Origin of the sequence: Massilia litorea (assembly GCF_015101885.1) — a bacterium.
Taxonomy (GTDB): Bacteria; Pseudomonadota; Gammaproteobacteria; order Burkholderiales; family Burkholderiaceae_D; genus Telluria; species Telluria litorea.
In genome coordinates, this window is the sequence record NZ_CP062941.1 from 4,090,975 (window position 1) to 4,146,836 (window position 55,862).

At 66.9% G+C, this 55,862-nt stretch carries 52 protein-coding genes (2 of these 52 only partly in view); 20 read left to right on the plus strand and 32 right to left on the minus strand.

The window, feature by feature from the left end:
• A protein-coding gene (locus LPB04_RS18450; protein WP_193685952.1) for a (R)-mandelonitrile lyase crosses the window boundary here: on the minus strand, positions 1–143 show its 5' portion. The gene continues 328 nt to the left of window position 1, outside the view; the window shows 143 of its 471 coding nt (coding positions 1–143); the start codon lies at positions 141–143; the stop codon falls past the left edge of the window.
• 162 nt (positions 144–305) lie between these two features.
• A complete protein-coding gene (locus tag LPB04_RS18455; protein ID WP_193685953.1) occupies positions 306–905 on the minus strand; it encodes a CHRD domain-containing protein in 600 nt (199 codons plus the stop codon).
• A gap of 272 nt (positions 906–1,177) precedes the next feature.
• Between LPB04_RS18455 and LPB04_RS18460 the strand changes: the two genes are divergently transcribed.
• Positions 1,178–2,014, plus strand: coding sequence for a universal stress protein (locus tag LPB04_RS18460; protein ID WP_193685954.1), 837 nt, complete (start codon positions 1,178–1,180; stop codon positions 2,012–2,014).
• A 152-nt stretch (positions 2,015–2,166) separates the two neighbouring features.
• Here the strand turns inward: LPB04_RS18460 and LPB04_RS18465 are convergent, their stop codons facing one another.
• Genes LPB04_RS18465 through LPB04_RS18480 form a run of 4 tightly spaced genes read right to left on the minus strand, consistent with a single transcriptional unit; the run spans position 2,167 to position 6,696 of the window.
• Entirely contained in the window at positions 2,167–3,105 is a 939-nt protein-coding gene (locus LPB04_RS18465; protein WP_193685955.1) for a 3-hydroxyacyl-CoA dehydrogenase NAD-binding domain-containing protein, read from the minus strand.
• Positions 3,106–3,113: 8 nt separating this feature from the next.
• Positions 3,114–3,860, minus strand: coding sequence for an ABC transporter ATP-binding protein (locus LPB04_RS18470; protein ID WP_193685956.1), 747 nt, complete (start codon positions 3,858–3,860; stop codon positions 3,114–3,116).
• A complete protein-coding gene (locus LPB04_RS18475; RefSeq protein ID WP_193689076.1) occupies positions 3,860–5,641 on the minus strand; it encodes a branched-chain amino acid ABC transporter ATP-binding protein/permease in 1,782 nt (593 codons plus the stop codon). The genes LPB04_RS18470 and LPB04_RS18475 overlap by 1 nt, the downstream gene beginning before the upstream one ends.
• Positions 5,641–6,696 carry a branched-chain amino acid ABC transporter permease gene (locus LPB04_RS18480; RefSeq protein ID WP_193685957.1) on the minus strand — a complete coding sequence of 352 codons (1,056 nt, stop codon included), beginning with the start codon at positions 6,694–6,696 and terminating at the stop codon, positions 5,641–5,643. The genes LPB04_RS18475 and LPB04_RS18480 overlap by 1 nt, the downstream gene beginning before the upstream one ends.
• Before the next feature lie 292 nt (positions 6,697–6,988).
• On the opposite strand from LPB04_RS18480, the gene LPB04_RS18485 reads away from it, so the two are divergent.
• The 4 genes from LPB04_RS18485 (at position 6,989) to LPB04_RS18500 (ending at position 9,954) form a co-directional block, all read left to right on the plus strand.
• Positions 6,989–8,155, plus strand: coding sequence for an ABC transporter substrate-binding protein (locus LPB04_RS18485; protein WP_193685958.1), 1,167 nt, complete (start codon positions 6,989–6,991; stop codon positions 8,153–8,155).
• A gap of 206 nt (positions 8,156–8,361) precedes the next feature.
• A complete protein-coding gene (locus LPB04_RS18490; RefSeq protein ID WP_193685959.1) occupies positions 8,362–8,592 on the plus strand; it encodes a hypothetical protein in 231 nt (76 codons plus the stop codon).
• A gap of 189 nt (positions 8,593–8,781) precedes the next feature.
• Positions 8,782–9,531: a DUF1345 domain-containing protein gene (locus LPB04_RS18495; RefSeq protein ID WP_227496472.1), complete on the plus strand. Its 750-nt coding sequence runs from the start codon at positions 8,782–8,784 to the stop codon at positions 9,529–9,531.
• A gap of 129 nt (positions 9,532–9,660) precedes the next feature.
• A complete protein-coding gene (locus LPB04_RS18500) occupies positions 9,661–9,954 on the plus strand; it encodes a hypothetical protein (protein ID WP_193685960.1) in 294 nt (97 codons plus the stop codon).
• Positions 9,955–9,964: 10 nt separating this feature from the next.
• Here the strand turns inward: LPB04_RS18500 and LPB04_RS18505 are convergent, their stop codons facing one another.
• The 6 genes from LPB04_RS18505 to LPB04_RS18530 all read right to left on the minus strand — a co-directional run bounded on the left by LPB04_RS18505 (position 9,965) and on the right by LPB04_RS18530 (position 17,788).
• Entirely contained in the window at positions 9,965–12,682 is a 2,718-nt protein-coding gene (locus LPB04_RS18505) for a bifunctional diguanylate cyclase/phosphodiesterase (protein WP_193685961.1), read from the minus strand.
• 158 nt (positions 12,683–12,840) lie between these two features.
• On the minus strand, positions 12,841–13,797 hold the full coding sequence (locus LPB04_RS18510; protein WP_193685962.1) for a GGDEF domain-containing protein: 957 nt from the start codon (positions 13,795–13,797) through the stop codon (positions 12,841–12,843).
• Positions 13,798–13,878: 81 nt separating this feature from the next.
• A complete protein-coding gene (locus tag LPB04_RS18515) occupies positions 13,879–15,324 on the minus strand; it encodes an NAD-dependent succinate-semialdehyde dehydrogenase (RefSeq protein ID WP_193685963.1) in 1,446 nt (481 codons plus the stop codon).
• Positions 15,325–15,430: 106 nt separating this feature from the next.
• A complete protein-coding gene (locus tag LPB04_RS18520; RefSeq protein ID WP_193685964.1) occupies positions 15,431–15,868 on the minus strand; it encodes a DoxX family protein in 438 nt (145 codons plus the stop codon).
• A 41-nt stretch (positions 15,869–15,909) separates the two neighbouring features.
• On the minus strand, positions 15,910–16,695 hold the full coding sequence (locus LPB04_RS18525; RefSeq protein WP_193685965.1) for a dioxygenase family protein: 786 nt from the start codon (positions 16,693–16,695) through the stop codon (positions 15,910–15,912).
• 196 nt (positions 16,696–16,891) lie between these two features.
• Entirely contained in the window at positions 16,892–17,788 is an 897-nt protein-coding gene (locus LPB04_RS18530) for a LysR family transcriptional regulator (RefSeq protein ID WP_193685966.1), read from the minus strand.
• Positions 17,789–17,973: 185 nt separating this feature from the next.
• Here LPB04_RS18530 and LPB04_RS18535 point away from each other — a divergent pair, with 185 nt between their 5' ends.
• Complete coding sequence (locus LPB04_RS18535; protein ID WP_193685967.1) at positions 17,974–19,569, plus strand: EAL domain-containing protein; 1,596 nt, start codon at positions 17,974–17,976, stop codon at positions 19,567–19,569.
• Between the two features lie 21 nt (positions 19,570–19,590).
• Here the strand turns inward: LPB04_RS18535 and LPB04_RS18540 are convergent, their stop codons facing one another.
• Positions 19,591–21,798, minus strand: a complete 2,208-nt coding sequence (locus LPB04_RS18540) for an NADP-dependent malic enzyme (protein ID WP_193685968.1) — start codon at positions 21,796–21,798, stop codon at positions 19,591–19,593.
• A 169-nt stretch (positions 21,799–21,967) separates the two neighbouring features.
• Positions 21,968–22,795, minus strand: a complete 828-nt coding sequence (locus LPB04_RS18545) for a BKACE family enzyme (RefSeq protein ID WP_193685969.1) — start codon at positions 22,793–22,795, stop codon at positions 21,968–21,970.
• Between the two features lie 226 nt (positions 22,796–23,021).
• Between LPB04_RS18545 and LPB04_RS18550 the strand changes: the two genes are divergently transcribed.
• Positions 23,022–23,162, plus strand: a complete 141-nt coding sequence (locus LPB04_RS18550; RefSeq protein WP_193685970.1) for a hypothetical protein — start codon at positions 23,022–23,024, stop codon at positions 23,160–23,162.
• A 22-nt stretch (positions 23,163–23,184) separates the two neighbouring features.
• Here LPB04_RS18550 and LPB04_RS18555 read toward each other — a convergent pair whose 3' ends face one another.
• Both LPB04_RS18555 and LPB04_RS18560 read right to left on the minus strand, forming a co-directional pair.
• Positions 23,185–24,063: a sugar phosphate isomerase/epimerase family protein gene (locus tag LPB04_RS18555; RefSeq protein ID WP_193685971.1), complete on the minus strand. Its 879-nt coding sequence runs from the start codon at positions 24,061–24,063 to the stop codon at positions 23,185–23,187.
• Entirely contained in the window at positions 24,060–24,953 is an 894-nt protein-coding gene (locus tag LPB04_RS18560; protein ID WP_193685972.1) for a 4-hydroxyphenylpyruvate dioxygenase, read from the minus strand. Before LPB04_RS18560 ends, LPB04_RS18555 begins: the two co-directional genes overlap by 4 nt.
• A 339-nt stretch (positions 24,954–25,292) precedes the next feature.
• On the opposite strand from LPB04_RS18560, the gene LPB04_RS18565 reads away from it, so the two are divergent.
• Together LPB04_RS18565 and LPB04_RS18570 are read left to right on the plus strand one after the other, a co-directional pair.
• Entirely contained in the window at positions 25,293–26,417 is a 1,125-nt protein-coding gene (locus tag LPB04_RS18565; protein WP_193689078.1) for a porin, read from the plus strand.
• Positions 26,418–26,477: 60 nt separating this feature from the next.
• Positions 26,478–27,887, plus strand: coding sequence for an MFS transporter (locus LPB04_RS18570; RefSeq protein ID WP_193685973.1), 1,410 nt, complete (start codon positions 26,478–26,480; stop codon positions 27,885–27,887).
• A gap of 96 nt (positions 27,888–27,983) precedes the next feature.
• Here LPB04_RS18570 and LPB04_RS18575 read toward each other — a convergent pair whose 3' ends face one another.
• The 13 genes from LPB04_RS18575 to LPB04_RS18635 form a co-directional block, all read right to left on the minus strand.
• Positions 27,984–30,320, minus strand: coding sequence for a trypsin-like peptidase domain-containing protein (locus LPB04_RS18575; RefSeq protein ID WP_193685974.1), 2,337 nt, complete (start codon positions 30,318–30,320; stop codon positions 27,984–27,986).
• Between the two features lie 327 nt (positions 30,321–30,647).
• Positions 30,648–31,550 (minus strand): IclR family transcriptional regulator domain-containing protein, encoded by a 903-nt coding sequence (locus LPB04_RS18580; RefSeq protein WP_193685975.1) that lies wholly within the window; start codon positions 31,548–31,550, stop codon positions 30,648–30,650.
• A gap of 112 nt (positions 31,551–31,662) precedes the next feature.
• The gene (locus LPB04_RS18585) at positions 31,663–32,616 is read right to left on the minus strand and encodes an AEC family transporter (RefSeq protein ID WP_193685976.1); all 954 of its coding nucleotides are present in this window, start codon (positions 32,614–32,616) and stop codon (positions 31,663–31,665) included.
• Positions 32,617–32,626: 10 nt separating this feature from the next.
• The gene (locus tag LPB04_RS18590; RefSeq protein WP_193685977.1) at positions 32,627–34,597 is read right to left on the minus strand and encodes a bifunctional sugar phosphate isomerase/epimerase/4-hydroxyphenylpyruvate dioxygenase family protein; all 1,971 of its coding nucleotides are present in this window, start codon (positions 34,595–34,597) and stop codon (positions 32,627–32,629) included.
• A gap of 12 nt (positions 34,598–34,609) precedes the next feature.
• Positions 34,610–35,530 carry a shikimate dehydrogenase gene (locus LPB04_RS18595; RefSeq protein WP_193685978.1) on the minus strand — a complete coding sequence of 307 codons (921 nt, stop codon included), beginning with the start codon at positions 35,528–35,530 and terminating at the stop codon, positions 34,610–34,612.
• 19 nt (positions 35,531–35,549) lie between these two features.
• Positions 35,550–35,993 carry a type II 3-dehydroquinate dehydratase gene (aroQ, locus tag LPB04_RS18600; protein ID WP_193685979.1) on the minus strand — a complete coding sequence of 148 codons (444 nt, stop codon included), beginning with the start codon at positions 35,991–35,993 and terminating at the stop codon, positions 35,550–35,552.
• A 263-nt stretch (positions 35,994–36,256) separates the two neighbouring features.
• Positions 36,257–36,646: a RidA family protein gene (locus LPB04_RS18605; protein ID WP_193685980.1), complete on the minus strand. Its 390-nt coding sequence runs from the start codon at positions 36,644–36,646 to the stop codon at positions 36,257–36,259.
• A 46-nt stretch (positions 36,647–36,692) separates the two neighbouring features.
• On the minus strand, positions 36,693–37,865 hold the full coding sequence (locus LPB04_RS18610; RefSeq protein WP_193685981.1) for an acyl-CoA dehydrogenase family protein: 1,173 nt from the start codon (positions 37,863–37,865) through the stop codon (positions 36,693–36,695).
• Positions 37,866–37,870: 5 nt separating this feature from the next.
• Complete coding sequence (locus LPB04_RS18615) at positions 37,871–38,725, minus strand: enoyl-CoA hydratase family protein (protein WP_193685982.1); 855 nt, start codon at positions 38,723–38,725, stop codon at positions 37,871–37,873.
• Complete coding sequence (locus LPB04_RS18620; RefSeq protein ID WP_193689079.1) at positions 38,725–39,222, minus strand: MarR family winged helix-turn-helix transcriptional regulator; 498 nt, start codon at positions 39,220–39,222, stop codon at positions 38,725–38,727. Before LPB04_RS18620 ends, LPB04_RS18615 begins: the two co-directional genes overlap by 1 nt.
• Before the next feature lie 43 nt (positions 39,223–39,265).
• Positions 39,266–41,659 (minus strand): bifunctional salicylyl-CoA 5-hydroxylase/oxidoreductase, encoded by a 2,394-nt coding sequence (locus LPB04_RS18625; protein WP_193685983.1) that lies wholly within the window; start codon positions 41,657–41,659, stop codon positions 39,266–39,268.
• A complete protein-coding gene (locus LPB04_RS18630) occupies positions 41,656–43,290 on the minus strand; it encodes an AMP-binding protein (protein ID WP_193685984.1) in 1,635 nt (544 codons plus the stop codon). The genes LPB04_RS18625 and LPB04_RS18630 overlap by 4 nt, the downstream gene beginning before the upstream one ends.
• 349 nt (positions 43,291–43,639) lie before the next feature.
• Positions 43,640–44,812: a hypothetical protein gene (locus tag LPB04_RS18635; RefSeq protein ID WP_193685985.1), complete on the minus strand. Its 1,173-nt coding sequence runs from the start codon at positions 44,810–44,812 to the stop codon at positions 43,640–43,642.
• A gap of 420 nt (positions 44,813–45,232) precedes the next feature.
• Between LPB04_RS18635 and LPB04_RS18640 the strand changes: the two genes are divergently transcribed.
• The 7 genes from LPB04_RS18640 (at position 45,233) to LPB04_RS18670 (ending at position 50,906) form a co-directional block, all read left to right on the plus strand.
• Entirely contained in the window at positions 45,233–45,655 is a 423-nt protein-coding gene (locus LPB04_RS18640) for a hypothetical protein (protein WP_193685986.1), read from the plus strand.
• A 105-nt stretch (positions 45,656–45,760) separates the two neighbouring features.
• Positions 45,761–46,084 carry a hypothetical protein gene (locus LPB04_RS18645; RefSeq protein ID WP_193685987.1) on the plus strand — a complete coding sequence of 108 codons (324 nt, stop codon included), beginning with the start codon at positions 45,761–45,763 and terminating at the stop codon, positions 46,082–46,084.
• The gene (locus LPB04_RS18650; protein WP_227496473.1) at positions 46,081–47,478 is read left to right on the plus strand and encodes a TolC family protein; all 1,398 of its coding nucleotides are present in this window, start codon (positions 46,081–46,083) and stop codon (positions 47,476–47,478) included. The genes LPB04_RS18645 and LPB04_RS18650 overlap by 4 nt, the downstream gene beginning before the upstream one ends.
• Entirely contained in the window at positions 47,475–48,866 is a 1,392-nt protein-coding gene (locus LPB04_RS18655; protein ID WP_193685988.1) for a multicopper oxidase family protein, read from the plus strand. The genes LPB04_RS18650 and LPB04_RS18655 overlap by 4 nt, the downstream gene beginning before the upstream one ends.
• 26 nt (positions 48,867–48,892) lie before the next feature.
• A complete protein-coding gene (locus LPB04_RS24470; protein WP_193685989.1) occupies positions 48,893–49,591 on the plus strand; it encodes a DUF411 domain-containing protein in 699 nt (232 codons plus the stop codon).
• A gap of 23 nt (positions 49,592–49,614) precedes the next feature.
• Positions 49,615–49,980, plus strand: coding sequence for a copper homeostasis periplasmic binding protein CopC (gene copC / locus LPB04_RS18665; RefSeq protein WP_193685990.1), 366 nt, complete (start codon positions 49,615–49,617; stop codon positions 49,978–49,980).
• Positions 49,980–50,906: a CopD family protein gene (locus tag LPB04_RS18670; protein WP_193685991.1), complete on the plus strand. Its 927-nt coding sequence runs from the start codon at positions 49,980–49,982 to the stop codon at positions 50,904–50,906. Before copC ends, LPB04_RS18670 begins: the two co-directional genes overlap by 1 nt.
• 12 nt (positions 50,907–50,918) lie before the next feature.
• Here LPB04_RS18670 and dmeF read toward each other — a convergent pair whose 3' ends face one another.
• From dmeF to LPB04_RS18685, 3 genes are read right to left on the minus strand one after another with little or no spacing between them, the layout of a single operon-like run.
• Entirely contained in the window at positions 50,919–51,941 is a 1,023-nt protein-coding gene (gene dmeF, locus LPB04_RS18675; RefSeq protein ID WP_193685992.1) for a CDF family Co(II)/Ni(II) efflux transporter DmeF, read from the minus strand.
• A 21-nt stretch (positions 51,942–51,962) separates the two neighbouring features.
• A complete protein-coding gene (locus LPB04_RS18680; protein ID WP_193685993.1) occupies positions 51,963–52,139 on the minus strand; it encodes a DUF1289 domain-containing protein in 177 nt (58 codons plus the stop codon).
• A gap of 6 nt (positions 52,140–52,145) precedes the next feature.
• Entirely contained in the window at positions 52,146–52,421 is a 276-nt protein-coding gene (locus LPB04_RS18685) for a metal/formaldehyde-sensitive transcriptional repressor (protein ID WP_193685994.1), read from the minus strand.
• Positions 52,422–52,577: 156 nt separating this feature from the next.
• Between LPB04_RS18685 and gntR the strand changes: the two genes are divergently transcribed.
• The 4 genes from gntR to LPB04_RS18705 all read left to right on the plus strand — a co-directional run.
• Positions 52,578–53,639: an HTH-type transcriptional regulator GntR gene (gene gntR / locus LPB04_RS18690; protein WP_193685995.1), complete on the plus strand. Its 1,062-nt coding sequence runs from the start codon at positions 52,578–52,580 to the stop codon at positions 53,637–53,639.
• A 181-nt stretch (positions 53,640–53,820) separates the two neighbouring features.
• Positions 53,821–54,348: a gluconokinase gene (locus LPB04_RS18695; protein WP_227496474.1), complete on the plus strand. Its 528-nt coding sequence runs from the start codon at positions 53,821–53,823 to the stop codon at positions 54,346–54,348.
• A 25-nt stretch (positions 54,349–54,373) separates the two neighbouring features.
• On the plus strand, positions 54,374–55,693 hold the full coding sequence (locus tag LPB04_RS18700) for an MFS transporter (RefSeq protein ID WP_193685996.1): 1,320 nt from the start codon (positions 54,374–54,376) through the stop codon (positions 55,691–55,693).
• Positions 55,694–55,712: 19 nt separating this feature from the next.
• Positions 55,713–55,862 carry the 5' portion of a porin gene (locus tag LPB04_RS18705; RefSeq protein ID WP_193685997.1) on the plus strand. The gene runs 918 nt beyond the window's last position, so only the first 150 of its 1,068 coding nucleotides appear in the window; it begins with the start codon at positions 55,713–55,715; its stop codon lies beyond the right edge, outside the window.

Sequence of the window (55,862 nt, forward strand, 5' to 3'; positions counted from 1 at the left end):
ACGCTGCCGGTGAAATTGGCCGCTGGCCCCTGCACCGGGGCTTGCGTCCCGGCGCGGGAAATGCCGATGTCGCCGGCAGGCGCCTGGGCGTGTGCCGCGCAGGCGGCCAGCAAGGCGATAGTGGTCAGGACGGCAGGCTTCATCGGCTTCCTTTCGAAAACCCACTGTAACCCGCCCTCCGATCCATGATAAGACCGGATAAACGACATAGGCCCATGAATGCGCCTCATGAATGCGCGCGCAGCGCGAATGCAGACAGGCCCGCCGGATTTCCCGGCGGGCCTGTCTGCATGGGCAAACCAGGCTTAGCTTGCCGCGGCCGTCACGCGCCGGCGGCGCAGCCCGGCCAGGCCGGCCGCGCCCAGGCCGAACAGCGCCAGGCTGCCCGGTTCCGGCACCTCCGTCAGGAAGCCGCGGATTTCGCCGCGCGGGAAGGCGCTCGTGTGGATGTTCAGGTAGGCGCGGCCAGAGGCAAGTCCCGCCAGGAAGGCCGCCTGGGCGCCGGCCACGTTGCCGCCGTTGTTGTTGACGAAGGCAGGATTCCAGGTCGACAGGTTGGAAAAGTCGAAGGTTTCGGTATAGGTACCCGCGGTGACACCCAGCGGAAATGCCGGGAAGGTCGGCAGCGAGGTCGCCACCCCTGCCGTACCGGCGAACGGCAGCGCCGTGCAGCAATGGATGTGCGAGGCGGTCGTCCCCGCGCTCAGGCCGGAAAAGCTGGCGTTCACGGTCATGGTGCCGAGCACGTCGTCGATGGTGACACGTGCCTGGCCGGTGCCGGACGAATTGTTTTGCGGATCTTCATTCGTGCCGTTCAAGGTTGCCTGGTAGGTGATGATGTCCGCATGCGCCGCGCTGCACAGCAGGAGCAGCGCGGTGGACAAACCGAGAGCAAGACGTTTCATGACGAATCCTCCGAAATGGGTGTCCTACCCGCCGAGCATAAAATATGCCCGTACCGTGGCGCGGGGCGTCGCGGATGTTCCTGGGGCGTCGCCGACTTGAAGTGTAAATACTGCCGACACCAGAAGTATGTCGTCCTGTCATCTAACCGTTCCGCGTGGAATCGGCTGGCGGGCCGGCCAGGGTTTTCGCACGTGCGCCTGACAAGCGGCAGCGCACGGCGTAAACTCGTCCTGGCGGCCACTTGCGCCGAACCGGGACGAAAGGAGACAGCATGTACAAGACAATCGTGGTGCACGTCGACGACAGCGCGGGGATGGAGGCACGGCTGCGGGCGGCGGCAAACCTGGCGAACCTGCACGGCGCCCACCTGGTCGGCAGCGCGGCGACCGGCACCTCATGGTCCTCGTATGCCTTGCTGGTCGGTTCGATGGCGGTGACGCCGATCGAGGAATTCGATGCCATGTGCGTCGAAGCGCGTACCAGCCTGCGCCACTTCGCCGAAGCGGCGCGCCGGCTGGGCGTGGAATCGGTGGAAGAACGCCTGACCGAGGACGAGCACCGCCGCGCCCTGCTGCTGCAGTCGCGCTACGCCGACCTGGTCGTGACCAGCCAGGACACGGGCGCCAGGACGGGTGCCTACGAACGTGTGCGCGGCCTGCCGCAATACGTGGCCATGCACGGCGCACGGCCGGTGCTGGTCGTGCCGCAGGCCTACGGCGGCAAACCGATGGGCGAGCATGTGGTCGTCGGCTGGGACGGCAGCCTGCCGGCCGTCCGCGCCATCCAGGCTGCCCTGCCCCTGCTGGTGCGCGCGGCATCGGTGCGGCTCGCGCTGGTGAACGTCGACGACGAGTCCGGCCTGCATGGCGAAGAGCCCGGCGCCGACATGGCCCTCTATCTCGCGCGCCATGGCGTGCCGGTCGAGGTCGTGCTCGAGAAGACGAATGCCGCGCCCGGCCAGGCGCTGGCCGACATCGCGCAGGCGGGCCACGCCGGCCTGATCGTGGCCGGCGCCTTCGGGCACAGCCGCTACCGCGAACTGGTGCTGGGCGGCGTCACGCGCTACCTGGTCGAGCGCAGCCCGCTGCCGGTGCTGCTTGCGCATTGAGAGGCGTAGGGTGGGCTCTCCGAGCCCACGCGTGACGCCGGCACCGTGTTGGCGGGGCCTTTCTTAAAGCACAGCCAACACCGTTCAACATTCACGCGTGCGCTCGGAGAGCCCGGTGAAGCCGTCATCGAGGCCATTGGCCTCGATGACCCCTACGGCAGCTTGTCCGTCCCCGCCTTGGCCTCGAGCAGCCGGGCCAGCAAGGCGTCGCGCGTCGGCGCCAGCTGGGCGCCGTCTCGCCCGGCCAGGGCCGCCTCGACGCCGGCGGCCAGCTGCAGCTTCAACTCCTCGGTGATGCGCGGCGTGCCGAGGTCGTCCCACCAGCTTTCGATCGGTCCGCCCAGGTGGTCGAGCATGTGGCGGATCCCGCCCTCGCCGCCCGACAGGTGCAGGTTCATGAAGGGCCCCATCAGCGCCCAGCGCAGGCCGGGACCGTAGGCGATCGCGGTATCGACGTCGGCCACGGTCGCCACGCCCTGTTCGACGAGGTGAAAGGCTTCGCGCCAGAGCGCGGCCTGCAGGCGGTTGGCGATATGGCCAGGCACTTCCTTGCGCACGTGGATCGGGCGCTTGCCGATCGCCGCGTAGAAGGCCATGGTGCGTTCGACCGTCTCGGCCGATGTCAGCGCGCCGCCGATCACCTCGACCAGCGGAATCATGTGCGGCGGATTGAAGGGGTGGCCGAGCACGACGCGCTCGGGGTGAAAGCAGGCCTCCTGCACCTTGCTCATCAGGAGGCCCGAGGAGCTCGAGGCCAGGATGACCCGCCCCGGCAGCAGCCCATCCATGTCGCGGAACAGGGCCAGTTTCAGGTCCTCGCGCTCGGGACCGCTCTCCTGCACGAAGTCCACGCCCTGCAGGGCCTGCTCCAGATCGGCGGAGAAGCGCAGCCGGTCCGCAGAAGCGCCCTGGGCCAGCCCCATCTGCTCCAGGATCGGCCAGTGCGCGCGCACCGCCGCGCGCAGTTTGTCTTCCGCACCCGGCATCGGGTCGCTGGCCGAGACGTCGAAACCGCGCGCCAGGAAATAGGCCGCCCAACTGGCGCCGATCACGCCGGTGCCGATCACGCCGATACAGCGGATATCGTTCATATGCTTCCTCAAGCCGATTTCTTGTTCAGCCCCAGATAGGTGTCGATCACCTTCGGGTCGTTCGCCAGTTGCGCAGCCGGCCCTTCCATCACGACCTCGCCGGTCTCCAGCACATAACCGTAGTCGGCCGCCTGCAGCGCCGCGCGCGCGTTCTGCTCGACCAGCAGGATACCGACGCCGGTTTCCTTCAAGCGCACGATGACGCGGAAGATCTCCTTGACGATCAGGGGCGCGAGACCCAGGCTGGGCTCGTCCAGCATCAGCAGCGTTGGCCTGGCCATCAGCGCGCGGCCGAGGGCCACCATCTGGCGCTCGCCGCCGGACATCGTGCCCGCCGCCTGCATGCGCCGCTCGCGCAGGCGCGGGAACAGTTCATAGACCGATTCCAGCGTCGCCGCGTAGTCCTTCTCGCGCCGCCTGTAGCGGGTGTAGGCGCCCAGCAGCAGGTTGTCCTCCACGCTCATGGTGGTGAACAGGTCGCGGCTTTCCGGCACCAGGCTCATGCCCTGCGCGACGCGCTGCTCCACCGGATAGCTGCCCACGTCCGCGCCGCGCAGCAGCACCGCGCCGCGGGTCGAGGCATTCGCCACCTGCGCGCCGGCGATGGCATTCAACATGGTCGATTTACCTGCGCCGTTGGGGCCGATGACGGTCACGATCTGGCCGGCCCCGACCCGGATGTTCAGGCCGTGCAGGGCTTCGACCTTGCCGTAGGCGACGTGCAGGTCGTTCACTTGAAGGATGGACGTCGTCATCAGTCGATCCCTCCCAGATAAGCTTCCAGCACGGCCGGATCCTGCTGCACCTCGGTGGGCAGGCCCTGGGCGATTTTGGTACCGAATTCCATGACGACCAGGCGGTCGGTCAGGTTCATGACGAAGTCCATGTCGTGCTCCACCAGCAAGATGCTCATGCCCTCGCCTTTCAGTTTTTTCAGCAGGCTTGCCAACGCCTCCTTCTCCTTGTAGCGCAGGCCGGCCGCCGGCTCGTCGAGCAGCAGCAGGGCCGGGTCGCAACAGAGCGCCCGCGCGATCTCGAGGATGCGCTGCTGGCCCAGGGCCAGGTTGCCCGCCTGCTCGTACAGCATGCCGCCCAGCCCGACCCGTTCCAGCTGGCGCCGCGCTTCGAACAGCAGTGCCGTCTCCTCGCCGCGGTCCAGGGCCAGCGCGCTCGAGAGCACGCCATGCCGCGCGCGCAGGTGGGCGCCAATCGCCACGTTTTCGAGCACCGTCATTTCCGGCAGCAGGTGCACGTGCTGGAAGGTGCGCCCGATCCCGAGTTTCACGATCTCGCGCGAGGGCAGCGAATCGATGCGGCGCAGGGTGTCGCCCACGCGCAGCGAGATCGCGCCGGACGTCACCGGCAGCACGCCGGTCACGAGGTTGAACATGGTCGACTTGCCGGCGCCGTTCGGGCCGATCAGGCCGACGATCTCGCCGCTGTCGACTGCAAAGGCCATGTCGTTGACGGCCACCAGCCCGCCGAACTGTTTACGGGCCTTGTCGATCACCAGCAGCGGCTGGCCCGCTTGCGGCCTGGCCCGCAGCGGCAAGGCGGCGGCGGAATCCGGCGCCACCGCTTCCGGGCGGTGCGGCAGCCAGCGCGCGATGAAGGGCCAGATGCCGTTTCTCGCGTGCTGGAGCAGGATCACCATCAGGATGCCGAAGACGATGATCTCGAAATTGCCCGTCGAGCCGAGCAGGCCCGGGAGGATGCTTTGCAGCTGGTCCTTCAGCACCGTCAGCACGGCCGCGCCGAGGATGGCGCCCCAGAGGTAACCGGCGCCGCCGATCACGGCCATGAACAGGTATTCGATGCCCGAATTCAGGCCGAAGGGCGACGGATTCACGGCGCGCTGCAGGTGGGCGTAGAGCCAGCCCGAGACGCAGGCCAGCAGGGCCGCGATGACGAAGATGCGGATCTTCATCGCCGCCGTGTTGACGCCCATCGCTTCCGCCATCAGGCCGCCGCCCTTCAGGGCCCGGATCGCGCGGCCCGAGCGCGAATTGAGCAGGTTGCGCAGCAGGGCGACGGCGCCGAGCAGGATTGCCCAGATCAGGAAGAACATGCTGTTGCCGGAGCCGAGATCGAGGCCCAGCAGCTTCAGCGAGGGGATGCCGCCGATGCCGTCGTACTTGCCGAGGAATTCCAGGTTCCCGAACAGGAAGTACAGCGACAGGCCCCAGGCGATCGTGCCCAGCGGAAGATAGTGTCCGGACAGGCGCAGCATGATGGCGCCGATGAAGAGCGCGCTGGCCGCGGTGACGACCAGGCCGACCGCCAGCCCCAGCCAGGGCGAGAGGCCGTGCGCGGTCGACAGGTAGGCCGTGGCATAGGCGCCGAGGCCGACGAAGGCGGCCTGGCCGAAGGAGGTCAGGCCGCCGACGCCGGTCAGCAGCACCAGGCCGAGGGCGACGATGGCGTACAGGCCGATATAGTTGGCCAGGGTGATCCAGTAGGCCGGCAGCGGCAGCAGGCCGAAGACCAGGGCCGCGAGGGCGAGCAAAGTCAGGGGATGGCGGGTGATGGCGTTCATCATGCTTCGCCCTCCTCGACCTGCGGATGGACGATCGAGCGCCACAGCAGCACCGGGATGATCAGGGTGAACACGATGACTTCCTTGTAGGCGCTGGCATAGAACGAGGAATAGGCTTCCAGCAGGCCGACCATCAGGGCGCCGCCGGCCGCCAGCGGATAGCTGGCCAGGCCGCCGATGATGGCGCCCACGAAGCCTTTCAGGCCCATCAGGAAGCCGCTGTCGTAATAGATCGTGGTGATCGGTGCGATCAGCACGCCGCACAGGGTGCCGATGCTCGACGCCAGCAGGAAGGCGAGGCGTCCCGCCTGCGTGGTGCCGATGCCGACCAGGCGCGCACCGCGGCGGTTGACGGCGGTCGCGCGCAGGGCCTTGCCCAAGAGCGTGCGGTCGAAGTACAGGTACAGCGCGCCGATCAGCAGCAGCGCGGTAACGATCACGACGATGCTCTGGCCGGAGATGGTGAGCGAGCCGACGCTGAAGGACGCGGCGCTGAAGGCGGCGGTGCGCGAACCCTCGGCACCGAAGATGACCAGCCCGATGCCGAGCAGGACCAGGTGCACGGCCACCGCCACGATCAGCAGCACCAGCACCGGGCTTTCCGCCAGCGGCTGGAAAGCCAGGCGGTAGATCATCGGACCCATCGGCGCGACGATGGCGAAGGTGAGCAGCAGTTGCGCAAGCATCGGCCAGGACGCGCCTTCGGCCGAGCGCGCCGCGAAGAACACGGCCAGCGGATAGAGCACGAATCTGGCGAAGGCCAGGCCGAGGGCGCGCGGGCGGTCGACCTGCCCCGCGGCGCTGCGCAGCAGGCCCCAGGCTTCCTGCAGGAAGGCGGCCAGGCCCAGCACCAGCATCAGCGCGGCGCTGTGCGGCACCTTGCCGGCCTGGAGCGCCGCCATGGTGAGGGCGCCGAAAGCGAGGAACTCGCCGATGGGGATGAAGATCACGCGCGTGATCGAGAACACCAGTACCAGTGCCAGCGCCAGCAGCACATACACTGCCCCGCTGGCGATGCCGTCCTGGGTGAGGATGGCGAAAATCGTTAAATCCATACCGCTGCCCGGGGCATGCCGATGTGCGTCGGCGGCGTGAAGCGTCTCCTCATCATGCCGCCCATCGACACCGCCCGTATGGCCCTCCTTGTCGAATGTCGTTATTTGGCCAGGTGTGGATGTGCTCTTGCGGCCCGTTTTCAGATGCCGCGGCGAGCATTTTTCCATCCACCATGGTTAAATGATATGCGAAAACTGTTGAGGAACCGACATTTTTTCCTGCGGCTCGGCCTATACTATCGTCCAGGGCCGCCCCGCCGCGGCGACTTTTCAAAATAATCAGGAGACAGGCATGACCCGCATTCCCCGCCTCACCACCATCGCCTCCGGCGTGCTCGCCCTCGCCGCCCTGGGCGCCTCGTTCAGCGCCCACGCCCAGATCAAGGTCGGCGTCTCGATCTCGACCACCGGCCCCGCCGCGTCGCTCGGCATCCCGGAAAAGAACACGATCGGCCTGCTGCCGGCCGAGATCGCCGGCCAGAAGGTGCAATACATCGTGCTGGACGACGCCTCGGACGCGACCCAGGCGGTGAAGAACGCGCGCAAGCTGGTCTCGGAAGACAAGGTCGACCTCCTGATCGGCTCCTCGATCACCCCGACCTCGCTGGCCATGCTGGAAGTGGCGGCCGAAACCGAGACCCCGATGATCTCGATCGCCGGCGCCGCCCGCATCGTCGAACCGATGGACGCCAAGCGGCGCTGGGTCTTCAAGACCACCCAGCACGACGGCCAGATGGCCAATGCGATCGCCACGCACATGTCGAACAACGGCGTCAAAACCATGGGCTTCATCGGCTTCTCCGACGCCTACGGCGAAGGCTGGTACGGCGAGGCGACGAAATACGCGCCGGCCCGCAAGATCAACGTCGTCGCCAACGAGCGCTTCGCCCGCACCGACACCTCGGTCACCGGCCAGGTCCTCAAGCTGATGGCGGCCAATCCGGACGCGATCCTGATTGCCGGCTCCGGTACCCCGGCCGCGCTGCCGCAGAAGGCGCTGCGCGAGCGCGGCTACAAGGGCAAGATCTACCAGACCCACGGCGTGGCCAACAGCGACTTCCTGCGCGTCTGCGGCGCCGATTGCGAAGGCACCTTCGTGCCGGTCGGCCCGGTGCTGGTGGCGAACCAGCTGCCGGATTCGAACCCGGTCAAGAAGAGCGCCCTCGCCTATTCCACCAAGTACGCGGCCGCGTTCGGCAAGGACAGCGTCTCGACCTTCGGCGGCCACGCCTGGGACGCCTCGCTGCTGCTGGCGGAAGCGGCCAGGACCGCGCTGCCGAAGGGCAAACCGGGCACCAAGGAATTCCGCGCGGCCCTGCGCGATTCGCTCGAAGGCATCAAGAACCTGCCTGCCTCGCACGGCATCTTCAACATGAGCCCGACCAACCACCAGGGCCTGGACCAGCGCTCGCAGGTGATGGTCAAGATCGAAAAGGGTGCGTGGAAGTATGTGCCTTAATTCTTGCGTGGCCCGGGCGTAAGCTGGCCGCAGCCCGGGCGCTGCCCGGAACAGGAAACGCGGCATTCAGGTGCCGCGCCTTTGCAGCAGAATCTGTCGCCGAAGGAAATTTTTGCAAATCGCGTCAACAAGAGCGTGCCTGTCCGCGTTTCTGGAGCAGGTGACACGACGTGACACTCGAACCCGAAACCCAAGGACCCTTCATCATGAAAAAAGCCATCGCAACCCTGATCGTCAGTCTGTTCGCCACCGCAGCCTTTGCCCAGACTCCCGCCGCGGACACGCAAGAAACCCAGGGCACCGCCACGGTCGCCAAGACCCACGTCAAGGTCGCCAAGAAACGCGTCAAGCACACGATGCACAAGGCGCGCCATCCGCTGGCAAAGAGCGTAGTGGCCAAAAAAACGAAGCACGCGGCCGCCACTACCCAGCCTTGAATCACCGGCGCTCGCCTGCCATCAAGCCGGCATGACTGAACTACCCGCACGCGGCGCCTGAGGCCGCGTGACCGGTTCAGTCATGCCGGCTTTCTTGTTCCGCAATCAGGGCGATCACACGCTGCACGCATCCCCCGCCGGCACCTGCAGAGCTCCACGCGCAGCACGACAGTCACCTGGCCGAGGAGGATGAGCGCTGCCTCGGCGCGGCCGGCGGCCGGCAAATGCTTCTACCGCGCGCATACCATTTCCCTGATCGTCCTGCCCATGTCCACCGCCTACTTTCGCAATCGTCACCGGCTGTTTCATTCCCATCCACGCCTGACGGGCGCCTTCGCGACAGGCGTCATCGCGGGGGCGCTGCTTCCTCATGCCTGGGGACTGTCGTTCAGGTGCCTGGTCGGCTGGAATATCGCCGTCTGGCTGTATCTGGGCATGACCAGCTGGGTGGTGCTGCGCGGCGACCCGCGCCGGATTACCAAACTGGCGGAACAGGAGGAAGGCAATGCGGTCTTCGCGCTGTCGGTCACGTCGATCGGGGCAATGATCAGTCTTGCTGCGATCGTCATCGAGCTGGCCTCGGCGAAGAACATGAACGGACACCAGAGAATGACCCATTACTGGCTGACCGGCGCGACGGTGCTCGGCTCGTGGCTGCTCGTTTCGGTGGTCTACAGCTTTCACTACGCGCATCTCTACTATCGTTCGCATACGGGCACCAAGCCGCTTCGATTTCCTGACGAAACATTGGACGCCGGCTATTGGGACTTTCTGTATTTCTCGTTCACGATTGCCGTGGCGGCGCAGACCTCCGATGTCAGCATCCATTCGACGCTTGCCCGCAAGGCGGTGCTCGCGCAATCGGTGCTGGCCTTCTTCTTCAATGCCGCGATCATCGGCATGTCGATCAATATTGCCGCCGGCCTGGTCGGCAGCTAGCGCCGGCCCGCGCCTTTTTCGTCCGCCGATTCAGCCCGCAAGCGACTTTCTTCGATTCCCTCTTGCGTTCGGTCCTTGACGACCCATCTAGGGCACACGGGAAGGTCCCGCGCGACGGAGGAGAACGCATTGAAACGCATCTTTGCACTGTGGCGCGTGGTCGCCAGCCAGGACCTGCGCGTGCTATGGTTCGCGATCCGGCATGAGAAACGTCCCGGATGGCTGCTGCCCGGACTGGCTGGCCTGGCGCTGTTCGCTGTCGAGCCGCTGAATTTCGCCTTGCCCGTGATCGGCGTCGTCGACGAGTTCGTGCTGGTGCCGCTCATCCTGCATGGCATGGTGAAGATGTTGCCCGCGCACGTCCTGGAAGGTTTTGCGCGCAGTTACGCCGGACGCATGCGCCGCCGTCGCTTCACATCCTGACGCGCCTGCCTCAAGGCGATTCAGACCGGGGAACCGGCGCAAGACGCCGCGTTCCGGCCCGGCAAGCCGCAAGAAACTGCGTAACGAAGTGATCGGGGCTGACGGGCGGCGACAGCAGGAATCCCTGCATCTCCTGGCAACCTTCGGCCCGCAGGAATTCCAGCTGCTCCTGGGTTTCGACCCCTTCGGCGATGACTTCGAGCTTCAGGTTGGCCGCCATCGCCAGGATCGCGCGCACGATGGCGCAATCGTCGGCGTTGTGCGGGATGTCGCGCACGAAGCTCTGGTCGATCTTCAGGCGGTCGACCGGCATCTGCTTCAGGTAGGACAGCGACGAGTAGCCGGTGCCGAAGTCGTCCACGGCCAGCTCGACGCCCATGGCCTTGAGCTGATGGAGCTTGTCGAGCGCGTCGAGGATGTCGGAGACGACGGCGCCTTCGGTGATCTCCAGCTCGAGCAGATGCGCCGGCAGGCCGGATACGGCGAGCGCGTGCCTGACCTGGTCGGCGAAATCCGCCTGGTGCAGCTGGACCACGGAGACGTTGACGGCCATGCGCAGGTGCAGCCCGGCCGCGCGCCAGTCAGCCGCCTGGCAGCAAGCCGCCGTCAGCACCCAATTGCCGAGGCCGACGATGAAGCCGCTTTCCTCGGCCATGCGGATGAACTCCTGGGGCGGCACCATGCCCACGCCGGGCCGGTTCCAGCGCAGCAGCGCTTCGGCGCCGACAATGCCGCCGTCCGCCAGCGAGCGCTGGGGCTGATATTCCAGGCGGAACTCTTCGTGTTCGATGGCATGCCGCAGGGCGGTTTCCATGTCCAGCCGGTGTTCGACCTGGCGCGCCATCGAGCTGTCGAAGAATTGCCAGCCGTTGCGCCCGGCTGCCTTGACCCGGTACAGGGCGGTGTCGGCATTGCGCATCAGGGTCTGGCAATCGCGCCCATCCTGGGGCGACAGGGCAAGGCCCATGCTGACGGTGAGATACAGCTTGCGCCCGTCGATCGGGATCGCCCGCTCGAGCGCGGCCTGGATCCGTTCGGCGAGCTGTTCCACCTTCAGCCCGACGCGGTCTACATCCTCGACGACGATGGCGAATTCGTCTTCGCCCATCCGGGCCAGCATGTCGCCCGGATCGAGGCAGTCCTTCAGCCGCTGCGCGACGTGAACCAGCACCTCGTCGCCCAGGTCGTGGCTGAGGCTATTGTTGACGGTACTGAAGTTGTCGACGTCGACCAGGACCACCGCCGTCACCGAGCGGTTGTGCCGGGCCAGCACCAGGGCGTGTTCGAGATGGTCGGCCAGGGCGCGCCGGCTCGGCAGCCGGGTCAGGGGATCGACGTGGATCGCCTCGAACAGCTGCAGCTCGGATTCCTTGTGGGCCGTGATGTCGGTCGTGACCCCGCGCACGTGCAGTCCTCCTGCGGGACTGTCGGCCAACATGATATTGCTCCGAAGCCAAATGTCCCTGCCGTCCGGCGCCAGGATGTGGTGCTCGATCGGCTTCATGAGCCGCGGGCCGCCGAGGTTCAGCATGGGCTCGGACCGCTTGCCGTCGGGCGTGGTACACAGGCGCTCGCGCCAGAACTGCGGCTCCGCCATCCATTGTTCGGCCGGATAACCGGAAATGGCGGCGGCGTTGCCGCTGACGTAAGTGAAGCGGAAATCCGGCAGCGCCGCCTCCCACACGATGCCGTCGATGCCGTCGACCAGTTCCTGGAAACGGCGGCGCGCGGTGTCCAGCTCCTGGTTGCGCCTGGCCAGGCCGCCCTGGACCGCTTCGAGGTCGGCCAGCCGCAGCCACAGGAAGCGCAGCAGGGCCAGCAGCATCACCGTCGACAGCGCGCCGAGGCCGGCGAACTGCAGGCTGCGCGTCACCCAGGGTTGCAGCACTTCGTCGCGCCCGATGCTGGCTACCGCGACGATCGGCGACTGCGCCAGGCTCGCATAGCCGACCACGCGCGCGGAGCCGTCGATGGTGCTGCGCTCGGTTTCGTAGACGCCGACGGGCGCATGGCCGAGCACGCGGAAGGGCCAGGTGCTGGCCAGGTTGCGGTCCATCACGCCGGCGGACAGCGGCGTTTCCGTGATGACCCAGCCGTCGCGCCGTACCAGGACCAGGCGGCTGCTCTCGCCGAGGCGCAGGCTGCGGTAGAAGCGGTCGAAGTAGGCCATGTCGACCCCGAAGTTGACGATCATCTTCAGGGAGCCGTCCGGATTGTCGATCCGGCGTGCCACCGGGACCACCCACCTGGCGTTGGAACGCGACCGGACCGAACGCGACAGGTACATGCCGCGCTCGCGGTGCGTGCTCAGCCAGGCGTAGTAATCGCGGTCGCGTCCATCGGCCGGAACGGATGGGTAGGCGTAGGCGCTGGCGCGTATCTCGCCGTCGGGCGCCATGACGCCGGCGCTGCCGGCCAATGGGGAATCGCCGCCGGCCGCGACCAGGATGTCGTGCAGCGCGCGCTCGTCCGCCGGCACGGGCGCCAGGCCGCGCCGCTCGATCTCGGCCATCGCCACGCGCAGCCGGGTATCGGCCTCGCCGAAAGTGCGCATCGCATGCTCGTGCAGCGTGGCGGCGATGTTGCGCATGTCCGACTCGGCCTGTGTGATGGTCGAGCGGTAATCCTGCACGATGGCTGTCCCTGCCGACACGGCGTACAGTCCCGGCAGGGCAATCGAGAGCGCGATCAGGCCACGTCGCAGCTTGCGAGCAGAACGCAGCACCATGTTGACTTCCCCCGGACAGGGTTGTAGGGGAATTCATCATACATCCAGTCTCTGGCGCTTCACATGCCTGTTCGGCTTGGAAAGCAACGGTGACAGGCCGGAGCACAACGCCGGTCCCGGCCGGCGCTCAGCATCGCAGCGACACGGCGCGCCTGCCTTTACTGCGTGCCCGCCACCGCCACCCGGTCGCGCCCGCCGCGCTTGGCCGCATACAAGGCCTGGTCGGCCGCCTCGATCAGGCTCGCCGCCTCGTTCAGCCCATCCTTGCCGAAGGCGGCCACGCCGATGCTGAGCGTGACGTGGTCCTTCACCGCCGCCGGCGCATGCGCCAGCGCGCGCGCGGCGATATCCAGGCGGATCGCCTCGGCCACGCCGGCCGCCTGCGCCAGCGTGGTATCGGGCAGGATGGCCACGAACTCCTCGCCGCCGTAGCGCGCAGCCACGTCGGCCGGACGCTTGAGCATGCCGGCCAGCGCCTGCGCCACCGTGATCAGGCAGGCGTCGCCCTGCTGGTGTCCGAAATGGTCGTTGTAGGCCTTGAAGGAATCGATGTCCATCAGCAGCAGCGAAAGCGCGCCGCCGTTTCTGTGGGCGCGGCGCAGTTCGCGTTCCAGCGTCATGTCGAAGTAGCGCCGGTTGTGGATGCCGGTCAGGCCGTCGACATAGGACCGGGCGCGCAGGGATTCGGCGTGTTCGAGCAGGTGGCGCTCGCGGTCGACGGTGCCGCTGACGTCGCGGATCTCGATCAGGCAGAGCTGCTCGTCGCCCTCCCTGAAGGGCGTCACCGCGATCGCCTGCTCGATGCGGGTGCCGTCGAAGCTGCCCGCTTCGCGCAGCGGAAACGGCGTGCGGCCCTCGAGGTTCGACACCTTGCGGGTACTGCCGTCGCCCGGCCCGGCCAGCACGGCTGCTTCCACACGCGAGCCGCGCAGTTCGGGAAAGACCGCGAACAGCGATTGCTCGCGCACGCGCGCGGCGGAGCGGCCGGAGCGGCTCACCATCCAGCGGTTCCAGAGCACGATGCGATGTTCGGCGTCGAGCACGATCACGCCGCAGTCGAGGAGGTTGAGGGCGCTTGCGGCGAGATCGAAACTGGTGTCGGTCGGATTCATCATGCCGACAGTGTAATGCTATTGCGTCAATGCAAAAAGGCCACCGGGGTGAGCCGGTGGCCTTTTTTTTGTAGCCTGGCGCGCTTAGATGCCGACCATCGACACCGCCTTGGTGTTCAGATAGCCTTCCATCGCTTCCGGACCGCCTTCGGTGCCGTAGCCCGAATCCTTGATGCCGCCAAACGGCAGCTCGGCGCTCGGCGTAGCCGGCTGGTTAATCCACAGCATGCCGACCTCGACCCGGTTCATCAGCAGCTGGGCGTTCTTGATCGAGCGCGTGAAGGCATAACCGGCCAGGCCGTAAGGCAGGCGGTTCGCCTCGCTGATCGCGTCTTCCAGGCTGTCGAAGCCGCGGATGCCCGCGATCGGACCGAAGGGCTCGTCGTTGAAGATGCTCGCTTCCAAAGGCACGTCGGACAGGATGGTCGGCGCGAAGAAGTTGCCGGTCTCGCCGATCCGCTTGCCGCCCGACGCCAGGGTCGCGCCGTGCTTCTGCGCGTCCTCGACCACCTTCGCCATCGCCGTCAGGCGGCGCGCGTTGGCCAGCGGGCCGAGGGTCGTCCCTTCGACCAGGCCGTCGCCCAGCTTCAGGCCTTCGGCGTGCTTCACGAAAGCGCGCGTAAACTCTTCCTTGATCGCGTTGTGCACCAGGAAGCGGGTCGGCGAGATGCAGACCTGGCCCGCGTTGCGGAACTTGGCGCCGCCGGCGGCTTTCACGGCCAGCGCGACGTCCGCGTCTTCGGCGACGATCACCGGCGCATGGCCGCCCAGCTCCATCGTCACGCGCTTCATGTGCAGGCCGGCCAGGCTGGCCAGCTGCTTGCCGACCGGGGTCGAGCCGGTGAAGGTGACCTTGCGGATGACCGGATGCGGGATCAGGTAGCCGGAGATTTCGGCCGGGTCGCCGAACACGAGGCCGACCACGCCCGGCGGGATGCCGGCGTCCACGAAACACTGCAGCAGCGCGGCGGGCGAAGCCGGGGTCTCTTCCGGCGCCTTGCACAGGAAGGAGCAGCCGGTCGCCAGCGCGGCGCCGAGTTTGCGGACGATCTGGTTGATCGGGAAGTTCCAGGGCGTGAAGGCGGCGACCGGGCCGACCGGTTCCTTCAGCACCAGCTGCTGGGCAGCCGGATTGCGCGATGGGACGATGCGGCCGTACACGCGCATGCCTTCGGCCGCGAACCAGTCGATGATCTCGGCGCCGGCCAGGGCTTCGCCCTTGGCTTCGACGAGCGGCTTGCCCTGCTCCTGGGTCAGCAGGCGGGCGATGTCGCCGGCGCGTTCGCGCAGCAGCTGGGCGGCGCGGCGCATGACGGCGGCGCGCTCGGCGGCAGGCACGGCGCGCCAGGTCTCGAAGCCTTTCTGCGCCGCGGCCAGGGCGCGATCGAGGTCGGCGATCGAGGCATGGGCGACATTGCCGATCGGCTGGCCGGTGGCCGGGTTCACGACGGGAATGGTCTTGCCGCCGGTGGCCTCACACCATTCGTTGGCGATGAGGAGGCGGGTGTCGGGATAGCTGGACGTCGTCATGGGCATCAGGTCCTGTGTTTGGTTGAGAACATGATCATACCCTGTGCGCGCACGCCTTGCAGGCCCCGGCCGGCTCACGCCGGTCCGGGCATCTTTCCACGGGTTTTCAGTTGAAGCGGCCGTTGATGCCGCCCAGGCTGTAGCGGCCCGCGCCCAGCAGGGCCACCGCCAGCGCGCCCGCCAGGTACATGGCCTGCAGTTCGAGCGCCCAGCCGCCGGTCGCGCCCATCGTGAAGAACTGGCTGGTGTGCGCCAGCAGCAGCGCCACGACCATGTTGAAGGCGACGACCAGGGCCGCCGGACGGGTGAACACGCCCGCCAGGATCAGCAGCGGGGCGACCACTTCGCCGATATAGACGCCGTAGGCGAAAACGGACGGCAGCCCGGCCTTTTCCACCATGCCGACGATGGGGCCGATGCCGCCGCTCAGCTTCGAGAAGCCGTGGAACAGCAGCAGGATGGCGAGCACGGCACGCAGCAGCAGCTTGCCGGTATCTTCGCTGGAACGCAGGGTGTCGGCGGTGGCGGTAGTCGTGGTTTGCATGATTGTTCCTTTTTGTGTGCGGTTGACGTGGAAAGTACTACTCAGCTGAAAGCGTAGGCGTCCATTGCAAGGATGCCGTGTTCGAAGCTCGCGTGCACTTGTGTCGCGTGCGCGCCCTCCCCGGCCGCCCCCATGGCGACGAACAGGGGCAGCAGGTGCTCGTCGGTCGGGTGGTTCTCGGCGGCATGGGGTGCGACGCGGCGGTAGTCGAGCAGCGCGGCGCGGTCGTCGGCTTCCAGGCGCGCCTGCATCCAGGCGCCGAATTCGCTGACCCATCCCGGCACCGGCGCGTCGACGCCCTGCCCGCGGAATTCGTAGAGGTTGTGCGTCAGCGAACCCGAGGCGAGGATCAGCACGCCTTCATCGCGCAGCGCCGCCAGCGCCCGGCCGATCACCTCGTGCTGCGCCGGGCTGGCGCCGCGCACGATCGACAGCTGGGCCACGGGGATGTCGGCCTCAGGATACATCAGGCGCAGCGGCACCCAGGCGCCGTGGTCGAGGCCGCGCGTGCTGCTGCGGCCGACCGCAATGCCCGCCGCTTCGAGCAGCGCCGCGGCGCGTTCGGCGGCCTCGGGCGCGCCCTGCGCCGGATATTGCATCTCGAACAGTGCGCGCGGAAAGCCGCCGAAGTCGTGGATGGTCTCCGGCTGCTGCGCCAGGCTCACGGCCGGGGCGCCGGCAGTTTCCCAGTGCGCCGAGACGACCAGGATCGCCCGCGGCCGCGGCAGCGTCCGGCCCAGCTGCTGCAGGAAGCGGCGTGCCGGGCTGTCCTGCAAGGCCAGCATGGGGGAGCCGTGCGAAACGAACAGGGTGGGAAGGGGTGCCATGATGTGTCCTCTTTAATCTGGACGGCGGATGCCGCGTCAACATGGAATCATCTTAATTGCGTATTCCTGTGAGATAAATACGCGCGCCCATACAACACTGTCTCTCGATCCGGAACAATCATTGCCATGTTACCGCCGAGGTAACGTAGGGTGCGCTCCCGAGCCCACCCTACGGTAACTCAAGGTGCCCCGGCATTTAGTCCCACGCCGGATCGGCAAACGCCTCCACCAGAAAATCGATCAGCAAGCGCACTTTCGGCGACACGAACTTGCGCGACGGGTAGACAGCATAGATTCCCAGTTCCAGCGAGCGGTAGCCGGCCATCGTCTCGCGCAGGGTTCCCGCGGCCAGGTCCGGCCCGACGATGAAGGTCGGCTGCAGGATGAGGCCCCCGTCCTGCAGCGCGGCGGCGCGGCAGGTGTCGCCGCTGTTGGTGCGCACCCGCGGCAGCACCCGCACCGTTTCCTCGCCCCCGGGTCCGGTAAAACTCCAGTTCTCGCCGGACGAGAACAGGCTGTACGAAATGACCTCGTGCGCCGGCAAGTCGGCTGGGCGCGCCGGTTCGCCGCGGCGCGCCAGGTAGGCCGGCGAGGCGCACAGGACCAGGCGCGTGGAGGCGAGCTTGCGGCTGATGAGCGTGGATGCGGGAAGCTGGCCGATGCGCACGGCCACGTCGAAGCCCTCCTCGACCAGGTCGACCACGCGGTCGGACAGGCTGATGTCGAGCGCCAGTTTCGGGTGCCGCGCCATGAAGGCCGGCCACAGGGGCGCCAGGTGCATCAGGCCGAAGCTGACCGGGACGTTCACTTTCAGCAGCCCGCTCGCCTCGCCGCTGCGCGAGGTGATCTCGGCCTCGGCCTCGAGCAGGTTGTCGAGCAGCTCGCGGCAGCGCACCTGGAAGATGGCGCCTTCGCTCGTCGGCGAGAGCTTGCGCGTGGTCCGGTGCAGCAGGCGCACGCCGAGGCGTTCTTCCAGCTCGGCCACGTAGCGCGACACCGCCGCCTTCGACATGTCGAGCACGTCGGCCGCTGCGGTGAAGCTGCCCGACTCGACCACGGCCGAGAATACTTTCATTTCGAGGAAGCGGTCCATTGTCCTTGTCTTTGCAATAGTCCCGTCCATTCTACGCCGATTACCTCGCCGTTCGAAGCAGGCGGCGCGCCGCGCATCGGCCAGGCGCGCGCCATGCCAAACGGGTCGGGCAGCCGTTATACTGCCTGATCGGGCTTGTGTGCAGCAGCCGGGAAGGACCGTCCGCTGTGCCATTGGGGAACAGCATGCGCGGACGCATCGGGTTGGCCTTGACGGTACTGGCAGCGCTGGCCGCGCTGGCGGCGCCGCCGTGGCTTGCGCTGCGCGAGGCGCGCCACCAGGCCTACGAAGCCGAATCCGACCAGGTGCAGCGCTACGCGCTCGACGTGCTGCGCCGCATGGACGGTACCACGCAGCAGGTCAACAAGGCCTTTCGCGCGCTCGAGCAGTCCCGGCTCGCGCCCTGCTCTCCGGCGTCCCTGGACCTGATGCGCCAGATCGACCTCGGCTCGAGCTATCTGCAGGCGGTCGGCTACGTCCGCGATGACGCGATCGTCTGCTCCTCGATGGGCGGCGCGCCGCTCGCGCTGGGCAAGGGAGCCTTCGAGTCGTCGACGGGGTTCATCTTTTATCCCAACGTGCCGGGCAACCTGCCGGGCCAGCCGCCGCTGATGGCGGCGCGGCGCGGGCAGCTGGCGGCCCTGGTCCACCGCGACCTGCCGATCGATGCCTGGACCGATACGCCCGGCGTGTCGCTGGGCGTCCTGCACGGCGAGGAACGCCGCGTCTGGATCGCGCGCGGCCCGATCGATCCGGCCTGGCTCGCGCACCTGGGGCAAGGCGACACGGTCACTTTCGCGGACCCGGGCCACGTGGTGTCGGTCCTGCGCTCGCGCCAATCGCAATTCATCGCCGTCGCCGCCGCGCCCATCGCCGAACTCGACCGGCGCAGCGCCGACATCGCGCGACGGATGGTCCCGGCCGGCGCGATCGGAGGACTGATCGTGGCGCTGGCGATCCTGCTGCTTGCGCGGCGCCAGCTGTCGATGGAGGGCGCCTTGCGCAATGCCTTGCGCCGCGACGAATTCTTCGTGTGCTACCAGCCCATCGTACGCCTGCAGACCGGCGAATGGGTGGGCGCCGAGGCCCTGGTGCGCTGGCGCCGCGCCGACGGCACCCTGGTCGGTCCGGACCTGTTCATTCCGGTCGCCGAACAGTCGAAACTGGTGACCAGGATCACCGAACGCGTGTTGCGCCTGGTCGCCCGCGACGCCGGCCATTTCCTGTCGACCCATCCGGCCTTCCACGTCGCGCTCAACCTGGCGGCAGAGGATATCCACTCGACCGACATCGTGGGTCACCTGAGAACCATGCTGGCGCGCTGCGGCGCCCTGCCGTCGAACCTGATCGTGGAAATCACCGAGCGCGGCTTCCTGGACCTGGAATCGGCCCGCGACACCATCGGGGCCTTGCGCGGAAACGCCATCGAGGTGGCGATCGACGACTTCGGTACCGGCTACCCCAGCCTGTCCTACCTCGAATCGCTCGATCTCGATTTCCTGAAGATCGACCGTTCCTTCATCGAAGCCATCGGCACCGATGCGCCGATCAGCCTGGTGGTCGGCCACATCATCGCCATGGCCCGTTCGATGGGCCTGCGCATGATCGCCGAAGGGATCGAAAGCGAGGCCCAGGCCGATTTCCTGCGCGAGCGCGGGGTCGAGTATGCGCAGGGCTTCCTGTTCGGCAGGCCGATGCCTTTTGCCGAGCTGATGCAGCGCTTCAAGGAACGCGAGCACGCAGCCCTGGTGCGCATGGCCGGCGCCGGCGCCGGACCGTGAGGGCGGCGCCGGCCGCTTCGCTCAGCCCTCGCGCACGCCCGCTGCCGCCAGCGCCGTCATGTTGACGATGCGGCGCACCGTCGCGCTCGGGCTCAGGATGTGCACCGGCTTCGCCGCGCCCAGCAGGATCGGGCCCACGGTGACGCCCTTGCCGGCCGCGACCTTCAGCACGTTGAACAGGATGTTGGCGGCGTCCAGAGAAGGCGTGACCAGCAGGTTGGCGCTGCCGGCGAAACCGTTCTCGACGTGATACAGGTCGCGGATTTCCTGCGACAACGCAGCGTCGCCATGGACTTCGCCGACCACGGCGAGATCCGGCGCGCTTTGCGCCAGCAAGGCGCGCGCTTCGCGCATGCGGCGCGCCGACGGACGCTCGGACGAGCCTTGCGAGGAATGCGACAGCAGCGCGACCTTCGGCTCCAGGCCGAACTGGCGCAGTTCGGCGGCCGCCATGCGCGTGATCGCAGCCAGCTCCGGGGCGCTCGGCTGGTCGTTGACATAGGTGTCGGCGATGAACAGCGTCAGCTTGTCGAGCACCAGCGCATTCATCGCGGCCATGACTTCGGCGCCGGGCGCGAGGCCGATCTCGTTCTGGACGTGCGTCAGGTGGCTGTCGTAATGGCCGGCCATGCCGCAGATCAGGGCATCGACCTGGCCCGACTTCAGCAGGCGCGTGCCCTGCACCGTCGTGTCGCCCTCGGCCGCGACCAGCTCGTAGTCGGCGCCCTGCTTCAGGCGCAGGCCGGCTTCCTGGATGGCGCGTGCGATGGCGGCGCCGTCGCCGATCAGCACCGGGCGCGCCAGGCCTTCGTCGACCACGGTCTGCACCGCGCGCAGCACGCGGCGCTCGGTCGCCTCGGCATAGGCCACACGGCGGCTCTTCGCGCGGGCCTGGGCGAACACCGGCTTCATGAAGAAACCGGTGTGGTAGATCATCTGCCCCAGCTTCTCGCGGTAGGCATCCATGTCGGCGATGGGCCGCGAAGCCACGCCGGAGGCGGCCGCCGCTTCGGCCACTTTCGGCGCGATTGCGGCCAGCAGGCGCGGATCGAAAGGCTTCGGGATGATGTAGTCGGGACCGAAGGAGAGGTCTTGTCCCTCGTAGGCCGAGGCCACGACGTCGCTCGCTTCGGCTTCGGCCAGCTCGGCGATCGCGGTGACGCAGGCCAGCTTCATCTCGTCGGTGATGCGCGTGGCGCCGCAGTCGAGGGCGCCGCGGAAGATGTAGGGGAAGCACAGGACGTTGTTGACCTGGTTCGGATAGTCCGAACGGCCGGTCGCGATGATGCAGTCCGGACGCGCGGCTTTCGCCACTTCCGGACGGATCTCCGGCTCCGGATTGGCCAGCGCCAGGATCACCGGTTGATCGGCCATGGTTTTCACCATCTCGCCGGTGAGGACGCCCGCGGTCGAGCAGCCGAGGAAGACGTCGGCGCCGTTCACGATGTCGGCCAGCGTACGCGCGCCCGTCTCTTGCGCATAGCGCGCCTTGTTCGCTTCCATGTTGGCGTCGCGGCCGGCATAGATGACGCCCTTGGAGTCGGTGACATAGATGTTCTCGCGCTTGACTCCCAGGATCACCATCATGTCGAGGCAGGCGATCGCCGCCGCGCCGGCGCCGGAGGCCACCAGCTTGATCTGGCCGATGTCCTTGCCGACCACCTTCAGGGCATTGAGCAGGGCCGCGCTCGAGATGATCGCGGTGCCGTGCTGGTCGTCGTGGAAGACCGGGATGTTCATGCGCTCGCGCAGCTTCTTCTCGATGTAGAAGCACTCCGGCGCCTTGATGTCTTCCAGGTTGATGCCGCCCACGGTGGGTTCCAGCATCGCGATCGCTTCGATCAGTTTATCCGGGTCGTTCTCGGCCAGTTCCAGGTCGAATACGTCGACCCCGGCGAACTGCTTGAACAGGCAGCCTTTGCCTTCCATCACCGGCTTCGAGGCCAGCGGACCGATGTTGCCGAGACCGAGCACCGCAGTGCCGTTCGAGATCACGGCCACGAGATTGGCGCGCGAGGTGTACTCGGCCGCCATCGCCGGGTCGGCCGCGATCTCTTCGCAGGCATAGGCCACGCCCGGCGAATACGCCAGCGACAGGTCGCGCTGGTTCGACAGCGGTTTCGTTGCCACCACCTCGATCTTGCCGCGCGTCGGGCTGCGGTGGTATTCGAGGGCGTCGGCGCGCAGTTGGGCGTCGTTGGTTTCGTTGAGGCTGCTTTCGGTGCTCATATTGTTTGGCGTAAAGGAAGTTGGAAGGCAGAGGGCAAGGCCCGGGGATGGTCAATCGTACACGACATCGGGGCGCCTTGCCGAGGTCCGGGCCGCCGGCGTCGACGGGCTACCCGGCGCGCATGCAGGGCCGGGGGAAGCCGCCCCGGCAGCTCGAACGGCCGGCCGCTCAGGCCGGCAAGCCGAGCCTGGCACGCGCCTCGGCAGGCGTCGCCGGACGCGCACCGTAGGCCGCGCACAGGTCGGCAGCGACCCGGACCAGCTCCGCATTGCTCGTGGCCAGGCGCTCGCGGTCGATGCGGATGTTGTCCTCCAGCCCGGTGCGTACCGCATCGCCCTTGCGCTTGAGGACCCACTCGATCACGTCGTTCTGGTGGCGGCCGATGCCGGCAGCGGTCCAGGTGGCGTTCGGCGCCACGCGTTTCAGCACCGAGAGCAGGAGATCGAGCAGGTACTCGGCCACCGGCAACGCATTCTTGATACCCATGACGAACTGGACATGCGGCCGGTCGTTGATCAGGCCCGCGTCCATCAGCCGCCGCATGCCATACAGGTGCGAGAGGTCGAAGATCTCGATCTCCGGCAGGATGGCGTGCTGCTTCATAGTCGCCGCCAGCTGGTCGACCAGGGCCGGGGCGTTCTCGTAAATGATGCTCGGAAAATTGACGGTACCGGTCGCCAGCGATGCCATGTCCGGCTTGTGGTGCAGCGCGGCGCCCCGGGCGGCCTGGTCACGCCCGCGGCCGCCGGTCGAAAACTGGACGATCATGCCCGGACAATGTTTGCGTATGCCCTCCAGGACGCTGGCAAACAGCGCCGGGTCGGATGAGGAACTCTCGTCCGGATTGCGCACGTGCAGGTGCACGAGGCTGGCGCCAGCTTCATAGGCTTCGTGGGTCGACTCGATTTGTTCGGCAACGGTGACCGGTACCGCCGGATTGTCTTTCTTGCGCGGTACCGAGCCGGTGATGGCGACGGCGATGATCACGGGATCCATGTTCGTTCCTTGGTCTGGTCAGGTTAACGATCGTATAACGCAGAAAATGGACAAAGGGGGCGGGCAGCGGCAAAGTGTGCGCCATGCGCCCGCAACATGGCCCGCCCGATGCAGGCAGAAATTACCCACGATAATGTCTGAGATGCGGAATCAAAATTGGATGAATGACTCCCGCAGGCGTACAGTCGCGCTATCGATCACGCGACCAACGCACGGGAACCCCATCATGCACACTGCCACCATTACTTCTGTTTCGAACAAGACCGACACCCCCCTGCGCCGCAAGGCGCGCATCCTGCTGGCCGAGATTTTCTACGCACTCTCGCTCTCGAACCGCGCCTACTACCAGGGCCTCAACCGGTTCTGAATCCCAGTGCCCGACACGGGTTTTACAAGGTCCGTCCCGCATAGGCACGGACTTGCAGGCTGCGCCGCAGCACCTGGTCGGTAATCCATTTCGCCGCCATCAAGGCGCGCCCGCAGACGATATCGGGCGGCAGCTGCAGGTAGTCGTCGTTGACGACCTCCAGGCTGTAGCTGCCGCGGTAGCCGCCGCGGTCCAGCCGCCGCAGGATGCTCGACAGCTCAGCCGAGTGGCAGCCCTCGCCGGGGAAGACGCGCAAATGCCCGGCCGTCTCGATCCGCTCATCCAGGCTGCCCAGGTCGCGCCACATGAAATCCGACAGCTGGACCAGCGCGATTTTTTCCGAGGGCATGTCTTCCAGTCCTTCCAGCTCGTCGCCGCCGGCCAGCATGTGGAAGGAATCGAGCACGACGCCGAGATTGGCGTGCGCGGCCATGTCGACCACTTCCCACGCCTGTTCCCAAGCCCGCACATGGCGGCCCCAGGACAGCGCTTCATAGCCGATCCGCACCCCCAGCGGCACCGCCGAATTGGCCAGCTTGGCCAGGTCGCGGGCGATCCGGTCGAGCTCGCCGCTGGCGTGGCCCGAGGTGCTGGAACCGACGACCAGGATGCCCGCCCCGACCGCCTTGCACACGCGCAGCAGGTGGCGGGCGATATCGAGCTTGTACGCGTGCAGGCCGTCGTCGAGGCCCTCGTAGTCGCGCATGACCTGGATTCCGGTCACGCGCAGCCCGCTTTGCCGGACCAAGCGTATCGCGTCCTCGAGTCCGCCCGGGTGCTCGACCAGGTCGCGCGCCCAGAGCATGATCTGCGAAAAACCGGCCGCCCGGCAGGCCGCCAGCTTCGACGCCAGCGGCCCGGCCAGCGTGATGCTGTCCAGGCCAAAATTCGTCAGGTTCATCGCGCCTCCGCGGCCGGCGCACGCTCGCTGACCACCAGTTCGAAGCTGACGCCTCCCTTGTACAGCCGGGTCAGGGCGCCCCTGGCGTGCGGCTGGGGCGGGTCGCGTTCGATGAAGACGATGCCGCGCTCCTCCAGCAGGCGCACGGCGGCGGCGACATCCGGCACGCCGAAACCGACCCGCACCAGCTGCTCTTCCCATTGCAGGCCGCCGGCCCCGGGCGGCGGCTCGATCAGCTGCAGGTAGAAGCTGCGGCAAGGACTGGCCAGCAGCGTCCCCTTCTGTACGACGCCGAAAAACTGGCCCTCGGGCAGCGCTTCGAAATGCATCAGCTGGCGGTAGAAATCGCACCACTCCGGCTGGCGCCCCTCGTCGATCGACTGCACCACACCGAAGAAATGCATGCCGGCCAGCGCAGGCGGCTGTTGCGGCGCGCCCGGGATCGGCTTGAAGTCGACGTCGTAGATGGAAAAGTCGCCGACCCGGTCGACGAAATACAGGATCGAATCGCCTGCGCCATGCACGCCCGGGATGTTCAGCTCCATGACGCCGGCCCGCGTCTGGATCGGCCAGGCGCCCATCTCGATGGCGTGGCGGTAGGCGACGTCGGCATCGCGCACCCTCAGGGCAATGGCGCTGATCACGGTCGTGGGCATGTCCTCGCGGGCGGACGAGGGCAGCGCGCGCTTGTCGGCGTTGACGACGATGTTCATGTCGCCCTGGCGGTACAGGGTCACTTCGCGCGAACGGTGGCGCGCGGTCGCGACAAAGCCCAGCTGTTCGATCAGGGCGCCGAAGGCTTGCGGCTGGGTCGTGGCGTATTCGATGAACTCGAGACCGGCGATTCCAAGCGGGTTCTCGTTGGCGGCATTCTTGTCGGTATGGGTCATGCACTTGTCTCCGATGCATCAGCTGTCAAATCATAACGCGTTTCGCAGGTCCGGCAGCTTTCGTTCGCCGCCGCGGCGCAGGCTTGACCGAACCCTGCAACCGGCGCCGCTGCCCGAACTTCCACCCGCCACGCATAGTCTCCCGTATTGGGTTTGCCGTCGCGGGATCGGGCCGTGTCAATTATGAACTCAATGGGCGACTAGCGCACACATATTCGATTATCGCCCAACCTGTCCGTGATTTTTGTTCTAACATTTTCACATCGCACAACCATAACCCGGGGCGATGCGGGTGGCACACAGAAGGCCGCTCCGGACATACTCAACGATGGAGACATGATGAAAACCAGAATCGCAGGCGCCCTGGCCCTGCTTGCCTCGACAGGCATGGCCCAGGCCCAATCCGCCCTCACGATTTACGGCGATGTCGACGAATACCTCGGCTATATCCACAGCAGCAACGGCGAGCACATTACCGGCCTGAACGACGGCGCCATCCTGCGCACCCGCCTCGGCGTGCGCGGCAGCGAGGCGCTGGGCCAGGGCTACGAGGTCAAGTACAACCTCGAGATGGGCATCGGCGCCGACACCGGCACCCAGGCCGACAGCTCGCGCCTGTTCGACCGCCAGGCCTGGGTCGGCATGAACACGCCGGCCGGGGAAGTGCGCGTGGGCCGTCAGAATACCGAGATCTTCCTCACCGGCGGCCCCATCGACTACACGGAACGCACCACCTTCGGTTCCGTGATCAACACCTTCGGCGTCCCTTCGCGCTACGACAACGATATCTCGTACCGCACGCCGCGCGTCGCCGGCCTGATGCTGTCGCTGCACTATGCACTGCCGGAAAACGGCGGCGCCACGCGCGGCAACCGGCCGGTCTACCAGGCGGCGCTCGATTACGAGAAGGGTCCGTTCCGGCTCGGTTATGCCGGCCTGCAGGCGACCCCGAACCGGCTGACGGCCACCGTCCCCGACAAGGTCAGCTACCAGCACCTGTATGCCAACTACAAATACGATGCCGGCACGGTCTACCTGGCTTTTGTCCGCAGCAACAACTCGACCGGGAATGCCAACGGGCGCAACGCCGCCACCATCCTGAGCAATGTCGGCTCTCCGAACAATTATTTCGCCGGCACCGATCCGAATGCCGGGCGCTACTACAATATCTGGCAGATCTCGGCCGATTACCGTGTCACGCCGGCCCTGCGCGTCGGGGCGCTGTATGGCGTCATGCACGATACCTCGGGTGGCGACGCCGGCGCGCGCGGCGCCAACGCCGGCGCTTATTACGCGATGTCGAAGCGCACTACCCTGTACAGCTTCCTCAGCTACCTGAAGAACGAAGCAAACGCGGGCTTCCGCTTCAGCAGCTCGGCCGCCCCCTCGGCCAACCTGGCGGGGGACGCGATCAACGGCAGGAGGCTGACCGGCCTGCAGCTCGGCATCCTCCATCGTTTCTGAGCGCCTTTCCCAATCGCTTCAGGCATACAGTCCAACACTTTGCACGAACCAGGAGACACCATGGCTACCACGCTAAACGAGACTGCGCACGACCGCAGCCAGACCAAGAAGGCGACACTGAGCGGCTGGATCGGCTCGGTGCTCGAGTACTACGATTTCTTCATCTACGCCACCGCGGCCTCGCTGATCTTCCCGCAGATCTTCTTCCCGAAGGGCGATCCGAAGACCGCCATCATCGCTTCGCTGGCCACCTATGGCGTGGGCTATGTCGCGCGCCCGATCGGCGCCTTCGTCCTCGGCCACTGGGGCGACACCCGGGGCCGGAAACATGTGCTCGTCGTGTGCATGTTCCTGATGGGCTTTTCGACCATGGCCGTCGGCCTGCTGCCGACCTACCAGCAAGTGGGCATGCTGGCGCCCACCCTGCTCGTCATCATGCGCCTGATCCAGGGCTTCGCCGTCGCCGGCGAGATCTCCGGCGCCAGTTCGATGATCCTCGAGCATGCGCCCTTCGGACGGCGCGGCTACTTCGCCAGCTTCACACTGCAGGGCGTGCAGTTCGGCCAGATCCTGGCGGCCGCCGTGTTCCTGCCGCTGGCGCACTACATGCCCGAGGATGATTTCAATTCCTGGGGCTGGCGCATTCCTTTCCTGCTCAGCTTCGCGGTCATCGTCGTCGGCTACATGATCCGCCGTAACGTCGAGGAAACCCCGGCCTTCGAGCAGGAAAGCGTCGACGGCAAGGTTCCGAAGGCGCCGATGCTGCAGGCCGTGCAGGAAAGCTGGCGCGACATGCTGCGCGTCGTCTGCATGGCGCTGATGAACGTGATCCCGGTGGTGGCGACGATTTTCGGCGCCGCCTATGCGGTCCAGCCGGGCTACGGCATCGGCTTCTCGAAAGACGTCTACCTGTGGATTCCGGTGATCGGCAATATCGTGGCCGTGCTCGTCATTCCTTTTGTCGGCAACCTGTCGGACAAGATCGGCCGCAAGCCGCCGATCATCGTCGGCGCGATCGGCTCGGGCCTGCTCTCCTTCGGCTACCTGTACGCCATCAGCATCCACAACGTCCCGCTGGCGGTCGTGATGTCGGTACTGATGTGGGGCATCGTGTACCAGGGGTATAACGCCGTCTTCCCGAGCTTCTATCCGGAGCTGTTCCCGACCCGCACCCGCGTCTCGGCGATGGCGATCTCGCAGAACCTGGGAACCCTGGTCACGGCGATGCTGCCGGCAGTCTTCGCCGCCGTGGCGCCTCCGGGCGCGCGCGACATCCCGACCACGGTCGGCACCCTGGCGTTGATCGTGACGGCGATTGCCGCGCTGGCCGCGCTGAGCGCCCGCGAAACCCACCGCATCCGCATGGAAGACCTGGGCAAGCGGGACGCCGTGCCGGTCGACAAGGAAGAGTACAAGCACCTGCGCGAACAGAGCGTGCACGGCGGAAGCGGGGTCAAGGCCGCCGCCTAAGCGCCTCCAGCGTATCCGGGGTCCGGCAGTCGGCTTGCTGTACTGCCCGGCAAGGTGCGGGATAGCCGCAGCTTGCCGGGACAGCGGGCGCAGGCCTCAGAAAACGCGGCCGACCTCGGTCAGGCTGGACGAGCGCCGCAGGTCCGCCGGCGTCACGAAATCGGCGGGCGTCCGGAACAGTGCCTGCAGCGCCGGCGGCAGCTCCTGCCCGACGGCCGCCGGTTGGGTCGCGGCCGCCAGTGCTTCCTCCTTGCCTGCTCCGGCGGCCTGGTGGCGTACGGCGGCCAGGGTGATCGCAAACCTCGACACGGCCGCGCCGAGCTGCGCTTGCGGGACGAGGCGCTCGACCGGCTCGACCGGCTCGCTCGGCGGCCTGCCATACTGGACCTCGGCCAGGTACTCGGCCACCAACCTTTCAGCCTGCTTCTGAAGCAGCTCCTGGTTGAGCGGCAACTGCACGACCGCACGCTCGGCCGCCTCGGCAAAACCCGGCTGCAGCAGCTGCGGCTGCGCCAGCAGGGTGGCGGCGATGCTTCCCTCCTCGATGGCGGGCGCTGTCGGGGCGTAGGCTTCCCTGGCGATCCCGGGAATCTCCAGGTGAAACGGGTTGGCCTGGCCGCTGACCGCTTCGTCATAGGCCCGGTACACGAATTCCGAGCAGATCATCAGTTCCTTTCCGCTTTCGAGGAAGCGGTTGAGGGCCTCCGACGCAGCCACCGACACTGCCTGTATCATTTTCCCCAGGATGCCGGAAGGGCGTAACTTTTTCGTCAGCAGCAATATCCCGAGAAAAACAAGCTGCGGGTAGGCGTACTGCAGCTTCTTGTCCAGATAGTAATTGCCCCGGTTGAGCACGGGCGTCATGTCGCGCTTGTCGCGCAAACGGTGCACCACGACCCAGTTGTGACCTGGGAAACTCTGTTCCGGGGCATCCCGGATGACCCCGGCATCCACGGCCTCGCCGATCAGGCCCCTGCCATCCCCGCCCAGGTACAAAGCCACATGGCTGACGTCACTGTTGGTGAAATACTTGATCGCATCCGACAGGATTCCCGTGCCGTTGTACAGCAGGACATCGCCGGGCTCGAGCGTCTGGACAAAGGCAGGCAGCCTGGTCTGCACGCCCACCATCCCGAGCACCTGGTCGGCGACCCTGGCCGCCCCACGTGCCACGTCCGACACCAGCCCCTCGTCGCGCGCGCCCGGTAGGCGCGCGGGCGCGTCGGTCGGGCGCACGCTGATCGTGATCTCGGTCACGTAGGCGCCCGCGTCGAGGGAAACCTGGGATCCCGGCGCCAGGGTCATCTTTTCCGCCTGCTTTTCCTGTGCGGCAGCGGGCCCGGATGCCGGGCTTGCTGCTGCGCCGCCGCCATCCAGGCTGGGCAAGGGCGTGAACGCCTCCTGCTGCAAGACGGCGGCGACCATCTGCTGAACCGGTGCCGACAGGCTGTGCAATTCCTTCAGGTAGGCCACGATACGGCTGATCCGGACTCCTTCGTTGGCAACCCAGCTTGCCGACGCGCCCGCCGCACCCGTGCCACCGGCAGGCACACTCGCATGATGCAGCGCCACCACTTCCCACTGGTCGTTGAATACGGGCGATCCCGATGCGCCGGGCTCGGTGTCGGTTGTGTAATGCACGAAGTCGGGCAGCAGGTCGACAACCTTGTTTTCGCGCAGGGCCACCTGCTTTGGCAGGGCCCGGGGATGCTCGATGATCGCGACCGGCTCGTCCGGGAGTATCTTCGCGCTGGAGGCGATCAGCGGCAACACGGTCCGCTGGCGGGATCCCGCTGCCGGGATGATGCCGACCAGGGCAAAGTCCAACTCTTCGTTCGACAGGTAGCGATTCTTGTCGATGTGCGCAACGTCGAAACGCTCCATCTGCCCGTCGACCCCTGCCTGATAGTTGAACTGGATGACGCTCAGCTCAGCCGTGTCCGCATCCGGCAAGACGTGGTGGTTGGTGAGGATCACGCCTGGCGCCACCAGGAAGCCGGTGCCATAGCTGAGCTCGTGACCTTGCCCGTCGGTCGTGACCACGCGCCCGACCGCATCGGCAGCCAGGGCGCCGTGCCCGAAATAGGCCACCGGCAGCAGGTCGTTGCTGCCGATGATGCGTTCAATGGCGGCGCTCATGCTGCGCGCGGGCATTTTTGCGGCGCTGATCACCGCCTGTACGAGATTCGGACTTGCCTGCGCCTTCCCTCCCTTGCGCGCGGCACGCTCTGCAATCTTTGCCGGGTCTGCAAGTTCAAGGAATAATCCCTGGTCCTTCAGCTTGTCGGCCTGTTGCCGGACCGCCTTTCTCGCCTCGAAACGCGCGGCTGCGGCACGGTCCTGCTGCTCCTTGAGCTTGGCGGTGTACCCGATCTCTGGCGTTCGCTGAATGCCCCGCTCGGAAACAAGGCTTGCTACCGGATTGTCGTTCATTGCAGTCTCCTTCGTCATGTCGATGCGATAGACGGCATGGCCGCGTTACCAGCTTGTTCGCCGGCGTAAGCGGTTAGACTGGCGGCTTCCTGGCATGACAAAGGCCGACCTTTGAGGAATCTCAAGGGTCACATGGATTCCCATTGCGCGCGGCTATAGACGAGCGAGAAAAGATCCGGCATGGCATCTTTTTACCTTGGCGTCTGGAGAACGATTCCCGGCTGCCGCGCCGGGAGCGAGGGTCGGCCGCGATCGAAGCCAGGGCCAGCCGAGGCGCTTGGGCGACCCAACAGGCGCGCCAGCCAGGCTTGATTTCGCCACACGCCGTTAGAACAGCAACAGGTGGCCAAGGGCCTTGGCGGCCTCGTTCAGTGGATGAAAATATCTGGCCGCCGCTTCCTGCGGAGTCGGCGGCCGGCCCTGCAGCAGGACGTTGATCCCGGCCACATACTGGCCGGCGGCGTCGCGTACCGGCACCGCCAGCGAGGACAGGCGCGGTTCGATCTGCTCGCGCGAGAACGCAAACCCGTTGGCGCGCGCCTGCGCCAGGATGGTGCGCAACTCCTCGCGGTCCGTCACCGTGTGCTCGGTATAGGCCTGCAGGCGCGTGTTGCGCAGATAGGCATCGCGTTGCGCGTCGGGCAGGTGGGCAAGGAGGATGCGGCCGATCGAGGTGCAGTAGGCGGGAATGCGGCGCCCCACGTTCAGGGACGGGGAAATCACCCGCGAAGCGGACGAGCGCGCGAGATACACGATCTCGTCGCTGTCGAGCACGGCCAGGGAACAGCTTTCGCCGATCTCCTCGCCGAGCTTGTCGAGGATGGGCTGGGACAGCATCGCCAGCGGCGAGGCCGACAGGTAGGAATGGCTCAGCGACAGGATGCGCGGCCGCAGGTAGAACAGATTGGCCTCGTCCATGGCCACGAAGCCGAGCTTGGTCAGCGTGTGCAGGCTGCGCCGTGCCGCGGCGCGCGGAATGCCGGTGACATGGCTGACCTGGGCAATCGAAATGCGGCGCCGCTTTTCCGACAGCGCCATCATGACCGCCAGGCCGCGCGCCAGGGCGGTCACGAAGTCCGGGTCGTCCTTGTAGTGCTCCATGGCCGCGGCCATCTGCGCCTGCACGTCGAAGGCAAGCGGAACGGCGCGGCCGGCGCGGGGTGCCGCATGCTGGGCCGCATTCTGTGCCGCCTGCTCGGCCGGCTGGGGGACTTCGACTGACCTTTTCATGGCGACCCTTGTGCTCGCAAAGACGCCGATATCATAGCATCGGAATAAGGTATGGGCGCATGCCGGCCACGGTGGCCGCGATGCGCACACGGTGTCCGCGCCTCCGGTGGTGTCAGGCGTGTGCGCGCAGCAGCCACAGGCCAGTGCTCAGGGTCAGGAAGGAGAGCGCCGTGGTGACCAGCAGCGCCGCGGCACTGCGGTCGGCCAGGCCATGGGCCTGGGCCAGGATCGGATAGATGCCGAGCATCGGTACCGCCGCCATCACCACGCCGGCGGCCAGCAGCGCCGGGCCAGGCGGGGCGATGCCGACCCAGGACAGCGCGCTGGCCACGCCCAGCACCGCCAGCGGATGCCCGACCAGCTTGCCGATGGCGATCGCCAGCACGCCCGGTCCCATGCCGCGCAGCGGCAGACCGACCAGGGTGCCGCCGATGACGAACAGCGACAGCGCGCCGGTGGCCTGCGCGAACAGGGTCACGCTGCGCGCCAGCGCCGCCGGCAGGCTCCAGCCGAGCAGGCTCATGGCGAGCCCGGCGGCCAGGCCCAGCACCAGCGGCATGCGCGCCACCCGGGCCGCGGTCTGGAAGAACACGCGGTGCGCCGGGCCGGCGCCCTCGCGGCCGCTCTCGGCCATCATCAGCAGCAGCGGGATCATCACCACGTTCTCGATGATCACGTTCATGGCCAGGGCCACGCTGGCCAGCGCCGGCATGGTCAGCAGCAGGATCGGCAGGCCGATGTAGCCGCTGTTCGAACACGACACGCCCATCGCTGCGAAGGTGCTGCCGACGTGGTCCAGTCCGGCAAGGCGGCGCGCGCACAGGAAGCCCAGGGCCATGCTGAGGAGCGAACCGCCCAGGTAGGCCGCCATGTAGCCGGCGTTCAGGACCTCGGCGATCGGACGCTGGGAAATCGCGTTGAAGATCAGCGCCGGCAAGGCGAAATTGATGACGAATTTACCGAAAACCCGCATGTCCGCCTTGCTGAACAGCCCCATCCGTGTAGCGGCGTAGCCGGCCAGGATGGCGATATAGATGGGGCTGATGATGGCAAGGATGTCGAACATGCATTCGCTTTCAGGAAAGAGGATCGTGGGTGGTGTGCTGGTTGACCGGGGGAGGATTGCCATGCCGGCTGGCCCAGTGCGCCAGCGCCGCCAGCCGGAACGGCGCGTTGCCGGCGCCATAGCCCTGGTAGCCGTGGCGCCTCTCGATCAGCTCGAAGAAGAAGCGGTTGTCGAAAGGGGTACTGTAGGCATGCAGGATCTCGCCCTCCCCGCTGCGCTCGAGCATCACGCCCAGCTCGCTCCAGGCCGCAAGCGTGGCCTGCTCGATGCCATACTTGGCGCCCAGGTCGTCGTAGTAGTTGGCGGGAATCGCCAGCATCGGCATGCCGCGTGCGCGCAGCTGGCGCACCGTGGCGACGACGTCGTCGACCGCGATGGCGATATGGTGGATGCCGGCGCCGCCGAACTGGCCGACGGTGCGTCCGACCACCGTGCCGGGACGGTCCGACACGTTGAGCGCATAGCGCACCTTCCGGTTCGGCGCCTCGAGCGCGCGGCTGCGGATGATGCCGTAGGGGTCGTGCAGGACCGTGTTCGGCTGCGGCTCCAGTCCCAGCAGGGCCCGATAAAAGAGCACCCAGCTGTCGAGCTGTCCCGGCGGCAGGACCGCGGCGATATGGTCGATGCGCGCGCCCGTGCCGAGGCAGGTGTCCAGCGCCGCTGCGCCCTCCGGCATGGCGTCGAGCACGAAATCGGCTTCGAAGCCGTGGCTGCCGCCCTGGTGGGTGTCAAAAAAATACACCAGGCTGCCGTCCGGCGCCCGCACCGCGGGAATCGTCAGTTCGTTCGGGCCGACCTGGCCCTCGACGCGCGTCGCGCCCAGCGCTTCGGCGCGCGCCAGCGCGGCTGCCGCGTCGTCGCAGGCCAGCGCCACCGCGCAGGCCGAGCTGCCGTGCTGGTCGAAATAGCCGCGCGCGAACGAATCCTCTTCGAGGTTCAACACGATGCGCACGTCGCCCTGCCCCAGCAATTCGACGTTCTTGGAGCGATGGCGCCCGATCGGACAAAAGCCGAGCAGGAACAGGAATTCGCGCAGCCGGCTTGCCGTCGGGCCGTCGACCGCGAATTCGACGAAGGCCCAGCCGTGCAGGACGGGGGGCGGCGGCGGATCGAGCAGCACCGCCCGCCCCAGCTGGCCGTGGGTGCGCTCCGGGTGCTTCAGCGAAGGCAGGTGCCGCACCTGTTCTTCCAGCCACAGCAGCGAACGCATGGCATCGAGCGCGGTGCTGCGCGCCGGCGCCGCGCGCACCTCGTCGCTGAAGATCTCGAGCGACATCGGCCCGTTGTAGCCGCTGTCGAGCACCGCGCCGACGAATCCGGTCACATCCATTTCGCCCTGGCCGGGGAAGCTGCGGTAGTGGCGGCTGTGCGTCAGCGGGTCGGTATTCACCCAGGGCGCATCGGCCAGCTGCATGAAGAAGATGCGCTGGCCCGGAATATCCTTGATCCCCTGCCAGTCGTCGCGGATCGCCAGCGTATGGAAGCTGTCGAGCGCCACGCCCAGGTTGGGACGGTTGGCGCGCTGGACGATGTCCCAGACCTGGCGCCAGGTCCTGACCGCCCCGCCCCAGGCCAGCGCCTCGAAGGCGATGCGCAGCTTGCGCCGCGCGGCCCGTTCGGCCAGCAGCGCCATCTGCTCGGCCCGCAAGTCGAGGTCGCTCGATGCATCGGCCGAGATGTTGGCGCACACCAGCAGCAGCTCGGTCCCGAGCTGCTCCATGACGTCGAACTTGCGCTCGGCGCGGTCCAGGTTGCGCAGCAGCTGGTCGGGGGCGACGCCCTCGAAGTCGCGGAAGGGCTGGAACATCTCGATCCGCAGCCCGAGGTCGGCGCAGATGCGGCGCGCCTCGCCCGGGGTTCCGGGGAACTGCAATAAATCGTTTTCGAAAATCTCGACCCCGTCGAAACGGGCGGCGGCAGCGGCTTCCAGCTTCTCCGGCAACATGCCCGAGAGCGAGACGGTGGCGATCGACTTGCGCATGGCGTGCTCCGTTCAGCCCTGTTGGTCCCTGGCCGCGATCATTGCGCGGAAATGCGCATCGATCCTGGCGGCGTCGGGCTCGAGGCCCGTGAACAGTTTGAAAGCGCCGACCGCCTGGCCGACGGCCATGTTGCCGCCGTCCGCCGTGGCGCAGCCTCGCGCGCGCGCCGCCTGCAGCAGCGCGGTATCGAGCGGGAAGTACACGACCTCGGATACCCACAGCGAAGGCCGCAGCAATTCCGCCGGCAGCGGCAAGCCGGGCACCGAATACATACCGACAGGCGTGGCGTGGATCAAGCCGCTCGCCCCTTCCAGGGCGGCGGCAATGTCGGTGCTGGCGCTGACCCGTCCGGCGCCATGCTGTTCGTTCAGCTTGGCGGCAAGCGCCTCGATGCGGCCGGCGTCGATGTCGACCACCGTCAACTGCTTGATGCCCATGCGCAGCGCCGCGTCCGCGATGGCCGAGCCGGCGCCGCCGGCCCCGAGCAGCACCGCACGCGACAGGTCGGCGCCCGGCAGCGCCCGTTTGAAACCCCAGGCCCAGCCGGAGCCGTCGGTATTGTGCCCGACCAGGCGGCCGCCGGTGTTGACCACGGTGTTCACCGCGCCCATCGCCTGCGCTTCTTCGGACAGGCCGTCGAGCAGCGGCAGGATGGCCTGCTTGTAGGGGAAGGTGACGTTGCAGCCGGCAAAGCCGATCGCGCGCAGTGCCTTGACCAGGCCGGCCAGGTCTTCTTCGCCGGCGCCCGGCTCTGCCAGGTCGATCAGCTGGTAGTGGAGGTCGATGCCGTGTTCGCGCGCCTCCTTTTCCTGCATCGCCGGGGTCATCGAGTGCTGGATGCCGCGGCCGACCAGGCCCACCAGCAGCTTGCGCGCTTTCGCGGCGCCGGGGCTCGCCGCCCCTTCATTCTTTAGCTCGTTCGTCGTGCTCATGATCGTGCTCCTTTCTGGTTCAGGCGCGCGCCTGCACGGCCGCGACCGCGGCCCGCAAGCCGAGCAGGTAACTGTCCACGCCGAAGCCGGCGATCTGGCCCAGCGCGATGTCCGCGATCACCGAGGTATGCCGGAACGGTTCGCGCGCATGGATATTCGACATGTGCACCTCGACGATCGGCACCGTGAGAATGGCCAGCGCGTCGCGGATGCCGTAGCTGTAGTGGGTCCAGGCGCCGGCGTTGATGAGGACGGCATCAACCGCTTCCCCATGCGCCGCATGGATGCGCTCGCACATCGCGCCCTCGCAGTTGGTCTGGAAGCTCTCGACCTCGGCGCCCAGTTCCTGCCCCAGCGCGCGCACGCGCTCGTCGATCTCGGCCAGCGTCACGGTTCCGTACTGGGCCGGGTCGCGCTTGCCGAACATATTCAGGTTGATCCCGTGGAGCGTCAGGATATTCATGCAGGTGCCCTCGTCATAGGATGCGTTGGACGGCGGCGGCATGCCGGCGTCGTTCGTGTAGTCGATGACGAAATACTACCGTGCGCAAAACGGACGATGGGGGCGTACAGCGACTAAGTGTGCGCTAAGCGCCCACGTTTGGCGGAGTCCGGGGCGAGCCCTGCGAGGAAGGACTTGCGAGGGTGGTTCGCATGGCTTGCCAAAACTGCGTGCGGGAGATGTGCTGACCCGATACCAGTGCGTCAAGCAGATGGGCTCCGCCCCTACGGCACCACCGCCGTGACTTCGATCTCGACCCTGGCCCGGTCCTCGACCAGGCCGGCTACCTGCACCGCACTCATGGTCGGGAAGTGGCGGCCGATCAGCTCGCGGTAGGCCGCGCCGATCTCCGGCCAGGCGGCGACGTACTCCTTCTTGTCGAGCACATACCAGGTCATGCGCACGATGTGTTCGGGCCCGGCGCCGCCCTCGGCCAGCACCGCGACGATGTTCGCCAGCGCCTGGCGCACCTGGCCGGCGAAATCGTCGGTATGGAAGACGCCCTGGGAATCCCATCCGACCATGCCGCTCACGAACACCATCCGGCCCGACGCAGAGATGCCGTTGGCGTAGCCGCGTGGTTTGGCCCACCCTTCCGGTTGCAGGAATTCCATTGGTCTTGCCTTTCCTTGTTCAGCTTCAGAGTGCCTGACATGCCGGTCAGGCGCGGGGAACCGCTTCTGCCAGCAACTCGCGCGCGATGATCAGCTGCTGCACCTCGGTCGCGCCTTCATAAATGCGCAGCGAGCGGATCTCGCGGTACAGGCGCTCGACCGGCTGCTCGCTGACCACGCCCAGGCCGCCGAACATCTGCACCGCGGCGTCGATCACCTGTTGCGCGGTTTCGGTTGCGGTCAGCTTGGCCATCGCGGCCTCTTTGGTCACGCGCCTGCCCTGGTCGCGCTGCCAGGCGGCGCGATAGGTCAGGAGCGCGGCGGCGTCGATGCCGGTCGCCATCTGGGCCAGTTTCGCCTGGGTCAGCTGGAAGTCGGCGAGGGTCTTGCCGAACATCTTGCGCGAGGTCGCGCGCGCCAGCGCCTCGTCCAGCGCGCGCCGCGCAAAGCCCAGGGCCGCGGCGGCCACCGAGGTGCGGAAGACGTCGAGGGTCGCCATCGCCACCTTGAAGCCCTGCCCCGCCGCGCCCAGGCGCTTCGATACGGGGACCCGGCATTTGTCGAAGCGCAGCCGCGCCAGCGGGTGCGGGGCGATCACGTCGATGCGCCCGGCGATCTCGAAGCCGGGCAGGTCTGCATCGACGATGAAGGCGGAAATGCCGCGCGCGCCCGGCGCTTCCCCGCTGCGCGCGAACACGACGTAGAAGTCGGCGATGCCGCCGTTGGAGATCCAGGTCTTCTCGCCGTCGAGCACATAATGGTCGCCGTCGAGCGTCGCGGCACAGGACATCGCCGCGACGTCGGAGCCGGCGTCGGGCTCGGACAGCGCAAAGGCGGCAATCGCCTCGCCGCGGCCGACCGGGGCCAGGTAGTCGCGCTTGTTGTCCTCACTGCCGAACAGCGTGATGGCGCCGCTGCCCAGGCCCTGCATGGCAAAGGCGAAATCGGCCAGGCCCGAGTGGCGGGCCAGGGTTTCGCGGATCAGGCAGACGGCGCGCGTGTCGATCGCCTCGCTCGCGCCGCCGCAGGCCGTGCCGCCGATCGCGTACTTCAGCCAGCCGGCCGCGCCCAGCTGCTTTACCAGGGCGCGGCAGGCGGCGTCGACGTCGTGCTCGTGCTGCTGGGGGATGTGCCGCGCTGCCCAGGCGTCGAGTTCGCGCGCCAGCTCGCGGTGGCGCCCGTCCAGGAAGGGCCAGTCCAGGTAATCAAGGTCGGCCATCGTGCTCAGTCTCCTTCGAACTGGGGTTTTTCCTTCGCCACGAACGCGTGGTAGGCGCGATGGAAGTCATTGGTCGCCATGCAGATCGCCTGGGCCTGGGCTTCGGCCTCGATGGCCTCGTCGACGCCCATGTTCCACTCCTGCTGCAGCATCTTCTTGGTCATGCCGTGCGCGAAGGTGGGGCCGGCCGCCAGCGCGGCGGCAAAGGCGCGCGCCTCGGCCAGCACGCTCTCGGGCGAACAGAGGCGGTTGAAGAAGCCCCAGCGTTCCGCCTCCTCGCCGTTCATGCTGCGCCCGGTGTACAGCAGCTCGGCTGCGCGTCCCTGGCCGATCACGCGCGGCAGCAGCGCGCAGGCGCCCATGTCGCAGCCGGCCAGGCCGACGCGGGTGAAGAGAAAGGCCGTCTTGCTGCGCGCAGTGCCGTAGCGGATGTCCGAGGCCAGCGCCAGGATCGCGCCGGCGCCGGCGCAGATGCCGTCGATCGCCGCGACGATCGGCTGCGGACAGGCGCGCATCGCTTTCACCAGGTCCCCCGTCATGCGCGTAAAGGCGAGCAGGCCCGGCATGTCGAGTCTGGTAAGCGGACCAATGATGTCGTGCACGTCTCCGCCGGAGCAGAAGTTCTCGCCCGCGCCGGTGACGACGACCGCCTTGACCCCGTCCGCGTAGGCCAGGGCCCGGAACAGGTCGCGCAATTCGGCATAGGAGTCGAAGGTGAGCGGGTTCTTGCGCTCGGGCCGGTTCAGCGTGATCGTGGCCACGCCTTGCTCGAGCGCGAACAGGAAGTGCTGCGGCTGGTAATCGGCCAGCTCGCTGCGGTTGCCCGGCAGCTGGTGGCGTTCGCCTGTGAGGTAAGGCATCAGGTCTCCTGGTTCTGTGGTTTGTCGGGGCCGCCCAGGCCCCGCTTCATGGTGGACAGCAGGGTCATCAGCGCCGTCCTTTCGTCTTCGCCCAGGCCGCTCATCAGCTCAATGATCCAGCCTTCGTGGCGCGCGGCCATGCGCCTGAACGCGCGCCGGCCGGCCGGGCTCAGGCTGATGCTGAAGGCGCGGCCGTCGCCGGGCACCGCCTCGCGCACCACCAGCCCTTCCTGCTCGAGCAGGTTGACGATGCCGGTGACGTTGGCGCTGGTGACCATCATGCGCCTGGACAGCTCGCCCATGCGCAGGCCCTCCGGATGGCGGTCGAGCTGCGCCATCAGGTCGAAGCGCGGCAGCGTGATGCCGAATTCTTGACGCAGGCGGCTGCGGATCTCGGTTTCGATCAGCGTCGTGCAGGAGAGCATGCGCAGCCACAGCTTGAGCGACCCGTGATTGTTCCCGGTCAGGCGGCTTTCGAGGTCGAGCACTCCGTCCATCTCGTCGGAGGCTGGTGCGCTGCTTGCGTGTTTGCCGGTCACCTCAGCCCTCCAGCAAGCGGGCCGCGACCTGCTGCGGGGTGAGCCCGCTGCTCGCCGCCGCCATCTGCCGTTCGCGTTCCAGGTTGCGCTCGAGCTGCTGCTTGCCGGCGTAGTACTGCTTCGGCCAGGCGATATCCGTGTAGCCCAGTTTCGCCGTTTCGTGCAGGGTCCAGGCCGGGTCGGCCAGGTGCGGCCGCGCGATCGCGCACAGGTCGGCGCGGCCGGAAGCAATGATGCTGTTCGCGTGATCCGCCTCGAAGATCGCGCCCACGGCGATGGTCGGAATCCCGACCTCGTTGCGGATGCGGTCCGCGAACGGGGTCTGGTACATGCGTCCATACACCGGCCGTTCCTTCTTGCTGACCTGGCCCGAGGAGACGTCGATCATGTCCGCGCCTGCCGCCTTGAACAGGCGCGCGACGTCGACCGCATCGTCCGGGGTCAGTCCGCCGGGGGTCCAGTCGTGGGCGGACAGGCGCACGCTGATCGGCTTGTCCGCGGGCCAGGCGGCGCGGATCGCGGCGAACACCTCGAGCGGATAGCGGCAGCGGTTCTCCAGGCTGCCGCCGTATTCGTCGCTGCGCTGGTTGGTGAGCGGCGAGATGAAGCTGGACAGGAAGTAGCCGTGGGCGCAGTGCAGTTCGAGCCAGTCGAAGTTGGCCTCTGCCGCCGCTTCGGTCGCGCGCACGAAGTCCTGCCTGATGCGCTCCAGGTCCGCGCGGCTGGCCTCGCGCGCCAGCTGCGACACGCCTTCCAGGTACTGCTGGGGAGAAGCGGAGACCAGCGGCCAGTTGCCTTCTTCCAGCGGCAGGTCGGTGCCGTCCCAGGATCGCCGGGTCGATCCCTTGGCGCCGGCGTGGCCGAGCTGCATGGCGATCTTCGCATCGCTGCTCGCGTGGACGAAATCGACGATCCGCTTCCAGGCCGCCGTGTGCCCGGGCGTGTACATGCCGGGACAGCCCGGCGTGATGCGGGCGTCGGCGGAGACGCAGGTCATCTCGGCGAAGACCATCCCGGCGCCGCCCAGCGCCCGGCTGCCCAGGTGCACCAGGTGGTAGTCGCCGGCCACGCCGTCCACGGCCGAATACTGGGCCATCGGCGAAACGACGATGCGGTTTTTCAGCACCGTGCCGCGCAGGCGGAAAGGCGTGAGCATCGGCGGTATGCTGCTTTGCCCGCGCGGCAGCGCCAGCCCGGCCTGTTCAAAGGCCCGCCTGGCGATCCAGTCCTCGAAGCGGTTGACGTAATCGGGATCGCGCAGGCGCAGGTTTTCGTGCGACAGGCGCTGGCTGCGGGTCAGCATCGAATAGGCGAACTGCTCGGCCTCCATGGCGGTGTAGCGTTCGACGTTCTCGAACCACTCCATCGAATTGCGCGCTGCGCTCTGGATCTTCAGCACCTCGACCGCGCGCAACTGCTGGTAGGCGTCCAGCACTTTGTCGATGCCCGCGCCGTTCTCGCGTTCGAAGCAGCGCGCCAGCTCGATCGCATCCTCAAGCGCCAGCTTGGTGCCGGAGCCGATGGAAAAATGCGCGGTATGGGCGGCGTCGCCCATCAGCACGACCGGCACGCGGCGCCCGTCGACGGCGTTCCAGTGCACCCACTGGCGGCACACGATGCGCGGGAAGGTGATCCACATGGCGGAGCCGCGCAGGTGCTTCGCATTGCTCATCAAGGCGTGGCCGTCGAGGTAGCGCGCGAACAGCCTTTCGCAAAAGGCGATGCCCTCTTCCTGGCTCATGTCGGCCAGGCCCGACTTTCTCCAGACCTCTTCCGGCGTCTCGACGATGAAGGTCGAGGTGTCGCCGTCGTACTGGTAGCAATGGGCCTGGAACCAGCCGTGTTCCGTCTCCTCGAAGGCAAAGGTGAAGGCGTCGAACTTCTTCTTCGTGCCGAGCCAGACGAAGCGGCAGTGGCGGCTGTCGATGTCGGGCTGGTAAGTATCGGCGTAGCGGCTGCGCACGCGGCTGTTCAGGCCATCGCAGGCGATCACGAGGTCGGCCCCGTACTGGCTGGCGATGGCGCCGTCGTCGGCGACCTCGGTTTCGAAGACCAGCCGCACCCCGAGCTCCTCGCAGCGCGCCTGGAGGATGTTCAGCAGGCGCTTGCGGCCGATGCCGCAGAAGCCGTGCCCGCCGGAGGTGATGGTGCGGCCCTTGAAATGGACGTCGATGTCGTCCCAGTGGTTGAAGGATTGCAGGATGGTGCGTGCGGTCTGTTCGTCCGCGGCCACCAGGTTGCCCAGGGTCTGGTCGGAGAACACGACGCCCCAGCCGAAGGTGTCGTAGGGCCGGTTGCGCTCGATGACCGTGATGGCGTGCGTCGGGTCCTGCTTCTTCATCAGCAGGGCGAAATACAGTCCGGCCGGGCCGCCGCCGATGCAAACGATGTTCATGACGTCTCCATGCTTTCTTTTGCTTCCTGGCGCAGCTTGAAGCGCTGCAGCTTGCCGGTTTCCGTACGCGGCAAGGCGGCGCGGAATTCGATCCGGCGCGGATATTTGTAGGGCGCGACGGTCCGCTTCACATGGTCCTGCAGCGCCTTTGCCATCTCCGGGCCGCCTTCGAAGCCGGCGCGCAGAACGACATAGGCCTGCACCACCTGGCCCCGCTCCGGGTCGGGGGCGCCGACCACGCCGCACTCGGCCACCGCCGGATGCTGCAGCAGCACGTCCTCCACTTCCGGCCCGGCGATGTTGTAGCCGGCCGAGATGATCATGTCGTCGGTACGGGCCTGGAACCAGTAATAGCCGTCGGCGTCGACCTGGTAGGCGTCGCCGGTCAGGTTCCAGCCGTGGCAGACGTAGTCGAGCTGGCGCGGGTCGGCCAGGTAGCGGCAGCCGGTCGGGCCCTTCACCGCGAGGCGCCCGGTGACGCCGGGGCCGACCGGATTGCCGTCGTCGTCCAGGATGCAGGCGTGGTAGCCGGGGATCGGGCGGCCGGTGGCGCCGGGCCGGATGTCCGCGCCGGCGGCCGAAATAAAAATGTGCAGCATTTCGGTGGCGCCGATGCCGTCGATCATGGCCAGGCCCGTGGCCTCCTGCCAGGCCTGGCGCGTCTGCAGCGGCAGCGCTTCGCCGGCCGAGACGCTGCGGGTCAGGCTGGCGAGATCGTGCTGCGCGGCCAGCGGCGCCATCTGCCGGTAGAAGGTGGGCGCGGTGAAGCAGACGGTGGCGCGATACCTGGCAATCGCCGCCAGCAGCAGCTCGGGCGTGAGTTTTTCGAGCAGCACCGCCGAGGCGCCGTAGCGCAGCGGGAACAGCAGCAGGCCGCCGAGCCCGAAGGTAAAGGCCAGCGGCGGCGTGCCGATGAAGACATCGGCAGGCGTCGTCGCCAGCATCGAGCGCGGAAAGCAGTCGCAGATCGCCAGCACGTCGCGGTGGAAGTGCATCGTGCCCTTCGGGCGGCCGGTGGTGCCGGAGGTGAAACTGAGCAGACAGACGTCCTGGGACCAGGTATCGACCGCCTCGAAGCGCGGCGGCATGGCCGCCATCAGGGCCTCGAGTGCGTCCGGGGCCGGGTCGTTAAAGGAGAGTATGCGCGGCGCTGTCTCGAGCTCGCGGCAGGCCAGGTCCAGTTCCGCGCGCAGGTCGGCGCTACACAGCACCGCGTCCACCCGCGCCAGCGTCATGATGGTGCCGAGTTCCCTGGCGCGCAGCAGCGGCATGGTGGGTACGGCGATCAGGCCGGCCTTCCAGGTCGCCAGGATGCAGGCCGCCATCATCGGGTTGTTGGCGCCGCGCAGCAGGACGCGGTTGCCGGGGACGAGGTTCAGCTCCGTGCGCAGCACGCCGGCGATGCGGTCGACCTTCTCCAGCAGCTCGGCATAGGTCCAGTCCAGGTGCGCACCGCGGATCGCTGTCGAGGCGCCGTGGCCGCGCGCGACCATCCGGTCCAGCAGTTCGGCTGCGCAGTTGAGACGGTCCGGATAGGCCAGCTCGTCGAGATCGAACAGCAGCTCGGGCCACTGTTCGCGTGGCGGCAGGTTGTCGTTCGCAAAGGTGTCCAGGTACGCGGTTCCGCTCATGGTGTCTCCGGCCAGTCGGGGAGGACAATCGGGGAAGGCATGGGCGCTCGTGGCACCCATGCCGGCCTCACGGCACAATCCTGGATACTTTAAGCTTAAACTAGATTGGGTGGCAAGCGATTCCGCTCGCTGGCTTTGGGGGCGGTAGCGGACGTTCATCAGGTGCAGTGGTCGTTCAACGTCAGCTTGAAAACAAGTGATCCGTTCAACTGAACACTGCACCAACTTCTGCGGCCGGCCAGATCGTGATTTGCCTGGATGGGGGCAGTCATGAAGGTCTTATGATGGTCCACAGGACAGGACGAGCCGGTAATATTCCATTCCTGTTTGCCAGACTTCCTGACAATGCTCACTTGAGTGCATCGCGTAACATATGTTTCGTCAATGCTTGCGCAGGCCTCCAGACCATGGGCAGCTTCGCGAACTTTGCGAGTTTTCTGATCTTCCGCGAACGCCGCATTGCGACCGAAATCTGGTCCGCGATGTCGCTGCGTCCACGTTCCAGTGCAGTCGTATGAAGGTGAAGAAAGAATACCTCATCGATATCGTGACCCATATAAATCTTGGAAATACGGTCAATTTGATACTTCGAGCGATCGAATAGCACTGCATCGTCAAGTTTACCGAAGAGATCGAGTGCAATCATGGTGCGGTAGCATTTCTCGCACCGGCAGCAATTTTTATTATCCTGTCCGTTCGCGTCCTCACCTCGAAAGCATACATGCAGTTCGTTCAATGCCCTCTTGTCACGGCTCAGGTATTCGATCTTTTCAGTTCTTGAATATGCCGTTCCCTCATGAATGATTTTTGTATGTACGGTCGAGAAAAGAGGATCGGACAAAGGATGAGAACCCCATGGATCCAGACTGGAGTAATCGCATGATGCCGGAAGTAATATTTCATGGAAATGATCTTCGAACATCAACCCCACCGCAGCCAAAGCAGGGCCGAACGCAAACAATTCCCAGTGGGCTTTCTTCCAGCGCGTTTCGCGGATATTGGTTCGAACAGGAATGAAACACGCTTGATAGTGCGCGGCGATCGCGGAAAGGCGTTCGCAGTGATGCTTGAACGCTTCGTTTTTTGTAATCGGCATGTCAAAACCCTGGACCGTGATCCAGTTTTTGACGTCAGGACGGCGCAGTACCGTAAACGTCGAGTCGACACCGGCAGAAAAGAACGATGCCGTTGTACGTTCAGTAAACGGGCGTGCTTCAAGGGGACCCGTCGTGATGTTGACCAAGTGCATTTCTTTACGCCAATATGCCCACAGACGGACAACGCTTTCTGCACCGCGCAGTAGTGCAGGGTCGACTTGAAGCGGGATGTGCAAGTCTTCGCCAACTGTCGCTGCGAGCGGCAACAAAATAGCAAGCCATGGGTTGCCACTCGATGAAGGCGTATAGGATTCCGGAAGTTCGAACCAGTAATCCTCAAGAACACCGTCGTCGTATTCCACCGTCCCCGTTACACGAACTGTTCCGTTCGTATGTTGTGTCTTCAACACCTGCACCAATTTCATTTCCGGCCCTTAATTATTTCTGAATAGATATGTTTAATACAAATAAATATACCACATGAATTATGCATAGAACATTCCTTGCCGAGTTGTATGATCATTGCCACAGACTGCAAATTGTGAATTAACGCGACGTTACTTTCACATGAAGGTTATCAAAGAGCCGATCGCGTACATTGAATGCCGCAAGTAATTGTCGAGTTCAAATGGGCGTAAAGGCCCGCAACACGGATTGCATTCGGCTATAAGCGGACTGAGAAATATGGAAATATGGAAATCCCAATCGATATGACATTCCCAAAGGCGAATGGAAAATAGTCAGCGATGCCGGGGGGCGACAACGGACGTCCCCACGCGAATCGGATGGCAAGCACTGCGCGCGGCTTAACCGCTCAAAACTGCCGTGCTATACTCGGCGCACTCATGAACCGCACCGTCAAAACCTTCCTCATCTGGCTGTTGATGCTCGTGCTGCCACTCCACGCGGTGGCGGCGAACGTCGGGATGTCGTGCGCGCCGGTCAAAGGTCTGGTTCATGTGATGGCTGACGTTTCAATGGCGCACCATGGCGATGCCGATGCTGCGCAGGCCCACCACGGCCATGCGCGCGGCGACGCCTCGGCTGCACATCAGGACGACGCTGCGGCCAAAGACCCCGGCAAGAAGCCGCACTCGTCCTGCAGTGCCTGCTCGGCACTGTGCATCGGTGCGGTGGCGCCTCCCTCCGCCTTCCTTCCCCTGCCCGCCTTCGACGGCTCCGACGCCGTCACCGTGGCGCCTGCGCGCTTCGCCGCCGGCTTCATTCCGGACGGCCTGCAACGACCTCCCCGGCATCCCTCGGCTTGATCGATCCGGGAGCTGACTGCCGCCGGTGCATCCGCACCGCCGCGTCCGCGTCCCGACTACAGGCGCGTGCAGCTGCACGCCGTGTTACCGATTTCGAGGATCCGTATGAAACCGATATTCCTGGCCACCGTCACCGGTGTCCTGCTGGCTGCGTCCTTCTGTACGCAGGCCGAGCCATCCGCGCGTACGCCGAACCCGCTCGACCCGAACGCGCCGGTTCCCGCGCCGGCCCATGATTCCGCGCTGAGCGGCTATGTGCGCTTCAGCGCGGACGCTTCAGCCACGCCCGACAAAACCTGGCGCCGCGCGAACGATACCCTCGCCGGCAATGAAGGCGGCGACGGCCACGCCAGCGCCGCGGCTCCCGGCGCGCCCGCAGCGCCTGCCGCTGCGCACAGCCACCATCATCCGGTCCCGGCAAAACAATGAGGACGCAGCCCTTCCCGATCAGGCTGCGCGTCGCCGCAGGCGCGTGCCTGCTCGTCCTCGGCGGATGCGCCAGCTTCAGCAAGGACGGCGGCCTCGACGCCGTCTCCACCATGACGTCGGAGCGCATCGGCCAGGATGTGCGCCTGCACGAAACGGGCGACGCGGCGGGCGACGATGCCCATGCCGAGGCCGCCCGCCTGCTGGCGCAGCCGCTCACGCCCGACGCCGCCGTGCGCGTGGCCCTGCTCAACAACCGTGCCCTGCGCGCCTCCCTCGCCCGGCTCGGCGTGGCCGAGGCCGACCTGGTCCAGGCCGGCCGCATGCGCAATCCCGGTATCGGCTTCAGCCGCATGTCCGGCGGCGGCGAAACCGACATCGAGCGTAGCGTGATGGTCGACCTGGTCGGCCTGCTGACGATGCCGATGCGGCGCGATATCGAGGCGCGCCGCTTCGAGGGCGCCAAACTGGCCGCGGCGCTTGACGCCGTGCGCCTGGCCGCCGATACCCGCAAGGCCTGGTTCAATGCGGTGGCGGCGGCACAGTCGGCGCGCTACGCCGGGCAGGTGCGCGAAGCCGCGCAGGCCGGCGCCGAGCTGGCCGCGCGCATGGCGCAGGTCGGCAACCTCAGTGCCCTCGACCAGGCGCGCGAACAGGCTTTCTCGGCCGAGGCCACGGCGCAGCTGGCGCGCGCCCGCCACAACGCCGTCGCGGCGCGCGAACATTTGGCGCGGATGATGGGCGCCTGGGGAGAGCAGACCGCCTTCGGGCTGCCGGAACGCCTGCCCGATCTACCCGCGAGCCCGAAGGCAGCGGGCGCATTCGAGGCCGAGGCCATGCAACAGCGGCTCGACCTGCGCCTGGCAAGGCTGGAGCTTGAGGCGACCGCGCGCGCACTGGGCCTGACGAAGGCGACCGGTTTCATTAACGTCCTCGATGCCGGCTACCTCAATTCCAGCAAGACCGGGTCGGCGCGCGAGGACGGCTACGCCATCGAACTCTCGCTGCCGCTGTTCGACTGGGGCGGCGCGCGCGTCGCGAAAGCCGAGGCGGTCTACATGGCCTCCGTCCACCGCGCCGCGAGCGCCGCCGTGCTGGCCCGCTCGCAGGTGCGCGAGGCCTGGTCCGCCTACCGCACGGGTTACGACCTCGCCCGCCACTACCGCGACGAGATCGTGCCCCTGCAGAAGAAGATCTCGGACGAGACCCTGCTGCGCTATAACGGCATGCTGGTGAGCGTCTTCGAACTGCTGGCCGACGCGCGCAGCCAGATCGGCGGCGTCAACGCGGCGATCCTGGCCCAGCGCGATTTCTGGATTGCCGAGACCGAGCTGCAGGCGGCCATCCATGGCGGCGGCGCCGCAGTACCGAACACCGAACAAGGATTGAGCCAATGAGTTCACGTCGAGACTTTTTCAGCGGCGCCGCGGCGCTGGTCGGCGCCGGGCTGGTGAGCCGTGCCGGCGCGGCCACCCTGCCCGAAGCGCCCATCATGGGGAGCGCAGCCACCCAGCCGCCGCCGGCGCCGCCCAACGGCCGTCCCTACAACCCGGTGGTGACCCTCAACGGCTGGTCGCTGCCCTGGCGCATGAAGGACGGCGTCAAGGAATTCCACCTGATCGCCGAGCCGGTGGTGCGCGAAATCGCACCCGGCATGAAGGCCAACCTGTGGGGCTACAACGGCCAGAGCCCGGGTCCGACGATCGAGGTGGTCGAGGGCGACCGCGTGCGCATCTTCGTCACCAACCGCCTGCCCGAGCACACCAGCATCCACTGGCACGGCCAGCGCCTGCCGAACGGGATGGACGGCATCACCGGGCTGACCCAGCCCGGCATCCAGCCAGGTAAAACCTTCGTCTACGAATTCGTCGCGCGCCGGCCCGGCACCTTCATGTACCACCCGCACGCCGACGAAATGGTGCAGATGGCGATGGGCATGATGGGCTTCTGGGTCACGCACCCGAAGAACCCGGCCCTGCACGCGGTCGACCGCGACTTCGTCTTCCTGTTGAATGCCTACGACATCGAACCGGGCAGCTATACGCCGAAGGTCAACGAGATGACGGACTTTAACCTGTGGACCTTCAACAGCCGCGCCTTCCCCGGCATCGACACGATGAACGTGCGCCAGGGCGACCGCGTGCGCATCCGCGCCGGCAACCTGACGATGACCAACCACCCGATCCACCTGCACGGCCACGAGTTCGAAGTCACCGGCACCGACGGCGGCTGGACCCGGCCCGAGTCGCGCTGGCCCGAGGTGACGACCGATATCGCGGTGGGGCAAATGCGCGCCATCGAATTCATCGCCGACGCACCGGGCGACTGGCCCTTCCACTGCCACAAGTCGCACCACACGATGAACGCCATGGGCCACAAGGTGCCGACCCTGATCGGCGTCGACCAGCGCGGCGTGGCCGAGAAGATCGCGAAACTGGTGCCGGACTATATGGTCATGGGCGACAAGGGCGGCTCGATGGGAGGAATGGACATGCCGATTCCCGAGAACACGCTGCCGATGATGGGCGGCCAGGGCCCCTTTGGCGACATCGAAATGGGCGGGATGTTCACCCTCCTCAAGGTGCGCAAGGACCAGAAGCCGGGCGACTACCGCGACCCGGGCTGGTACAGGCATCCTCCCGGCACGGTCGCCTGGGAATGGACGGGCGAGCCGCCCGCCGCCGTGCGCAGCAACGGGCCGGGCGCCGCGGCGACGCCGGACAGGAAACCCGTTGAAGTCGAAGTCACCGTCCGCAAGCCTACCGGCCACCAGGGCCATCACTGATTGCAATTCATACGAAAGGATTGAACATGAAACGACGCGAATTTTCCCTCCTCGCCCTGGCCGGCGCCTTCGGCCTGCCGGCCCTGGCGCGCGCCGCCGCGCCCGTGATCGAGGTCTACAAGAGCGAAGCCTGCGGCTGCTGCGGCGCCTGGGTCGAGCACCTGAAGGCCAACGGCTTCGCGCCGCGCGTGACGAACGTGGACAACCCGTCGGACTACCGCGAACGCGCCGGCATCCCGAACCAGCTCGGCTCCTGCCACACGGCGCTGGTCGGCGGCTATGCCATCGAAGGACACGTGCCCGCCGCCGAGATCAAGCGCCTGCTGGCCGAGAAGCCGAAGGCGCGCGGGCTGGCCGTGCCCGGCATGCCGCTCGGTTCCCCGGGCATGGAAGGACCGCGCAAGGACCCGTACGACGTCTTCCTCGTCGACCGCAGCGGCCGCGCGACGGTCTACAAGCATTACGGCCAGGAGGTCCAGGCGGTGCAGGCTGGCGCAGCCGCCGACCTGGTCGACGCCGAAGTGAAAAAGGTCGACCGGGAAGCCGGCAAGATCACCCTGCGCCACGGCGAACTGAAAAACCTGAACATGCCGGGCATGACGATGGCCTTCCGCGTCCGGGAAGCGGCGATGCTCGACGGCGTCAAGGCCGGCGACCAGGTGAAGTTCAGCGCCGACCGCGTGAACGGCGCGATCACCGTCGTGCAGCTCCAGCTGGCACAATAGGCCATTCATACGGGAGAATCACGATGAAGACGAACAAGCTGGCCGCCGCGGCCCTGGCGACCCTCGCATGCGCATTCGCCTCGCAGGCATGGGCCCACGCGAAGCTGCAGGCCTCGACACCAAAGGCCGACAGCGTGGTCAGTGCTGCCCCGGCGCAGCTGCGCCTGCAGTTCAATGAGCCGCTCGAGCTGCCCTTCAGTAAAGTCAAACTGGTCGACGACAAGGGCGTTGAGCTCCAACCGTCGAAGATCGCCGTCGACGCCGCCGATCCGAAGACCCTGGTAGGGGTACTGCCCGCGCTGCACCCCGGCGCCTGGCGCGTGCAATGGACGACCGTGACCCGCGACGGCCACAAGGTCAAGGGCGAGTTCGGCTTCCGCGTCAAGTGATGGAGGGCGAACTCGCCCTGGCCCAGCGCATCGCGACCGCCCTCCTCAACCTGGCGCTGGCCGGCCTGGTGGGCGCCGCCATCGCGCGCCTGTGGCTGCGGCGCGGCGTCTCGCCCTGGGCCAGGGCGCTCGACCTGCGCCTGCGTGGCGCGATGCGGGCCGGCGTGGCGGCTGCCGGCCTGGCGTATGGCGCCGTGCTCTGGCTGGAAGCGGCGGCGATGGCCGAAGTGCCGCTCGCGCAGGCCTTCCCGGCCGTGCAGTCGGTGCTCGCGGCCACCCATTATGGGCTGGCATGGATGAGCGGTGCGGGCGCGCTGCTCGTGCTCGGGCTGACGCTCGTGCTGCCGGGCGGACGCGGCGCGGCGGCCGGCCTGCTGCGGCTGGTCGCGCTGGCGGCGCTCCTGTACAGCCGCAGCACCGTCAGCCACGCCGCGGCCGGCGGCGACTTCACCTGGGCCGTGGCGGCCGACTGGCTGCACCTGGTGCTGGCAAGCGTCTGGGTCGGCGCGGTGCTGGTCGCCGGGCTGGCAGCGCTGCGCGCGCAGCCGGCCGACCCGCAGAGCCGTCTCGAGTGCGGCGCCTACGTGCAGGCGCTGTCCCGTTCAGCGACCGTCGCGCTGGCCGGCATCGTCGCCACCGGCGCCGTCAGCGCCTGGCGCGGCCTGGGCACCATCGGGAACGCCTTCGGCAATCCCTATGCGGACACCCTGCTGCTCAAGCTGACGCTGGTGCTGTGCGCGGCGGCGCTCGGGGGACTGAACCGTTTCTCCGTCATGCCGGCCCTGCTGAAGGGGCTGCGGCAGGCCGGCCCAACACCACCCGCTACGCGCCGCAGGTTTGTCCTCATCCTGCGCGTGGAAACAGTCTTCCTGCTTGCCGCGCTGGTAACGGCAGCCTTCCTGGCTGCGACGCCGCCACCCGGTTAAGGCGCGCCCACCTCACCCGCGCTGCGCACCTTGCCGGTAATGCACCTCGATGGTCGAATGCACGATCTCTTCGTGGACGCCGAGCTGCTCGCGCAGCCGGGCCGGGGTCAGCGCCGCGTCGTTCGTGACCACGCTCATCGCGCAGGAATAGAACTGCTTGCCGACGCGCCAGACGTGCAGGTCGACCAGCCTGGTGGCGCCGGGCGCCGACGCGCCGGCCACGACTTCGCGGATTTCTTCCACCACCGGCGCATCCATTTCGCGGTCGAGCAGGACCTTGCCGGTTTCGACGATCAGGTTCTTCGCCCAGACGGCCACCAGCACCGCGCCGACGATGCCCATCACCGGATCGAGCCAGGACCAGCCGAAGGCCCAGCCGCCGGCCAGCGCGGCGATCGCCAGCACCGAGGTCGCCGCGTCGGCGATGACGTGGACGTAGGCGGACTTCAGGTTGAGGTCGTGATGTCCGTGGCCGCGATCATGACCATGGTCGTGGCCATGATGATCGTGTCCATGATGGTCGTGGCCGTGGTGCCCGTGTCCGTGGTCATGGTGCGCATGGCCGAGGATGCTGGCGCAGACGACGTTCACGACCAGGCCGATGATGGCGATCACGATGGCGTCCCGGTAATGGATGGGCTGGGGTGCGAAGATGCGCTCGATCGAGCTGAAGGCCATCAGCGCGGCGATCCCCAGCAGGAAGACGGCGCTGGTGAAGCCCGCCAGGATCTCGATTTTCCAGGTGCCGAAGGCAAAGCGCGGGTCCTGGGCATACTTGCGCGCCGCCGCATAGGCAAAGGCGCTCAGGCCGATCGCCAGCGCGTGGGAGCTCATGTGCCAGCCGTCGGCCAGCAGGGCCATCGAGTTCAGCCACCAGCCGGCGGCGATCTCGATCACCATCATGGCGAGGGTGATCCACATCACCATGCGCGTGCCGCGCTCGGCCTTGTTGCTGCCCTTGTCGAAGATGTGGTCGTGCGCGAGTTCGTCGCCGATGTGTGCGTGTGCGATGTGTGCTTGTGCCAGGTCCTGCATGGTTTTCCTCCACCAGCCGCGCTAGCGCCCGGCCAGTTTTTTCTCGCGCCGCGCGCGTTCGTTGATGATCTGGTGCCGGCGATGGTCGGTCATCTTCTTCCACTCGCGCGCTTCCGCCTGCGTGCGCAGGCAGCCGGTGCACAGGCTGGTCTTGCGGTCGAACTGGCAGAGCTCGACGCAGGGCGATTTGACGGCCATCGCTGTCTACTTGAGGTAACTGCGGATCACGTCCAGCAGTTCGTCCGCGCCTTCGGTGCGCGCGGCCTGCGACAGATCGCCGGCGGCGACGTGTTCGCGCACGTGGTCGTCGATCACCTCGAGCATCAGGCCATTCATGGCCCCGCGGCTGGCGGCCAGCAGGTGCAGGATGTCGGTACAGCCGGCTTCGGCCTCGAGTGCCCGCTCGACGGCTTCGACCTGGCCCCGGATGCGGCGTACGCGGGCCAGCAATTTGGTTTTTTGACGTGCGGTATGGGACAAGGCAAGCTCGCTGAAGTATAGGGTACCGGGGTATTCTACCAGTCCAGTGCGCGAGTGCAGCCATTCGCCAATTCCTGCGTCATTTGCCATAATCGTGCTCCAATACAAGTCATTCGCTTGATAACGCTACCAAATGTGGTCCGGAACCAGATAACGATGAGCAAAGCACAGACCCAACGTACCCGCGCCAGCGGCCGCGTCACGCTGGCCGAGGTGGCGGCGCGCGCCGGCGTCGGCACCATGACGGCCTCGCGCGCGATCAGCCAGCCGGAAATGGTGTCGCCGGCGCTGCGGGCCCGGGTCGGGCAGGCGGTGGCGGAACTGGGCTATGTGCCCAACCGCGCGGCGCGCGCGCTGGCCTCGGCCCGCTCGAAGGTGATCGTGGTGCTGGTGCCCTCGCTGTCGAATGCAGTGTTCACCGACGTCCTCGCCGGCATCCAGGATGCGCTGGAACCGGACGGCTACCAGATCCTGATCGGGAATACCCGCTATTCGGACGCCGAGGAAGAAAAGCTGCTCAACACCTACCTGCAATCGAGCCCGGACGGCATCCTGCTGTCCGGCCTGACCCACAGCCGCCAGGTGACGGAACTGCTCGCGTCCTCGAAGCTGCCGATCGTCTCGATGATGGACCTGGCGGGCGCGCCGGACGGCCAGCCCGCCGCCTCGTCCACGACCACGGCCGGCATGTCGGTCGGCTTCTCCCAGCTGCAGGCCGGCTACACGATGACGCGCTACCTGCTCGACAAGGGTTACAAACGCATCGGCTTCATGGGTGCGCAGCGCGACGAGCGCACCCTGAAACGGCTTGAAGGCTACCGGCGCGCCCTGCAGGAAGCGGGCAGTTACGATCCCCGCCTAGAGACCATGGTGGCCGACCCGTCGACGATCGCGCTCGGCGCCGAACTGCTGGGCCGCATGCTCTCGAGCACGCCCGATTGCGACGCCATCTTCTGCTGCAACGACGACCTGGCCCAGGGCGCGATCTTCCAGTGCCAGCGGCGCGGCATCGCCGTGCCGCGCCAGCTCGCCATCTGCGGCTTCAACGACCTGCCGGTGTCGGCCTGGATGAATCCGTCCGTCACCACGATCGCCACCCCGCGCTACCGGGTCGGCTTCGAGGCGGCCCAGCTGCTGCGCGCCGTGATCCGCGGCGAGACCCCCGCCGCCACCCGCATCGACCTCGGCTTCACCCTGATGGCCCGCGAGAGCGCCTGATTTCCTGAGCCCCGATCCGCCCTCCCGCCTTCGCCGCCGGGGGCGGCCGCCGCATTGCGCGCGCAATCCTTATGCGGCAGTGCAGCATAAATAGCACTTTACAAATTCATTGATCGGCGTAGACTCGCCTCCACTTTGGTAGCGCTACCAAACGCGCTCAACTTTTACTGGTGTCCCGACTATGCAAGAGCAACTCATTTCCAGTCCCGAGCCGGCCCGCTGGGTCGTCATGGGCGTCTCCGGCTGCGGCAAGAGCGAGGTCGGCAAGCGCCTGGCGGCTGCCCTCGGCGTCCGTTTTCTCGAGGGCGACGCCTACCACAGCGCCTCGAACGTGGCCAAGATGGCGGCCGGCATTCCGCTCGACGACAGCGACCGCGCGGACTGGCTGCGCACCCTGCAGGGCGAAATTGCCGATGCGGCGGCGCGCGGCGAAGGCCTGGTGCTGGCCTGCTCCGCGCTCAAGCGGCGCTACCGCGACCTGCTGCGCGCCGCCGATCCGGGCCTGCGCTTTGCTCACCTCACCGGTCCGCGCGAACTGATCGCCGAGCGCATGGGGGCGCGCACCGCCCACTACATGCCGGCCTCGCTGCTCGACAGCCAGCTGCGCGATCTCGAACCCCTGCAGGCGGACGAGGACGGCGTCCTCCTCGACCTGCGCAAACCCCTCGCCGATCTCACCGAGGACATCCTTCATCCCCAGGGTCGCTAGAACCCACCACCAACAGGAGACAGACATGACAACTACCCACAAACAGAACATCCCGCGCCGCCGCTGGGGCATCGGCGCCCTGCTCGGCATGGGCGTCCTGATCAACTACATCGACCGCATCGGCCTCTCGGTCGCGGCGCCGCAGATCAAGGAGATGTTCAACCTGACCCCGGTCGAACTCGGCCTGCTGTTCTCGGCCTTCGCCTGGTCCTATTCGCTGCTGCAGATTCCGGTCGGGATGGTGCTCGACCGCTTCGGCCCGACCCGGGTCGGGCGCTGGGGCGCCTTCCTGTGGGGCGTGGCCTCGGTCATCACCGCCTTCTCGAGCGGCTTCGCCGGCATCTTCGTGGCGCGCATCCTGCTGGGCGTGGCCGAGGCCCCGGCCTTCCCGGTCAGCTCCAAGGCCACCGGCTACTGGTTCCCGCGCCATGAACGCGGCATGGCCACCGCCATCTTCGACGCCGCCGCCAAGTTCTCGAACGTGATCGGCGTGCCGCTGGTGGCGCTCACCGTCGTGACCTTCGGCTGGCGCTGGGGTTTCGGCCTGACCGCCGCCCTGAGCTTCATGTACTTCATCGCCTTCTATGTCCTGTACCGCGACCCGAGCGCCGACGAGCGCCTCTCCAAAGTCGAACTCGACTACATCCAGCGCGGCGGCGCGGCCCCCGAAGGCCCGGCGGAGGCCGGCGCGGTCAACATGCTCGGCTACCTGCTGACCAAGTCGAAAGTCTGGGGCCTGACCATCGGCTTCGCCGCCTACGGCTACACCTTCTACCTGTTCCTGACCTGGCTGCCCGGCTACCTGGTCGAGTCCATGCACATGAGTATCCTGAAGTCGGCCGGCTTTGCGGCCATCCCCTGGGCCTTCGCCACCCTGACCGACCTGTTCGTGGGCGGCTGGCTGATCGACCACCTGATATCGAAAGGCAAGGACGAATCGAAGGTGAGGAAAGCCGTGCTGGTGACCGGCATGACCTTCGGCCTGGCCGTGTTCGGCGCCACCCAGACCACCGATCCGGCCTGGGCCATCTTCTGGATCTCGATCGCCCTCGGCGGCCTGGCCTCGGCGGCGCCGGTCAGCTGGTCGCTGCCCTCGCTGATCGCACCGAAAGGCGGCGCCGGCACGGTCGGCGGCATCATGAATTTTGCGAACAACCTGATGGGCGCGGCCGCACCGATCGTGACCGGCATGATCGTCGGCGCCACCTCCTCGTTCACGAATGCCTTCTTCGTCGCTGGCGTCATCCTGCTCATCGGCATCGCCTGCTTCGTGTTCGTCCTCGGGAAGATCGAACCGATCCCCGATCCTGCACCACGCACCATCGCTCCCGTTCCAGCAGCCTGATTCATACAAGAAGAAAACCATGACGTTCACACTCAAACCTGTCGTTTTTTGCGCCGCCATCCTTTGCAGCGGCGCGGTACTCGCTGACCCTTCGTCGGTCGCATTCTACGGCGTCGTCGACATGGGTATTTCGGTCGACGGTGGCGGCGCCGCCGGCACCTCGACCCGC

Excerpts from the sequence above, each read along its gene's own strand:
- LPB04_RS18455 (WP_193685953.1), bottom strand. The coding sequence starts at position 905 with ATGAAACGTCTTGCTCTCGGTTTGTCCACCGCGCTGCTCCTGCTGTGC.
- LPB04_RS18460 (WP_193685954.1), top strand. The coding sequence starts at position 1,178 with ATGTACAAGACAATCGTGGTGCACGTCGACGACAGCGCGGGGATGGAG.
- LPB04_RS18465 (WP_193685955.1), bottom strand. The coding sequence starts at position 3,105 with ATGAACGATATCCGCTGTATCGGCGTGATCGGCACCGGCGTGATCGGC.
- LPB04_RS18470 (WP_193685956.1), bottom strand. The coding sequence starts at position 3,860 with ATGACGACGTCCATCCTTCAAGTGAACGACCTGCACGTCGCCTACGGC.
- LPB04_RS18475 (WP_193689076.1), bottom strand. The coding sequence starts at position 5,641 with ATGAACGCCATCACCCGCCATCCCCTGACTTTGCTCGCCCTCGCGGCC.
- LPB04_RS18480 (WP_193685957.1), bottom strand. The coding sequence starts at position 6,696 with ATGGATTTAACGATTTTCGCCATCCTCACCCAGGACGGCATCGCCAGC.
- LPB04_RS18485 (WP_193685958.1), top strand. The coding sequence starts at position 6,989 with ATGACCCGCATTCCCCGCCTCACCACCATCGCCTCCGGCGTGCTCGCC.
- LPB04_RS18490 (WP_193685959.1), top strand. The coding sequence starts at position 8,362 with ATGAAAAAAGCCATCGCAACCCTGATCGTCAGTCTGTTCGCCACCGCA.
- LPB04_RS18495 (WP_227496472.1), top strand. The coding sequence starts at position 8,782 with ATGAGCGCTGCCTCGGCGCGGCCGGCGGCCGGCAAATGCTTCTACCGC.
- LPB04_RS18505 (WP_193685961.1), bottom strand. The coding sequence starts at position 12,682 with ATGGTGCTGCGTTCTGCTCGCAAGCTGCGACGTGGCCTGATCGCGCTC.
- LPB04_RS18510 (WP_193685962.1), bottom strand. The coding sequence starts at position 13,797 with ATGATGAATCCGACCGACACCAGTTTCGATCTCGCCGCAAGCGCCCTC.
- LPB04_RS18515 (WP_193685963.1), bottom strand. The coding sequence starts at position 15,324 with ATGACGACGTCCAGCTATCCCGACACCCGCCTCCTCATCGCCAACGAA.
- LPB04_RS18520 (WP_193685964.1), bottom strand. The coding sequence starts at position 15,868 with ATGCAAACCACGACTACCGCCACCGCCGACACCCTGCGTTCCAGCGAA.
- LPB04_RS18525 (WP_193685965.1), bottom strand. The coding sequence starts at position 16,695 with ATGGCACCCCTTCCCACCCTGTTCGTTTCGCACGGCTCCCCCATGCTG.
- LPB04_RS18530 (WP_193685966.1), bottom strand. The coding sequence starts at position 17,788 with ATGGACCGCTTCCTCGAAATGAAAGTATTCTCGGCCGTGGTCGAGTCG.
- LPB04_RS18535 (WP_193685967.1), top strand. The coding sequence starts at position 17,974 with ATGCGCGGACGCATCGGGTTGGCCTTGACGGTACTGGCAGCGCTGGCC.
- LPB04_RS18540 (WP_193685968.1), bottom strand. The coding sequence starts at position 21,798 with ATGAGCACCGAAAGCAGCCTCAACGAAACCAACGACGCCCAACTGCGC.
- LPB04_RS18545 (WP_193685969.1), bottom strand. The coding sequence starts at position 22,795 with ATGGATCCCGTGATCATCGCCGTCGCCATCACCGGCTCGGTACCGCGC.
- LPB04_RS18550 (WP_193685970.1), top strand. The coding sequence starts at position 23,022 with ATGCACACTGCCACCATTACTTCTGTTTCGAACAAGACCGACACCCCC.
- LPB04_RS18555 (WP_193685971.1), bottom strand. The coding sequence starts at position 24,063 with ATGAACCTGACGAATTTTGGCCTGGACAGCATCACGCTGGCCGGGCCG.
- LPB04_RS18560 (WP_193685972.1), bottom strand. The coding sequence starts at position 24,953 with ATGACCCATACCGACAAGAATGCCGCCAACGAGAACCCGCTTGGAATC.
- LPB04_RS18565 (WP_193689078.1), top strand. The coding sequence starts at position 25,293 with ATGAAAACCAGAATCGCAGGCGCCCTGGCCCTGCTTGCCTCGACAGGC.
- LPB04_RS18570 (WP_193685973.1), top strand. The coding sequence starts at position 26,478 with ATGGCTACCACGCTAAACGAGACTGCGCACGACCGCAGCCAGACCAAG.
- LPB04_RS18575 (WP_193685974.1), bottom strand. The coding sequence starts at position 30,320 with ATGAACGACAATCCGGTAGCAAGCCTTGTTTCCGAGCGGGGCATTCAG.
- LPB04_RS18580 (WP_193685975.1), bottom strand. The coding sequence starts at position 31,550 with ATGAAAAGGTCAGTCGAAGTCCCCCAGCCGGCCGAGCAGGCGGCACAG.
- LPB04_RS18585 (WP_193685976.1), bottom strand. The coding sequence starts at position 32,616 with ATGTTCGACATCCTTGCCATCATCAGCCCCATCTATATCGCCATCCTG.
- LPB04_RS18590 (WP_193685977.1), bottom strand. The coding sequence starts at position 34,597 with ATGCGCAAGTCGATCGCCACCGTCTCGCTCTCGGGCATGTTGCCGGAG.
- LPB04_RS18595 (WP_193685978.1), bottom strand. The coding sequence starts at position 35,530 with ATGAGCACGACGAACGAGCTAAAGAATGAAGGGGCGGCGAGCCCCGGC.
- aroQ (WP_193685979.1), bottom strand. The coding sequence starts at position 35,993 with ATGAATATCCTGACGCTCCACGGGATCAACCTGAATATGTTCGGCAAG.
- LPB04_RS18605 (WP_193685980.1), bottom strand. The coding sequence starts at position 36,646 with ATGGAATTCCTGCAACCGGAAGGGTGGGCCAAACCACGCGGCTACGCC.
- LPB04_RS18610 (WP_193685981.1), bottom strand. The coding sequence starts at position 37,865 with ATGGCCGACCTTGATTACCTGGACTGGCCCTTCCTGGACGGGCGCCAC.
- LPB04_RS18615 (WP_193685982.1), bottom strand. The coding sequence starts at position 38,725 with ATGCCTTACCTCACAGGCGAACGCCACCAGCTGCCGGGCAACCGCAGC.
- LPB04_RS18620 (WP_193689079.1), bottom strand. The coding sequence starts at position 39,222 with ATGGACGGAGTGCTCGACCTCGAAAGCCGCCTGACCGGGAACAATCAC.
- LPB04_RS18625 (WP_193685983.1), bottom strand. The coding sequence starts at position 41,659 with ATGAACATCGTTTGCATCGGCGGCGGCCCGGCCGGACTGTATTTCGCC.
- LPB04_RS18630 (WP_193685984.1), bottom strand. The coding sequence starts at position 43,290 with ATGAGCGGAACCGCGTACCTGGACACCTTTGCGAACGACAACCTGCCG.
- LPB04_RS18635 (WP_193685985.1), bottom strand. The coding sequence starts at position 44,812 with ATGAAATTGGTGCAGGTGTTGAAGACACAACATACGAACGGAACAGTT.
- LPB04_RS18640 (WP_193685986.1), top strand. The coding sequence starts at position 45,233 with ATGAACCGCACCGTCAAAACCTTCCTCATCTGGCTGTTGATGCTCGTG.
- LPB04_RS18645 (WP_193685987.1), top strand. The coding sequence starts at position 45,761 with ATGAAACCGATATTCCTGGCCACCGTCACCGGTGTCCTGCTGGCTGCG.
- LPB04_RS18650 (WP_227496473.1), top strand. The coding sequence starts at position 46,081 with ATGAGGACGCAGCCCTTCCCGATCAGGCTGCGCGTCGCCGCAGGCGCG.
- LPB04_RS18655 (WP_193685988.1), top strand. The coding sequence starts at position 47,475 with ATGAGTTCACGTCGAGACTTTTTCAGCGGCGCCGCGGCGCTGGTCGGC.
- LPB04_RS24470 (WP_193685989.1), top strand. The coding sequence starts at position 48,893 with ATGAAACGACGCGAATTTTCCCTCCTCGCCCTGGCCGGCGCCTTCGGC.
- copC (WP_193685990.1), top strand. The coding sequence starts at position 49,615 with ATGAAGACGAACAAGCTGGCCGCCGCGGCCCTGGCGACCCTCGCATGC.
- LPB04_RS18670 (WP_193685991.1), top strand. The coding sequence starts at position 49,980 with ATGGAGGGCGAACTCGCCCTGGCCCAGCGCATCGCGACCGCCCTCCTC.
- dmeF (WP_193685992.1), bottom strand. The coding sequence starts at position 51,941 with ATGCAGGACCTGGCACAAGCACACATCGCACACGCACACATCGGCGAC.
- LPB04_RS18680 (WP_193685993.1), bottom strand. The coding sequence starts at position 52,139 with ATGGCCGTCAAATCGCCCTGCGTCGAGCTCTGCCAGTTCGACCGCAAG.
- gntR (WP_193685995.1), top strand. The coding sequence starts at position 52,578 with ATGAGCAAAGCACAGACCCAACGTACCCGCGCCAGCGGCCGCGTCACG.
- LPB04_RS18695 (WP_227496474.1), top strand. The coding sequence starts at position 53,821 with ATGCAAGAGCAACTCATTTCCAGTCCCGAGCCGGCCCGCTGGGTCGTC.
- LPB04_RS18700 (WP_193685996.1), top strand. The coding sequence starts at position 54,374 with ATGACAACTACCCACAAACAGAACATCCCGCGCCGCCGCTGGGGCATC.